45 protein-coding genes and 7 pseudogenes (1 of these 52 cut by a window edge) are annotated in these 57,671 nt (G+C 48.0%); 13 read left to right on the top strand and 39 right to left on the bottom strand.

The genetic code is table 11. The features are described 5' to 3' along the window. Nucleotides 1-791: 791 nt before the first annotated feature. The 5 genes and pseudogenes from nudK to BMZ79_RS35350 all read right to left on the bottom strand — a co-directional run bounded on the left by nudK (nucleotide 792) and on the right by BMZ79_RS35350 (nucleotide 5,261). Nucleotides 792-1,772: a GDP-mannose pyrophosphatase NudK gene (nudK, locus tag BMZ79_RS25920; protein ID WP_256253134.1), complete on the bottom strand. Its 981-nt coding sequence runs from the start codon at nucleotides 1,770-1,772 to the stop codon at nucleotides 792-794. A gap of 48 nt (nucleotides 1,773-1,820) precedes the next feature. Further along, nucleotides 1,821-3,029 carry a MerR family transcriptional regulator gene (locus tag BMZ79_RS25915; RefSeq protein WP_256253133.1) on the bottom strand — a complete coding sequence of 403 codons (1,209 nt, stop codon included), beginning with the start codon at nucleotides 3,027-3,029 and terminating at the stop codon, nucleotides 1,821-1,823. A 17-nt stretch (nucleotides 3,030-3,046) separates the two neighbouring features. Then, nucleotides 3,047-4,039: a UDP-glucose 4-epimerase GalE gene (galE, locus tag BMZ79_RS25910; protein ID WP_090645905.1), complete on the bottom strand. Its 993-nt coding sequence runs from the start codon at nucleotides 4,037-4,039 to the stop codon at nucleotides 3,047-3,049. 586 nt (nucleotides 4,040-4,625) lie between these two features. Then, nucleotides 4,626-4,912, bottom strand: a pseudogene (locus tag BMZ79_RS35355) (carbohydrate ABC transporter permease); the annotation flags it as partial. 73 nt (nucleotides 4,913-4,985) lie between these two features. Then, nucleotides 4,986-5,261 carry an Rrf2 family transcriptional regulator gene (locus BMZ79_RS35350; protein ID WP_256253148.1) on the bottom strand — a complete coding sequence of 92 codons (276 nt, stop codon included), beginning with the start codon at nucleotides 5,259-5,261 and terminating at the stop codon, nucleotides 4,986-4,988. 314 nt (nucleotides 5,262-5,575) lie between these two features. Here BMZ79_RS35350 and BMZ79_RS33830 point away from each other — a divergent pair, with 314 nt between their 5' ends. Then, on the top strand, nucleotides 5,576-5,803 hold the full coding sequence (locus tag BMZ79_RS33830; RefSeq protein WP_143089091.1) for a hypothetical protein: 228 nt from the start codon (nucleotides 5,576-5,578) through the stop codon (nucleotides 5,801-5,803). Here BMZ79_RS33830 and BMZ79_RS35345 read toward each other — a convergent pair. Beyond that, nucleotides 5,744-5,902 (bottom strand): annotated as a pseudogene (locus BMZ79_RS35345) (FMN-dependent NADH-azoreductase); the annotation flags it as partial. The gene BMZ79_RS33830 and the pseudogene BMZ79_RS35345 sit on opposite strands and share 60 nt — an antisense overlap. A gap of 20 nt (nucleotides 5,903-5,922) precedes the next feature. Here BMZ79_RS35345 and BMZ79_RS25895 point away from each other — a divergent pair. Then, on the top strand, nucleotides 5,923-6,699 hold the full coding sequence (locus BMZ79_RS25895; RefSeq protein ID WP_090645902.1) for a nuclear transport factor 2 family protein: 777 nt from the start codon (nucleotides 5,923-5,925) through the stop codon (nucleotides 6,697-6,699). Nucleotides 6,700-6,745: 46 nt separating this feature from the next. On the opposite strand, the pseudogene BMZ79_RS25890 reads toward BMZ79_RS25895, so the two are convergent. From BMZ79_RS25890 to BMZ79_RS25875, 4 genes and pseudogenes are all read right to left on the bottom strand, one after another. Beyond that, a pseudogene (locus BMZ79_RS25890) lies at nucleotides 6,746-7,183 on the bottom strand (transposase); the annotation flags it as partial. Nucleotides 7,184-7,565: 382 nt separating this feature from the next. After that, nucleotides 7,566-7,940: a hypothetical protein gene (locus tag BMZ79_RS25885; protein WP_090645901.1), complete on the bottom strand. Its 375-nt coding sequence runs from the start codon at nucleotides 7,938-7,940 to the stop codon at nucleotides 7,566-7,568. A 174-nt stretch (nucleotides 7,941-8,114) separates the two neighbouring features. Next, entirely contained in the window at nucleotides 8,115-8,657 is a 543-nt protein-coding gene (locus BMZ79_RS25880; protein WP_143089090.1) for an HAD-IIIA family hydrolase, read from the bottom strand. A 149-nt stretch (nucleotides 8,658-8,806) separates the two neighbouring features. Next, entirely contained in the window at nucleotides 8,807-9,268 is a 462-nt protein-coding gene (locus tag BMZ79_RS25875; protein WP_090645896.1) for a VOC family protein, read from the bottom strand. Nucleotides 9,269-10,145: 877 nt separating this feature from the next. Between BMZ79_RS25875 and BMZ79_RS35695 the strand changes: the two genes are divergently transcribed. The 3 genes and pseudogenes from BMZ79_RS35695 (at nucleotide 10,146) to BMZ79_RS25860 (ending at nucleotide 11,778) form a co-directional block, all read left to right on the top strand. Next, nucleotides 10,146-10,244: a LysR family transcriptional regulator gene (locus BMZ79_RS35695; RefSeq protein ID WP_143089095.1), complete on the top strand. Its 99-nt coding sequence runs from the start codon at nucleotides 10,146-10,148 to the stop codon at nucleotides 10,242-10,244. 332 nt (nucleotides 10,245-10,576) lie between these two features. Further along, nucleotides 10,577-10,840 (top strand): annotated as a pseudogene (locus BMZ79_RS25865) (nitroreductase family protein); the annotation flags it as partial. A 20-nt stretch (nucleotides 10,841-10,860) separates the two neighbouring features. Continuing rightward, nucleotides 10,861-11,778 (top strand): NADP-dependent oxidoreductase, encoded by a 918-nt coding sequence (locus BMZ79_RS25860; RefSeq protein WP_090645887.1) that lies wholly within the window; start codon nucleotides 10,861-10,863, stop codon nucleotides 11,776-11,778. A gap of 343 nt (nucleotides 11,779-12,121) precedes the next feature. Here the strand turns inward: BMZ79_RS25860 and BMZ79_RS25855 are convergent, their stop codons facing one another. From BMZ79_RS25855 to BMZ79_RS25775, 17 genes are all read right to left on the bottom strand, one after another. After that, nucleotides 12,122-13,966 carry a glycoside hydrolase family 127 protein gene (locus BMZ79_RS25855; protein WP_090645885.1) on the bottom strand — a complete coding sequence of 615 codons (1,845 nt, stop codon included), beginning with the start codon at nucleotides 13,964-13,966 and terminating at the stop codon, nucleotides 12,122-12,124. Between the two features lie 21 nt (nucleotides 13,967-13,987). Further along, a complete protein-coding gene (locus tag BMZ79_RS25850; protein ID WP_177222344.1) occupies nucleotides 13,988-15,988 on the bottom strand; it encodes a right-handed parallel beta-helix repeat-containing protein in 2,001 nt (666 codons plus the stop codon). 99 nt (nucleotides 15,989-16,087) lie between these two features. Beyond that, complete coding sequence (locus BMZ79_RS25845) at nucleotides 16,088-17,713, bottom strand: type 2 periplasmic-binding domain-containing protein (protein ID WP_218154795.1); 1,626 nt, start codon at nucleotides 17,711-17,713, stop codon at nucleotides 16,088-16,090. A 111-nt stretch (nucleotides 17,714-17,824) separates the two neighbouring features. Continuing rightward, nucleotides 17,825-18,703: a carbohydrate ABC transporter permease gene (locus BMZ79_RS25840; protein ID WP_090645877.1), complete on the bottom strand. Its 879-nt coding sequence runs from the start codon at nucleotides 18,701-18,703 to the stop codon at nucleotides 17,825-17,827. Nucleotides 18,704-18,718: 15 nt separating this feature from the next. Next, nucleotides 18,719-19,687: an ABC transporter permease gene (locus tag BMZ79_RS25835; protein WP_090645874.1), complete on the bottom strand. Its 969-nt coding sequence runs from the start codon at nucleotides 19,685-19,687 to the stop codon at nucleotides 18,719-18,721. A 14-nt stretch (nucleotides 19,688-19,701) separates the two neighbouring features. Continuing rightward, nucleotides 19,702-20,754: a LacI family DNA-binding transcriptional regulator gene (locus tag BMZ79_RS25830; protein ID WP_090645872.1), complete on the bottom strand. Its 1,053-nt coding sequence runs from the start codon at nucleotides 20,752-20,754 to the stop codon at nucleotides 19,702-19,704. A 204-nt stretch (nucleotides 20,755-20,958) separates the two neighbouring features. Beyond that, complete coding sequence (locus BMZ79_RS25825) at nucleotides 20,959-22,041, bottom strand: Gfo/Idh/MocA family protein (RefSeq protein WP_090645869.1); 1,083 nt, start codon at nucleotides 22,039-22,041, stop codon at nucleotides 20,959-20,961. A gap of 46 nt (nucleotides 22,042-22,087) precedes the next feature. Beyond that, nucleotides 22,088-23,011, bottom strand: a complete 924-nt coding sequence (locus tag BMZ79_RS25820; RefSeq protein ID WP_218154794.1) for a glycoside hydrolase family 172 protein — start codon at nucleotides 23,009-23,011, stop codon at nucleotides 22,088-22,090. 150 nt (nucleotides 23,012-23,161) lie between these two features. Beyond that, nucleotides 23,162-25,876, bottom strand: a complete 2,715-nt coding sequence (locus BMZ79_RS25815; protein WP_090645867.1) for a glycoside hydrolase family 2 protein — start codon at nucleotides 25,874-25,876, stop codon at nucleotides 23,162-23,164. A gap of 207 nt (nucleotides 25,877-26,083) precedes the next feature. Continuing rightward, the gene (locus tag BMZ79_RS25810; protein WP_090645864.1) at nucleotides 26,084-26,920 is read right to left on the bottom strand and encodes a phytanoyl-CoA dioxygenase family protein; all 837 of its coding nucleotides are present in this window, start codon (nucleotides 26,918-26,920) and stop codon (nucleotides 26,084-26,086) included. 75 nt (nucleotides 26,921-26,995) lie between these two features. After that, nucleotides 26,996-28,012, bottom strand: a complete 1,017-nt coding sequence (locus BMZ79_RS25805; RefSeq protein WP_090645862.1) for a LacI family DNA-binding transcriptional regulator — start codon at nucleotides 28,010-28,012, stop codon at nucleotides 26,996-26,998. A gap of 31 nt (nucleotides 28,013-28,043) precedes the next feature. Continuing rightward, nucleotides 28,044-28,883 (bottom strand): carbohydrate ABC transporter permease, encoded by an 840-nt coding sequence (locus BMZ79_RS25800; protein WP_090645859.1) that lies wholly within the window; start codon nucleotides 28,881-28,883, stop codon nucleotides 28,044-28,046. A gap of 18 nt (nucleotides 28,884-28,901) precedes the next feature. Next, nucleotides 28,902-29,729, bottom strand: coding sequence for a carbohydrate ABC transporter permease (locus BMZ79_RS25795; protein ID WP_218154793.1), 828 nt, complete (start codon nucleotides 29,727-29,729; stop codon nucleotides 28,902-28,904). Between the two features lie 156 nt (nucleotides 29,730-29,885). After that, nucleotides 29,886-31,274: an ABC transporter substrate-binding protein gene (locus BMZ79_RS25790; protein ID WP_090645854.1), complete on the bottom strand. Its 1,389-nt coding sequence runs from the start codon at nucleotides 31,272-31,274 to the stop codon at nucleotides 29,886-29,888. A 288-nt stretch (nucleotides 31,275-31,562) separates the two neighbouring features. Next, a complete protein-coding gene (locus BMZ79_RS25785) occupies nucleotides 31,563-31,748 on the bottom strand; it encodes a hypothetical protein (RefSeq protein ID WP_090645852.1) in 186 nt (61 codons plus the stop codon). Nucleotides 31,749-31,829: 81 nt separating this feature from the next. Beyond that, the gene (locus BMZ79_RS25780; RefSeq protein ID WP_090645849.1) at nucleotides 31,830-32,750 is read right to left on the bottom strand and encodes an EamA family transporter; all 921 of its coding nucleotides are present in this window, start codon (nucleotides 32,748-32,750) and stop codon (nucleotides 31,830-31,832) included. A 151-nt stretch (nucleotides 32,751-32,901) separates the two neighbouring features. Continuing rightward, complete coding sequence (locus tag BMZ79_RS25775; protein WP_090645846.1) at nucleotides 32,902-33,885, bottom strand: SLAC1 anion channel family protein; 984 nt, start codon at nucleotides 33,883-33,885, stop codon at nucleotides 32,902-32,904. A 135-nt stretch (nucleotides 33,886-34,020) separates the two neighbouring features. On the opposite strand from BMZ79_RS25775, the gene BMZ79_RS25770 reads away from it, so the two are divergent. The 4 genes from BMZ79_RS25770 (at nucleotide 34,021) to BMZ79_RS25755 (ending at nucleotide 38,897) form a co-directional block, all read left to right on the top strand. Then, nucleotides 34,021-34,764: a GntR family transcriptional regulator gene (locus tag BMZ79_RS25770; RefSeq protein ID WP_090645843.1), complete on the top strand. Its 744-nt coding sequence runs from the start codon at nucleotides 34,021-34,023 to the stop codon at nucleotides 34,762-34,764. A gap of 322 nt (nucleotides 34,765-35,086) precedes the next feature. After that, nucleotides 35,087-36,601, top strand: coding sequence for a spore germination protein (locus BMZ79_RS25765; protein ID WP_090645841.1), 1,515 nt, complete (start codon nucleotides 35,087-35,089; stop codon nucleotides 36,599-36,601). 37 nt (nucleotides 36,602-36,638) lie between these two features. Next, nucleotides 36,639-37,787: a Ger(x)C family spore germination protein gene (locus BMZ79_RS25760; protein WP_090645839.1), complete on the top strand. Its 1,149-nt coding sequence runs from the start codon at nucleotides 36,639-36,641 to the stop codon at nucleotides 37,785-37,787. Between the two features lie 48 nt (nucleotides 37,788-37,835). Further along, nucleotides 37,836-38,897, top strand: a complete 1,062-nt coding sequence (locus tag BMZ79_RS25755) for a GerAB/ArcD/ProY family transporter (protein ID WP_090645836.1) — start codon at nucleotides 37,836-37,838, stop codon at nucleotides 38,895-38,897. 200 nt (nucleotides 38,898-39,097) lie between these two features. On the opposite strand, the gene BMZ79_RS25750 is transcribed toward BMZ79_RS25755, so the two are convergent. Together BMZ79_RS25750 and BMZ79_RS25740 are read right to left on the bottom strand one after the other, a co-directional pair. Then, nucleotides 39,098-39,415 carry a DJ-1/PfpI family protein gene (locus BMZ79_RS25750; protein ID WP_090645834.1) on the bottom strand — a complete coding sequence of 106 codons (318 nt, stop codon included), beginning with the start codon at nucleotides 39,413-39,415 and terminating at the stop codon, nucleotides 39,098-39,100. A 341-nt stretch (nucleotides 39,416-39,756) separates the two neighbouring features. Beyond that, on the bottom strand, nucleotides 39,757-40,722 hold the full coding sequence (locus tag BMZ79_RS25740; protein WP_090645828.1) for a phosphotransferase enzyme family protein: 966 nt from the start codon (nucleotides 40,720-40,722) through the stop codon (nucleotides 39,757-39,759). 808 nt (nucleotides 40,723-41,530) lie between these two features. On the opposite strand from BMZ79_RS25740, the gene BMZ79_RS34440 reads away from it, so the two are divergent. After that, a complete protein-coding gene (locus BMZ79_RS34440; protein ID WP_177222341.1) occupies nucleotides 41,531-41,677 on the top strand; it encodes a hypothetical protein in 147 nt (48 codons plus the stop codon). Between the two features lie 38 nt (nucleotides 41,678-41,715). After that, on the top strand, nucleotides 41,716-42,144 hold the full coding sequence (locus BMZ79_RS25735) for a hypothetical protein (protein ID WP_090646010.1): 429 nt from the start codon (nucleotides 41,716-41,718) through the stop codon (nucleotides 42,142-42,144). 355 nt (nucleotides 42,145-42,499) lie between these two features. Here the strand turns inward: BMZ79_RS25735 and BMZ79_RS25730 are convergent, their stop codons facing one another. Further along, nucleotides 42,500-42,937 carry a YhjD family protein gene (locus tag BMZ79_RS25730; RefSeq protein ID WP_218154792.1) on the bottom strand — a complete coding sequence of 146 codons (438 nt, stop codon included), beginning with the start codon at nucleotides 42,935-42,937 and terminating at the stop codon, nucleotides 42,500-42,502. Nucleotides 42,938-43,226: 289 nt separating this feature from the next. Between BMZ79_RS25730 and BMZ79_RS25720 the strand changes: the two are divergent. Continuing rightward, nucleotides 43,227-44,197: pseudogene (locus tag BMZ79_RS25720) on the top strand (IS110 family transposase); the annotation flags it as partial. A gap of 819 nt (nucleotides 44,198-45,016) precedes the next feature. Here BMZ79_RS25720 and BMZ79_RS25715 read toward each other — a convergent pair. The 4 genes from BMZ79_RS25715 to BMZ79_RS25700 all read right to left on the bottom strand — a co-directional run bounded on the left by BMZ79_RS25715 (nucleotide 45,017) and on the right by BMZ79_RS25700 (nucleotide 49,047). After that, nucleotides 45,017-45,664, bottom strand: a complete 648-nt coding sequence (locus tag BMZ79_RS25715) for an NAD(P)H-binding protein (protein WP_256253130.1) — start codon at nucleotides 45,662-45,664, stop codon at nucleotides 45,017-45,019. A gap of 46 nt (nucleotides 45,665-45,710) precedes the next feature. Further along, the gene (locus BMZ79_RS25710; RefSeq protein ID WP_090646007.1) at nucleotides 45,711-46,691 is read right to left on the bottom strand and encodes an aldo/keto reductase; all 981 of its coding nucleotides are present in this window, start codon (nucleotides 46,689-46,691) and stop codon (nucleotides 45,711-45,713) included. Between the two features lie 82 nt (nucleotides 46,692-46,773). Continuing rightward, nucleotides 46,774-47,229: a MarR family winged helix-turn-helix transcriptional regulator gene (locus BMZ79_RS25705; RefSeq protein WP_090645822.1), complete on the bottom strand. Its 456-nt coding sequence runs from the start codon at nucleotides 47,227-47,229 to the stop codon at nucleotides 46,774-46,776. Nucleotides 47,230-48,288: 1,059 nt separating this feature from the next. Beyond that, nucleotides 48,289-49,047, bottom strand: coding sequence for an RCC1 domain-containing protein (locus BMZ79_RS25700; protein ID WP_090645819.1), 759 nt, complete (start codon nucleotides 49,045-49,047; stop codon nucleotides 48,289-48,291). A 155-nt stretch (nucleotides 49,048-49,202) separates the two neighbouring features. Between BMZ79_RS25700 and BMZ79_RS35335 the strand changes: the two are divergent. Then, nucleotides 49,203-49,828, top strand: a pseudogene (locus BMZ79_RS35335) (IS3 family transposase); the annotation flags it as partial. 37 nt (nucleotides 49,829-49,865) lie between these two features. Here the strand turns inward: BMZ79_RS35335 and BMZ79_RS25685 are convergent. The 5 genes and pseudogenes from BMZ79_RS25685 to BMZ79_RS25665 form a co-directional block, all read right to left on the bottom strand. After that, a complete protein-coding gene (locus tag BMZ79_RS25685) occupies nucleotides 49,866-51,725 on the bottom strand; it encodes an RCC1 domain-containing protein (protein WP_218154791.1) in 1,860 nt (619 codons plus the stop codon). A gap of 1,429 nt (nucleotides 51,726-53,154) precedes the next feature. Then, nucleotides 53,155-53,460, bottom strand: a pseudogene (locus BMZ79_RS25680) (YxeA family protein); the annotation flags it as partial. A gap of 77 nt (nucleotides 53,461-53,537) precedes the next feature. Then, the gene (locus tag BMZ79_RS25675; RefSeq protein WP_256253129.1) at nucleotides 53,538-55,460 is read right to left on the bottom strand and encodes an ABC transporter permease; all 1,923 of its coding nucleotides are present in this window, start codon (nucleotides 55,458-55,460) and stop codon (nucleotides 53,538-53,540) included. Nucleotides 55,461-55,488: 28 nt separating this feature from the next. Continuing rightward, entirely contained in the window at nucleotides 55,489-56,274 is a 786-nt protein-coding gene (locus BMZ79_RS25670; protein ID WP_090645805.1) for an ABC transporter ATP-binding protein, read from the bottom strand. Between the two features lie 333 nt (nucleotides 56,275-56,607). Further along, a protein-coding gene (locus tag BMZ79_RS25665; RefSeq protein WP_256253128.1) for a sensor histidine kinase crosses the window boundary here: on the bottom strand, nucleotides 56,608-57,671 show its 3' portion. The gene runs 13 nt beyond the window's last position; 1,064 of the gene's 1,077 nt are visible here — the last part of the coding sequence; its start codon lies off the right edge, out of view — the gene reads right to left on this strand; its stop codon occupies nucleotides 56,608-56,610.

Here is a 57,671-nt window from a genome sequence, read left to right as displayed (position 1 = left end):
TTAACCTTCCTGACTGCCTTAAGGCTGAATCAATCGTTGTTTAAAAACAACTATAATTTTCGTAATCTTACACCAAGACTCCTTTTCCAGGGTGCAAAAAAATTTTGCCACTACTTGTGAAATCGGCTCTCCGCGATTGATTTTAACTGCTGCCCGTTAACGTAATGAAGCCGCTGATCGTGCTGGCAGCTTCATCATAGGTGTTTATTGTTGCTTGCGTTCTCTGTTAGAACATACCAAGCAAAATCTACCAAAAAGGCGGAAAAGAAAAATCGAAACGACCCCTGCTGAACAAACAACAGAGGTCAATTCCAGATCCGATAAAGAGAGTGCTTAATGGAGGACTAACACCCCGATTCATTAAAGGAATCTTCTCCCCTACCAGAGGAGATTCCTATCTTCATCATATTCGGTATGATACGCTGCTATCATACCCATGTGAAACGTCCCGGAAATTATTCATCGCCGAGCAAACTTAAAATTCATCCTTGATACATCACAGCAATGTAAAATTACTCCATATATTTTTTAACATTTTGTAATCCACCACAAATCCATCTTCCGGAAACTACCCGTTTTCGGAGTCAATAAAAAAGCGGTCGCCGAAGCAACCGCCATTCAACTATCGTAACCGCTCTGTTCCACTAGAATAGTATCCATTTTTCCTACTTTCAATTGCGTGCTAAACGTGACACTAGTGTTTCAAACAGATCACTTCAATTTTAATGTCTCATCCAAAGCCGTTATCGTACTAAATAACTTGCTTGCTTGTTCATTTCCGTAAAGAAATCTTATCCTGCTTCGCTGCCTGGAAAGACTATTGGAATCTCATTGAAATTCTGGTACACGATTTTCCCTTTCTTCTCCGCCGCTCGTACCATATCATCAGCTCCATCCGATGCCCCTCCGACTCGCAAAACAGCATCGCAATAAGACAGCAGTCTCTCCGCTGACGGGTGAAAGATGCTGACATACACCTCATCTCCCGTGGTACGGGAGCCGGCAGTTTCTATCAATGGAAGTGCATACCACTCCCCGAGAACCGGCATATGCCCCATTTCATAAACCTTGAGCGCAGCTTCATTCATAAACTGCAAATTTTTTTCGATAAGCACCGGATCATCGCCCGTATTAGACCGGTAGGGTCCGGCAATTAATATATGCTTGGCTTTTCGTTCCAGTTGAAGAAGCCCGTGTATTTGCGCGTATTGCAGTAGCATAATCGTTTTGGCGTCCTTGATTTTACCTTGTCTGATCATCTCTAGTGCGTCTGCAAAAGAAATTTCAAGCACTTCGATATGTTCCTGTTCTTCCGTAACTCCTCCGCCTTCATTTACCTGCATTCGGGAATCGTATTCCGCCGCAAAAAAGTGTAGCAGCTCTGTCACCGAACCAGGCGACATGTAAGCTTGACCGATCCTTTTCAGGTTAGTTATCCTGTAACCTGTTTCCTCCTCTGTCTCTCGGCGTATACAATCCTCAGGACTATCCGCATCGAGCAAGCCCGCACACGCTTCAATAAGCATCCCCGTGTCGTTCCCGTTGACATAAGTAGGCATTCGGAACTGACGGGTGAGAATTACGGATTGTTTTTCTTGATTGTATAGAAGAATGACAGCCCCGTTGCCACGGTCATAAACCTCTCTCTCTTGGGTTTCCCAAGTGCCGTTGTTATTTTGATAGGCAAAGGTCATTTTCTTTAGCTGATACCAATTAGCGGATAATACTGTTTCAGCCTTTATTTCTACCCTTGGATTTATGGAAATGTTCATAAAAAACCTCCTCATTATGTACGCTTGTCTGGCAACCTATCATTCAGACTAGCTCCTTTTTCTTGATAGAAAGAAGCCGGCATCCTTTGTAATATAGATGCTTCCGTTACCTTCTTGTATTTTCGCATTCACATATGATCTGAAGGCTTCTAATTTATCACCTGTTAGATATAACCTAGCGTTCATTGGCGTTGAAGTCATATATTGGATAAGAGGTTCCGCTTCGTCCACCTGCAAATAATCTTCATAACGGATCAACTCAATGTCTGTGAATCGAGACGCCAGTATCTGTGCTCCGTTATCAAAATGAAACCGTTCCATGACATCGTCCAGCACTCGTATATCCGGGTCGAATGTCCTTGCGAGCTGCTCCATTTCTTGAAGATGGCTCTTGCTCATGGTAGACGTATAGAGTAGACCGTCATTTTTAAGTACCCGATGACACTCTGACACAGCTTGCCCGATATCCAGCACGTGATATAGCATGTGATTCGCAATGAGGACATCGAATTCGCTGTCATGGAACGGAATCGCTTGCGCATCTGCCGTCAGAAACGTAAACTGATTGCTTTGATCATTAACATTGGTTCGAGCGGCTTCCAGCATGCCCGGTGATATATCGATAAGCGTGATGCTCCATGATGGCGGAACCCTGTCTATATTTCGGCTCCACAAGGAGGCATCTCCACAGCCAAGTTCCAATATTTTCAGATCCGATGCTGAACCGAACTGATCAAAGAACCACCGGTGCCATCCGAGTTTATTAGCGCTGAATCGGTCGTATAGCTGGATTCTTGCCTGAAGACGGAGCGCATTACGGTATTGTTCTCCCCAATTTTTTTCGGTATGAATCGCCTGAATAATGTCCGACAAACTATCCCAATCCGCTTCTGCTTGATGTTCACGGAGCATATCCAGCGCTTCATCTATCGCTTTGGATACATATTGCATATGGACAATCTTTTGTCGGATCACTTCCTTTTGCACCACTAGAGAGTTCTTTAAGTCCTGCTCAGGAAGTGAGCCTTCATGGATCATTTGCTTGATGTCGGCAAGAGTCAGACCGATATATTTTAGAGTATGAATTTTTTGTAGCCGAACTAAGTCTTCTTTGCTGTACATACGGACAGAAGCATGGTTATAATGCGATGGCTTCAGTAACCCGATCTGGTCATAATACCTCAAAGTTCTAATTGTCATTCCTGTCCGTTTTGCGAGCTGCCCGGTTGTTAGATGCTCCTTGTCTCTCCGCTTCAAGATTCCGACTCCTTCCGTTATGTCCCTTTAGCGTATCCGTGCGGATGGGTACGATGCCACTCCCAGGCGCTTGCGACCATCTTTTCCAAGCTACCTCTCTTCGGGGACCAGTTCAGCTCTTCGTTGATGAGATCAGGCGATGCGATCAATACAGCTGGATCCCCGTCGCGTCTGGAAGCAATTTGCACTGGAAAAACCAGCCCGGTCACTTTTTTGACGGTTTCAATAACTTCTTTTACCGTAAAGCCCTCGCTGTTTCCTAGATTATAGACACCGCTTTTCCCTCCGTTCCTCAAGCTGTTCACGGCCAGAAGATGCGCCTCGGCAACATCCATGACATGAACATAGTCTCTAATACAGCTCCCGTCTTTCGTAGAGTAGTCATCTCCATATATCATCATGTTTTCTCTTTGTCCTAATGCAGCCTGAATAGCCAACGGGATAAGATGAGTTTCCGGGTTGTGATCCTCGCCGATTAACCCGTTGTCATGAGCTCCAGCTACGTTAAAATATCTTAAAATCACGTATTTGATGCCGTGCGCCTGTTCCACCCAATGCAGCATCCGTTCTACCGCTAATTTGGTTTCTCCATACGTATTCCTCGGCATCTTCCGGTCGTCCTCGCGGATCGGAATCCGTTCCGGATCGCCATAAACTGCGGCTGTAGAAGAGAACACGATTTTATCCACGCAGTGCTTATGCATAGCCTCCAGCAAGCGCAATGTTCCTTCCACATTATTGCGATAGTACTCTAACGACTGCGTCATGCTCTCGCCGACAAGAGAGCTGGCCGACAAATGAATGACGGCTTCGATTTCATTTTCCTTAAAGACCATGTCCAGCATTACCCGATCATTCAAATCGCCATCATACAGTTTGCCGCCCAGTACAGCCTTCCTTCTTCCCGCGGCCAAGCGGTCTATAACAACGAGTTCCTCTTGCTGTTCAATAAGGGCGGCAACTACATGGCTTCCAATATAGCCGGCTCCGCCACAAATTAATAGTGCCATTTACAAAATCCTCCATTTCGAATTATCGTTTTTTTGATTATACAAGGTTACGTTACGTCATGTTCAAGCTATTTTTTGTTTGAACGAAGTCCACAATTCTAAAGCCTTCAGGAATCTCCCAAGAATTTCGAGGACATTGCTTTTTCAGGTTCGGTGATTACCTGAGTATTAATAATGCTCTTTGACAATTCGGCCCTTAAATTGATTTGATGTTGCTCTCAACCTGATGTAATCCAAAATGGAGTTGTGCCATTAGCTTGCATAGTAAAAGACAGATATTTTTGTTGGCTCTATGTAACTAGCATCAAGGACGTTGGCCTATTTTCATAAATTGATCCTTTCACAAAGCAAAAAATAGCCGCCCTTCAAGCCAGTGAATCAAGAGTCATTTTTCATTTATTCCATTAATCTGCCCGTTAGCGTAACGACGGCAGCCGATCATTTGGCCGGCTGCCGTTGTGTCCTTGTCCCCATTCAACTATCAATTCCTCATTACTTCAATAAACTAATTCCCTCTAAATGTGCTAGGCTCAACTCGGAGATCTGCGCCAATTACCGGGCCTGCCAGACAACCCCATAAGAGTTGTTAGCCTTTTATGCCGGTTGTTGCGATGCCCTCTACAAAATGTTTCTGGGCAGCAAAGAAAACAAGGATGGGCGGGATAGTGGACACAAGCGAAACCGCGAGCAGCTGGCCCCATTCCACTTTATACTCGGAATCGATAAAAACCCGTAGTGCCACGCTGACCGTATAATGGTTCGCCGAACTCGCAGCTGTCCAAAGAAATCATCCCGGCTCCATCCGTCGATTTTTGCGGATTCATCCAGCTCGTGCGGTATCCCGCGTATGAACTGTAGCATAAGAAAAACAAATAATTTTGCATAGTCTCTTCGGCTTGGACCATAACTAAATTAATTGAGCAAGAGCTCCTGGAAGCTGTACAGTCTAAACAATCGCGAGTGCGAATAAGATATCCCTTATCCTTAATGTGCTGGCATTGGAAAATCGGCTTCTTGCCCTCCACTTCTCGACCACATCCCAAAGGAAATTTTGTCCGGATTCCGCGCTAGGTCTAAATCCACCTTTGACGCCAGGAACGGACGAGATGATACCCGCTTTAGCAAGCTTTGTAAATATTTTAGATAAGTAGGTCTCCGGAAAGCATTGGAATAACGCAAGTTCCATGATACCTATCTTTGATTCATTTGGAATTAAGTACACTAGACAATGCAGTGCATATTCGACTCCGATACTATAATGCGTAATAACTCCTCCCACATTATGGGTAAATACTTTTAAATCTAATGATAACCGCACCTATTGTCAGCCTTAGGCCGTAAAATGGATTTGACTTAATACAACCAATGCAGTATATTGGGGTCAAAATAAATCGGCGATACAATCGATCGCCAATTGGACGAATTTAGGAGTGGAAAAATGAACAATTACTTGTTATTAATGCGCTGTTGATTCCCCTGATTCAGTTAGTCTTGAAGTCGGCAAACATTTTATTGAGAACTACCGCAGGACGCAGGATGAATCAAAACAAATCGATCGAGCAAATTGATCTGTACGGCAAGGAAATTCCGGAAGTAAACAGCACTGTTCTGAGTGCCTGGGGTTCAAGAGCGCGAAAACCGGGATATCCCTTTTGCTTTATCCAGTACTGCTTCTTTGTGGAGCACGTTTATACCTTAATCTGGAATGATTTGGTGATCCTCAACACCGAGGAATTTAAACATAGATTTGAGAAGCTTGTGTGAGAATTCATTATCTATGTACCCCTCGTTATTCGTATAAATGCCGCCACTTCCTTGGATCACGAGTAGACTACGTCCGTCAGTTAATAAACCTACAACATAATATTCGGAGGTAACAAATCATGATAACGCCAGCTACCAATAATGCTAATAAGGCAATTGCTGTTTTAAAAAGTTTAGAAAGTGGAGATCCAGCAGCAATTACACAATGGGTTAATCAAGATAAATATATCCAGCACAATCTTAACTTCTCCAGCGGAAGAGAAGCCATGTTGGGGGCTATGGATCAACTCACGCAAGCAGGAACAAAAGTCGATATTAAACGTGTCCTTGTTGATGGTGATATAGTAGCACTTCATACAGATTACAATTTCTTCGGACCGAAAGCAGGCTTTGATATCTTCCGCTTTGAAAATGGTCAGATCGTTGAGCACTGGGACAACCTGCAAGATAAAGTTGAAAGAACGCCAAGCGGACATACCATGTTCGATGGACCTACTGAAATTGTTGATTTGGATAAAACCGAAGAAAATAAAGCATTAGTCAAAAACTTTATTCAGGATGTACTAATGGGACAAAATCCGGATAAATTGAGATCGTACATCAACGAAAATAAATACATCCAACACAATCCTGCAGTCGCTGATGGTCTATCTGGCCTTGGAGCATATCTTGAATCAATGGCAAAGCAAGGCATTGAAATGAAATACAAAAAAATCCATATCGTTCTCGGGCAAGGAAATTTTGTTTTAGCTGCAAGTGAAGGTACTTTCGGAGGTGAACATACTTCATTCTATGACCTTTTACGTATTGAAAATGGCAAAATTGTAGAACACTGGGATGTCAACGAGACAATCTTGCCTAAAGAGAAATGGGCAAACGAAAACGGTAAGTTTTAATTAGTTTGTCTTAAGTTAGAACGTTCGATCCACATCGGGGTTGAGCATCGCGAATTTTCATCGCTTCCCTTAGTTCGGCATAGATACCCTGGGGAAGATTTTGACGAGCTGTGCGATGACTTTAGCATCTTTGATGTCGTTCTTGGTTGAGGAATTGTCATCTATTTCTTTGCTTTTCATCACTTGCAACGGATTAATCACACCGCATAAAACTTGACGTTTTCTTAGGTAGTGAGCAAGGCTCAGCCAGTAATGACCGGTCGGTTCCACGCCAACGATGACGTCCTGGAGCCCTTGCTCCGTGGCAATTGCTAATGAACAATTCAAAGCCTTCTCGGTTATTCCCAAACGTAATTGGCTTCCCAAGCTCGACTCCTCGGTAGTCTTGCGCTCGGGCCACATGTATGAATTTTGCGATGTCGACTCCAACAATTAAGGTAGAAGAAGTAATTTGATTAATGCGTTCATTTTGAGTAGAATTCATTTTATAGTCTCCTTGGTTTGTATTTGGATCCGGTCGCTGACGAGCATCTGGTACCCACATACATCATACCAAGGAGTCTTTTTGTTTCTCAAACTTCATAATAGGAATGCTGCCCGTTAGCGCAACGACGGCAGCCGATTCGAGGAGCTCAAGAAGGATGTCGTCATGATCTATGGTAAGTACTATACAAAGGCCGCCTGCCGGTTGTACATCCGGTAAGCGGCTTTTTTCTAATCGTTTCCCACTACGGTAGTCGGAACGTTAAAAATCTCCGTCATACGTGTGAAATACTCCCTAAACTTAATCGAAAGCTGCGTCTTCGCCACATCTCGGGTCATCCCGAAAGTATCTTCGTACCCGCGGCAGACGATACGGCTGCTGTTCATTTAATGAGATCTCTTATGGCATCATGAATTCGAGTTGCTGTATCAATCGATCTTTGGTCTTGAATAATCACCTCTTCAAAAGTATCCTCAAGTACCTCTCTGATTTGTCTTTCAAGTTTTATTACATCTAAGTTGTCGATATGTTTTATAATATAAATCGATATTTTTCTAATTTCCCATTCATATTCATCCTCGGGACATTCCATTGCTAGCAGCAAGACGGGATCCCATAGATCGATATATCTTTTTACAATCTCAAAAAAAGGTTTCGGATCAAAGGAAAGATTGTTCAGATAATCCTTTTCCTTGCATACTTCTTGCAGGACAACCTTCTTTATTTCATCAAATGAAGAATTATTGAATTTCTCCATATGTCCTCCAACTCCGTTCATAAACCTGCTAATTTTCCAAGTATATCCTATACGTAATTGCAATGGATTTGTTGCGTTAACCTGCCCGTTACTTCAATGGACGACGGCAGCCGATCATGTGGCCCGCTGCCGTTGCGTCTCCATTCAACTATAGTGCCCGTTATCGCAAAACATTTATTCGCTAGGGTTGCTGCCAACTATCCATTTTGCAGCATCTAAGAGGTCCTTTGCAATAAAATCAGGTGATGCATGTTCATACCACTTATGGCGATATTTTTCCAAAGACTGCTTTCCCCAGCCTGTCTCTACAAGGATTTTTATGGCTCCTACTGCGGCAGCTGCAAGCATATCTGTTGAACCAACATCACCAATTACAGCACAATGCGTAAGGTCTAGTTCATAGTCAGATGCCGCCTTTTGAAGCATGCCAGGACGTGGTTTATGACAATCACAGCCATCCTCAGGCTCATGGGGACAGATAAATGCCGCATCGAACCCATATCCTTCAAATTCTTTTTGAAAATCTGATTCCGTTGCTAAGCCCTTAGAAATGATGTGTTGATTAGTGAGGGCAAATATTTTGATTCCATGATCTTTTAATAACTGCAATGCTTCTAAAGTTGAAGGAAATAACTCAAAGTCGCGAGGATGAATGAAATGACCATTCCCACCTAATGTTCCATCACGATCCACAAAAGCAGCTTGAATTTTCAGCAAAATAATCCCCCCATTTCAATATCCATAATTCCGGTAATTCTCGAAATGATTGAATTATCCTGCCCGTTAGCGCAACGACGGCAGCCAATCGTTATCAGCTCGGCTGCCGTCGTGTCATGATTGAGCTATTGTACCCGTTAGTTGAATAATTAAGGTTGCCATATCTCCCACACGTTTCCATCAGGGTCTGTAAACGTTACATTTGGACCGCAAGTTATCCGCTCGCCTATAATGTTAACTCCGTTTTCTTTAAAACGGTCGAAAAGTTCTTGGATGTGAGGAGTGACGAAACAACCCACTGCATGTCGTTCACCGATTTCCCACGTTCCTGTAAATCCGAGCCGACCACCTTCTGCCCCAGATTCTCTAAGGAACAAAGCAGGAATTGACCCTGTAGCAGCGTCTTGAGGGGAACCTTCATCATCGAGAAACCTCAAAATCGACATTTTCATTCCGGGCTCAACAGGATGGATGTTTGAAGGCAGGCAACCTAGATTATTCTGGTACCATTTAACGGACTCATAGACGTCGCTGACTGGAACGTAAATACAAGTCATTCCTGTAATGTCTCGCATTTTTTGCTCTACTTTGTTTACTTTATTCGCTTGCATGTCTCATCTCCTCCTCAAATTGTAGTAAAACAAAATCATAATAATATTCCGTTTTCAGACAACTTCTCCCTGCATCTTACAGAAAATAAATTTAACATTAATGCCCGTTCGCGCAACGACAGCAGCCGATCGTTCTAAGGCCGGCTGCCGTCGTGTCATGATCGAACTATCGTGTCCCGTTAGCTTAGTAAGTAACTTCATCAGAAGTTATTTAACGAATCGGTCACCCATGTGTTTTATCATCGTGACCCGTTGGTCTAACCTAATAAGTGTCAATAGGCACTATAAAACGAGTACTTGTTATGATTTCTTGTACCGTTTCTGAGGGCTGTTTTAGAGTAGTATCATAACTAAATTTATTGGTAAATGGTGAGCTATCCATCTTGTTCAATAAAAATAAAGAACGTTCTAAAGAATCAACATCCCCTCGAATGTCGGGGATGAGCGTGATTTTTGGATACCTCCCTTTTCTCTACTTATACGACATCCTCAGAACAAAGGTGAAGAAACCGAAGTGAAACGGATACTTTGCACGGCATTGATGATCTGTCTGTTATTGACGGCTTGCGTTAAGCAACTAATTCTGGACAGAATCAACCTGTTTATTGTCGCTTCGTTCGACGAAATATCGAAGGACCAACTTGAAATCACGTTGGCGGTTCCTCCGTTTCAAGCGGGAAGGCCCGAGGTGGTATCCGATGAATTGTATACATAATCAGGTCATACGAGTACCAAAATTCGCGAGTCCTTGGGCACGCAGATGGACAAGCCTTTGCAACCCGGGAAACTGATGGCGAATGATGAATTACAAACTTTTTTTGATGGAACATAATGATGTGCTCGTTATTCGGGGGCGAACAAGGATGGAGTTTAGACAATATGTTTTAGGGCCGTTTGTGAGCATCTGCACTTTACGCTAGCAGCGGAGCAACTAGGAATTTCCCAACTGACGTTAATCATCAGATTAAGTTGTTAGAAGACCATCACCTTGTCGTCGTATTGACACACAGGGCGCCCGTGTCCGTGCGCAATGGATATCTCGCGTCTCGTCGTCTTCTATATAGAGAAGACGACGAACCAAATAAGGGAGCCTCCTGGATTTAACTGTTCCATAAATATTTTTCATTTTTTTGTAAAGCATACAAGTTGAAGGCGTGATTGAATTGAAGATCAAAATAAATCCGATGTTCCTTCTGCCGGCATTTTTAGTGCAATGAACGTAAGTGGGATTTGTGCTGCTGCAACAAGAGATGAGATGGAAAAGAATTTGGCGTTACGGATTGGGGATTTATTCCTAAGAAGGTTTGCGAACGTTTTCTTACTGATTGGGGTATCAAACAGACGTAGATTCCGCTTGCAAACATGATGACGGCTGCGGCACTGATTGGTATTGATTCATGTCCGATCGAAGGTTTTGATATGGAGACAATGAATCGGATATTGGAGGAGGAAGAGCTGCTTGAAGACGGACACTTTATCATTTCAGTCATGCTCGCCTTCGGTTATCGCATAAAAGAGCCGGGACCGAGAATACGCAGACCGTTCGAAGATGTTGTGAAATGGGTCAAATAAATTAAAGGTGAGGTGTTCGAATGAAAGCGATAGTGGTAAGAAATGAGAACGCGGGAACGGCCGGAATGACACTGGAGGAGAGACCAGAACCGCAGGCGGCGACAAACGATGTACTCGTTCAGGTTCATGCCTCAGGATTCACCCCCGGCGAGTTAATATGGCATGCAACCTGGACCGACCGACTTGGCCGCGACCGTACTCCGTCGATCCCTGGCCACGAGGTGGCAGGAATAGTAACCGCACTCGGCCCTGGCACGAGGGGGCTATCGGTGGGACAACGGGTATTCGGGCTCGCGGACTGGACTCGCGACGGCACCCTCGCGGAATATGTGGCTGTCGAGGCACGCAACCTCGCACCGCTTCCAGGCGATATTGACTTCACGGTAGGTGCGAGCCTGCCGATCTCGGGTCTGACCGCTTGGCAGGGACTGTTCGTACACGGCTGCTTCCAGGCGGGACAGAGTGTCCTCGTGCATGGCTCGGCCGGTGGAGTCGGTTCAATGGTGACGCAGCTCGCCCGTGAGGCAGGAGCCTATGTCATTGGTACCGGACGCGCAGCAGACCGTCAGCCGGCGCTCGACTTCGGAGCGCATGAGTTTGTTAACCTCGACAACGATTCACTGGAGGACGTCGGTGGCGTCGATCTGGTTTTCGACGTGATCGGTGGTGACATCGGGAAGAGGTCTGCTAGTCTAGTTCGCGCAGGCGGAATGCTGGTGACCATCGCAGGCCCGCCCGAGGTACAGCCGGCCGAAGGCTTGGCGATTCATTTTGTCGTCGAGCCAGATCGGACACAATTGGTTGAGATCGTCCAGCGGGTCCGGGATAGTCGGCTACGAACAAACATCGGCCAAATCGCCAGCCTCGACGATGCCGTTGCCGCTTTCAACCCAACCGAGCGGATCAAGGGAAAGACGATAATCCGTGTTCGATCGTAATGACCCAGGGACAGTGAACCAGGCTTCGTATTATCTTCATCACGGAGGCCGATCATGAATGAATTTACAATCGTGATGTATGTCCTAAAGTAGAATTAAAGACCACCGGAAATCTGGTGGTCTTTGCATTATGGGCATTTCCATCTTGGATGACGCCGAATTTCGCCCAAGTTGGAAAGGAGGAGGGGACACGGGTGGGTTCAATCCGGTATGTGCAAGCCGCAAGAACGGTGCTGATCCGCACTGATGATGGTCCATTATTGATGCAGATCCGCATGGCATATTACAAGCGGGATTGTTTGCGATTTAAGCGGTCTTGCCAGCTTTTCCAACTATGAATCAATTAGAACCGATACAGCCTTGCAGCATCCGCTTGCTCCGGCAGCCATACCTCCATTTTGCCAGGCGTCCGGTTGTCCCAAGCGTAGTACGGCACTGCTTTGAACTGCGCGCCACCGCTCGGGTCCGCGGCATAGATAGCAACAACGCCTTCGAGCAATTCCGCCTCATAACGCGTCCGGAATCTCGTCGATGAATCGACCTTCAGCGCATCATACAGAAGGTTATCGATCTCCTCGACACAGTACACGAGCGGACCGCGCTGCAATGCAACCTTACCCGCATTAACCTGTACGAGCGGATGTGCGTATACGCGTTCCACCTGCATCGTCAGCTCCAGTGTAATTTCGTCGCCAGGCTGCCATGCTTGATGAAAACGAACATAGCCCCGCACCGTCTCGACGTCACTCACTTCTTGACCGCCGACAGCAAGGCGGAACGATTTGCACCAATCCGGAATACGGAGCGATATCCCGAACACTGCCTTCGGCTCGCACATCTCAACGCGCAGCGTAATGCGGCCATTCCACGGATACTCCGTCTCTTGCCGCAGCACGACTTTGCCCCCGTCAAGGTTCAAGCTTCCCGTTCCCGCGACATACTGATTCACGACCACATGGTTGCCGCGCACGGCATAAACATAGTTGCCGATTGACGGAATGAAACGCGCGATCTGCGTCGGACAGCACGAGCAGTCATACCACGGAACCCGGTGATGCGTACCGTCTGACTCTAGCGGATTGACGTAGAAGAACTTGTCGCCGGACAGCGAAACGCCCGAGATCGAGCCGTTATACATCGCACGCTCCACGATATCCGCATACTTCGAATCGCCATGCAGCAGATTCATCCGGTGATTCCACAGCACCATCCCGACGGAGGCGCAAGTCTCGCAATATGCGCTATCATTTGGTAGATCATAGTCTTCCGTGAAGCCTTCATTATGGCGCGAAGGGCCGATGCCCCCTGTGATGTACATATTCCGGTCCACCACATTGTGCCAAATCCGATCCAGCGCATCGATATAGCCTTGATCGCCGCTCAGCATGGCAACGTCCGTCATTCCTGCGTACATGTACATTGCACGGACGGCATGCCCGGTGACGCGTTCGATATCCCGGACCGGTACGTCATCCTGCGAATACGCGGCGCCCCAGTCCGAGCGATCCCAGCTATAGCCCACGCCATGACCATGACCGCGCTCCTCGAGCAGCCAGTATGCCAGCTTCCAGTAACGCTCTTCGCCTGTTTCCACATAGAGCTTCACCAGCGCGAGCTCGATCTCCTGATGTCCCGGCACCCAATGGCGCTTGCCCGGTCCGAACAAGGAATCGATATGATCCGCAAGCTTGGTCGCGACATCGAGGAACAATCTTTTGCCCGTCGCCTGCTTGTAGGCAATCGCCGCCTCAACCATATGGCCAGCGCAATATTCCTCGTGCTTGTTCATATCCTTCCATTTGTTCTCCGGCTCCGCAAGCGTGAAGAACGTCTGCAGATAGCCATCCTCCTGCTGAGCAGCGGCGATGAGATCAATGATTCGGTCCGCCTGTGCCTCCATCTCTTCATCGCGCTCGATCATGAGCGAGTACGCAATGCCTTCGAGCACCTTATACACATCGGAATCGTTATAGAAAATCCCCTCGAAGCCGCCTTCCATCAAGCCGCCCGCTTTGGCAAAGTTCGAAATCCGGCCAGTTGCTTCACATTGCGCCAAGCAAGCAGCTAGGGTCGACTTCTGCGTCGCCCGAATCCGATTGTTCCAGAAACGGTCCTCGATCGATACGCTCGTGAACGGCACCCCCGTCAAGGTGTGGTGCGAGAGAGCTGCATTGTTCGATAGTGTCATGCCGTCTACGTCTCCTTCGGTTCAGTTAGTAAATGCAATCTCATTCAGCCATGCGCTGAAAAATCCGCCATGGGAGGCGTAGGAAATCGACATTTGTTTTAAGTTCTCCAGTTTCGGGGCTCCCACCGTGCTTGCATGCCATGCATCGGAAGTCGGGTCAAGTTCACGGATAGCAAGAGGAAGCTCGCAATAGCTCCAGCCATATCTTGCTTCTGAAGCGATTTTACCCCAGTTGTAGAAAGGATAATTGATGACATATTGCAAATAGTTGCTTTCATCTTGAATCAGCTTGACGATTATGGAACCATGTCCAAAGCCGTCTCTGACCTCATGCAGGTATTTCAGCCAAATTCCGAGGCTGCTTGCCTCATTTAGCTTCTCTCCCGCTTGAATCGGAAGATCAACTTGCGTCAGCGTAGCAGCCGATGTCACAAGTAGGGACGATTCGTTCAACAGACGATGCACTTCGTCTACCTGCAGCGAAGCAAATTGCCCACCCGCGATGCCTGACAACCTAGCCGATTCCAAATGCAGCTTCTCTATAACCGAATCCGAACTTGGAACGACATAAACATCGATCCAGTCCAGTGCCGACAATACACCGTCCGTTACCGTTAGCCCTACCCTGTAGAAGCCAGGCTTAGCATAGGAGTGGGTTACCTCTTTTGTCTCCAATACAGTGCCGTCCCCCATTTCCCAGCGGAAGGAAAGCGCCTCGCCATTCATGCTTTCGCTGCCAGCAGCATCGATGAAAACCGCTTGCCCCGCTTCGGGCCGAGATGTCAACAGACGCGCATTAGCTTTTGGCGGCTGAGCATCCGTTACGGACTCGCTTTTATTGTAAATGACATTTGAAACATTCACGTCCTCATGAATGTCGCCAAGTCGATTGTTCTCAATAAGGTTACCTGATATCGAGATCCAGTTCGCGTACTTTATATAGATGCCGTACGTATCGTTATCCGTAATGACGTTCTGTTCGATAATCCAATGATAGGACTCGTAGCCGTCCTTGAATCCGATGGCTAGACCAGCGCTTTTGTTATGGTGAATATGATTGTTCCGCATCACGAAATGGCTGCTTGATCCGTTCACGACGGCAACGCCGGCATTGCCGAACGGCTCCGGGGCGTTTGCGATACGAGTGCCGTTATAAGCCGCTTCGTTCCCGATTAGCACGGCATGGCAGGAGCCGCCGAGCCAGAAACCGTAGCTGGAGTAGTTCCCTTTATTATTGACGAATGTATTGTCGGGGTCCCACACTTCCCAAGCGTTGTTATGGGCATAAGAAGCGTCGTTCCCTTCAAAATAGTTCCTGCGACTGACCCATCCGTTCAACGATCGAATAAATACGCCATCCCCGCCGTAGGTGAAATCATTGAACATAAACCGATTGTTATCGGAACCATTCTCGATAAGAACGGAAGATGAATCGCGCGCATGTACTTCTCCCGGGGCAATCCGAATGCCATAATTCATAACATTGTTGTTAATCTCATTATTCGATGCACCCCACAGCTTCAAACAAACATTGGTGCAATGCGACATCTCGTTGCCGGTAACGATGTTATTGTTGCTGTATTTGAGGTTGAGACCGTTCCAAACGTTATTGCCCTTGTTATTGCAAATTTGGCTATGCGATACGTTCTCCAGATAGAGAGCGCCGAACGGCTCGCCGTCACCCCAGCCGAAGTCCGGATCTGTGTAGTTGTCTGACAGATCATTGTCCTCAATGATCCAGTTCTTGCCGTTCATTATTTTCATTCCGATTTGAAAACCGCTAAGGGCTAGCGACTTCACCGTTACGCCGCTGTGACCGCTCGCGAACAAGCCGTTACCTGCATAGCTGTAGATGCTGCCGACCTTGCCGCGGCCGCGAATAATAGCTCCGTTTCCGTCGATTGTAATCCCGCTGCCAGCCACAAGAATGCCGCGACCGTCTTTGAATATGTATTCACCTGGCTCAAAGGTGACATCTTCCGTAATAATCATTCCTGAATAAGGCTTCACCGTCAGGCTCATCATTACAACTCCTTGATTATCAATTCATTCGATAAGAATAAGCAGTTATGAAAGGGGCGTCTCAATGTCCCAGTAGACGATGGAGACGCCCTGCTGGCCTTATTTCGTTGCTGCGAATCTGTCGTACGCGGATTGCTGCACCTTTTGAATGTTCTCAATGCCCATTCCGTTCAGCGTCTTCACGTAGCCATCCCACTCGGAATCGATGTTTTTCGCGCCGGTAATAAAGCCGTCTCTCATCGAATCCTTGAATGTTGCAATGTCCGTTGATGCGCCTGACATTACTTCGCTCTCATCAGGCGTCATGAAGAGCGTCGGCTCGAATGCCATTGAAGTGTCGACATCTGCCCATGTTTCGCGTGTTTTCAAGCCATTCGCATCCAGAAGCGCTTTGGCGGAATCGGCATCAGTTACCGTAATCCACCATGGATTCACGTATTTAGTCATCTCTACGCCAGGGACGTTGTCTGTTGCTTTCATGATTTTGTCCGTATACACTTTTTTGCCGTTCTTCACTTCGAACGTATCGCCCTCGATACCCCAGTTGAACAGCGTTTTACCTTCGTCGGAGAAACCATAATCCAAGTAAGCGACGATGCCGGCCGGATCTTTCGCTGTGCTCGTAATCGCCAAGCCATATGGCTGGGCAACACGTTTCGCAGTTGAGTTCAGGGATACAGACTTACCGTTGTACTGCATATAAGGAATGCCGACGAATTGGAACGGATTGCCTGCATCCGCCGCCATTTTTGCTGCTGTGCCTTCCGCATCCGTATTGTCGATAAGACCTGCCGCCTGACCGTCAGCAATATGCTTGTTATAAATGTCTTGTTCTCCTGTCAGGTAATCTTTGTCGAGCAAGCCTTCTTTGTACAATTTGTTAAACCATTTCAATGCTTCCTTATAACGGTCGGATGTTGGACCGTATACGACTTTGCCATTGTCGATGAACCAGTCGTCCGCAACACCGAAACCGTAGAAGAGCTTATAAATTTGCGAAGCATAACCAGTCAAGCCTACGAACGGCTTCGCTCCGCTCACTTTCTTGTCTTTCATCGCTTTTAAGGTGTTGTACAGTTCATCGTTTGTTTTCGGAACGCCAGATCCGGCTTTATTCAGCCAATCCTCGCGAAGAACCAGACCTTCACCGAAGCCAAGGAATTTATCTTGCGTAATCCATGGCATATAGTACATATGACCTTGCGGATCGACCAACTGCTTCTTAAGGGAAGCATCGGATTCCATAAGCGCCATCAAATTAGGCGCATGCTCTTTGACGAGTGGATAAATATCGATGATACGTCCCGCATCGGAATACTGCTTCATTCTTTCCGGATTCCAGCGGTACCAGATCGCATCCGTCATTTCGCCGGACGTCATCATCAGGTTGAACGACTCTACTGCGTCGCCTGTCGGATGCACGTATTTCACTTTCACGCCGGAACGTTTCTCAAGCTCTTGGTAAGCCAGAACTTCATCGTAGCTTTTTCCGCCCCAGGATTCGACCGAGCCGAGCCATGTCCAGAGGCTGAAATCCTTCAACTTGGATTCCGATGCGTCATCTCTGGACTTATTGTCCGTAGACGCCGTATCTGCGGGTTGATTAGCGCTTGTATCAGAAGATGCATTAGAGGTTGATGTATTCGCATCAGATGTATTGGAATTGGAGTTGCCATTGCCTCCGCATGCGGAGAGGACCACGATTAGAATCATGGATAATGCCATGCTAATTACTTTGAAAGCTCTCTTCATAATAGAGACTTCCCCCTAGTAAGAATTTACCCTGACGGGCTAGCACTACATCAATTCCGGTTCCATCACTGAATTCATGGAAGGCTATTCCTTTAAGGAGCCGAGCAAAACCCCCTTGACGAAGTACTTTTGTATAAACGGATACACGAGCAGAATCGGTACTGTACTTACGATGATCGTTGCGTACTTCAAATTTTTTGCCACTTGATGCGCGACGTTTGAAGTATCTCCGCCCATATCGGAGATGCGGCCCTGTATCAAAATCTCTCTTAATATAAGCTGCAGCGGGAAGAGCTCCCTGTTCTGCAAATAGATCGATGCCGAAAACCAGGAATTCCAGTGCCCAACCGCATAAAACAAGATCATAACCGCGATGATCGGCATCGAGATCGGCAGAATGATGCGGAACAAGATTTGAAAATCATGCGCGCCATCGATTCGTGCCGATTCTTCCAAGCTCTCTGGTAGGCCTTGAAAATACGTGCGCATCATGATCATGTTGAATGCGCTCATCGCTCCAGGCAACATAAGCGCCCAGATGGTGTTGTACAGATGCAGCTTTTGTACGATGATAAAGGTCGGAATGAGTCCACCGCTGAAAAACATCGTTATTACAATGATGATCATGAAAGCCTTGCGTCCCATTAACCATTTCCGGGACAAGGCGTATGCTGCAAGAATCGTCATAACCATGTTGATAGACGTTCCTAGCACAACGTAGAAGACGGTATTTCTAAAGCCTTTCAATATGTAGTTATTTGCAATGACGTCTTGATACGCTTCTAACGTAAAGCCGCGTGGAAAAAACATAAGCGAGCCGTGCTTGGCAATCTCGCCGATCGAGCTTAGCGAAACGACAAATACGTAATAGAGTGGATAAAAGGTCGAAAGCATGAGGAGCGTCAATATAACATAGTTGATATAATCAAACAGGCGATCGCCAAACGATGGTTTGTACACCATGACTTGCTGCCCCTCCTACCATAAGCTGCTCTCGGAAATTTTTCGGCTTATTCGGTTTGCTATAATGAGCAGCAAGAAGTTGACAACCGTGTTAAACAAACCGACTGCTGAAGCGAAGCTGAACGATGAATCTTGAATCCCTTTGCGGTATACATAAGTGGAGATAACATCCGACGTTTCATAAGTAAGCGGCTGATAGAGCAGCAATATCTTCTCAAAGCCAGAGCTGAGCAAGTTACCGATTGTCAGGGTCAACAAAATTACTATCGTCGGTTGAATCGCCGGCAATGTAATGTGCCATATCTTCCTGTATCTCCCTGCCCCGTCCATTTCGGAAGCCTCATAAAGATCAGGATTGACGGCGGTCAATGCTGCGAAATAAATGATGGAGCTCCATCCTATGCTTTGCCAAATATCGCTCGTCACGTAGATCGTTCGGAAAAATTCCGGAAGCTGCAGAAAAGCGATCGATTCCTTCCCAAGCAGATCGCGTACTTGATTGATTAAGCCATCGGAGGAAACAAAGTCTTTGATCATGCCGACAATAACGACCATCGAAATAAAATGCGGTATGTAGGTAACGGTCTGTACTGTACGCTTAAACAGTGAGCTTCGCACTTCATTCAGGAGCAGAGCGAGCAGGATCGGCGCCGGAAACCCGAATAGGAGAAGCCAAAAATTAAGCAGAAGTGTGTTCTTGATCAATCTCCAAAAATAATAGCCGTTGAAGAAGTCGATGAAGTGTTTAAAGCCGACCCATTTACTTTCAAAGAATCCAAGTCCCGGGGCGTAGTTCTGGAATGAAATGACGATTCCAACCATTGGGAGATATTGAAAAATCAAATAATAAAGCATCACGGGAAGCAGCATGAGATATACGTATTTCCCGCGGTTTAGCTCCCGCTTTACTCTTTGCAGCTTGCTTCGGCTTGCATTTGGAACTGCGCTCGGAACTGTATCCAGCTCGCTAACTGCCCCTTGCATGGTCACACCTCACTCTATTTGTTAAAATCCTGCGTGGGCTCTGGAGCGATAGTCGGCTTTGCCATGTATTGCGACGTTGTGTCTCGTTCGATAACCTGTCCCCGTACCAGCAGCCGCTCGGATTTCCCATCTGGCAGCTGCCCAGTCGCGATCATCTCGCACAACGCGTGTCCTGCCATCATGCCGACTTCGAACATCGGCAGCGAAATGGTCGTCAACCGCGGCCTTGCGTACTTCGCAATGGTCCGATCGTCGTAGCCCATAACCGATACGTCCTCCGGCACGCGGAGCCCGCATTCGCGAGCGGCGTCAGTAACCCCGATCGCCATCATGTCGTTGGCCGCGAAGACAGCTGTCGGCGGATCTTCCGAGCGGAACAATTCGAGTGCCAGGCGGTAGCCGCTGTCCTCGAACCAGTCGCCGTGCTTGACATAGTCCGTGCGGTACTCTATATCATGCTTGCCAAGCGCTTCTGTATATCCCGTCAGACGGCGGATGCTGGAGTACCAGTCCTCAGGTCCGTTGATGAAGGCGATCTTGCGATGATTCAGCTTAATGAGGTACTCCGTCGCATCGTACCCGCCTGCAAAGTCATCCGTGCATACGATGCTGATCGGTTCCTCCGCACTGCAGTAACGATTAATGAGCACGAATGGCAGCTTCGTCATCGGCACATCTGCCAGCGCATCAAGCGTCGAGTCTGCCAAGATAACGCCGTCCATCTGCATGTCTGCAAAGTAATCGATGGCTTCCTGCTCGTTATCCGAGTCGTGATGCACATTGCGTACGAGCATCGTGAAGCCATGCTCGCGAAGCGCTTGCTCGACCCCTTTGGCAATCATTCCGCTCAACTCGTCGGATACATCGTCCGTAATGAGACCGATCATGGACGAGGACTTCTGCCGGAAATTGCGTGCGAGCAAATTCGGGCGATAGCCCATTTCTTCAGCGATGCGATGAATGCGCTCGCGGGATGCGCGACTAATCTTCGGATTATCTGCAAGTGCCCGCGAGACGGTAGCCGCCGACATTCCGGCCGCTTTGGCGATATCATAGATGCTAACCACCGGTTCTCTCCTCCAATTATGCTAGACCTGCGATCTCTGTCTTAAATTCGTGCAATCGATTGCAAAAATTCATGAATAGTAATGTAACCGTTTTCAAATTAAGTATTACCGTCATTGTAATCGATTGCACAACTAGTTGCAACGATTATTTGCAATCGATTGCAAATAATCGTTGCAACTTGATTTTGGACAAACCTTCGCGCATTACAGCTCTTGCACACGAACCGGACGGCCCTCGCGGATCGACTGGCGGATCGCCTCAAGTGTCGCGATTGTTCGGAAGCCATCTTCCGCATCCGGCTGCGCAGGCACGCCTTGATGCAAGCATCTCGCAAAATGCTCCGTATAGTTCACGAATTCACCCGCATGATGATTGACGCCTTCGAATTGGAAGTAGTGATAGATATCTTCGAAGTAATGCTCGATCCGCTCTTTCTCGCCCTCGTATTTGATCTGCGCCTCGAGCTGCGGATATTTGCCGATGAACGTCCCTTTCGAGCCGTACAGCGCCACTTCGATCCATGGGCGTGTCTGGTGAAGATGCTCCAGACCGTACAAGCCGAGCACGCGCCCCACTTTGCCGCTCTTAAATTTCAGGTTGATGACGAACGTATCGTTGCCGTGGAATCCATTCTCTTTCGCGATTTCGGATTGGCTCGCGTATGCAGTAACTTCCTCTACATCGCCCATATACCAGCGAATAAGATCGACCGGATGCGAGCAGCAAGCGAACAGCAGATCGAAGCCGCCTTCGCGTGCCCACGAACGTTCGTTGTAGAACCAGCGCATATCATGCACATATTGCGTCTCTGCGAAGCTGAGCGCGCCAAGCTTGCCCGCCTCATACGCCTGGCGCTGATGCTGCATCGGACCGAAGAAGCGCGAGCTCTGTCCGACCATTAGCTGTCGCTCCGGAGTCGCACGCACATATTCGACGACCTCTCTCGCTTCGTCGAGCGTATTCACGAGCGGCTTCGTGCACAGCACATGCTTGCCCGCCTCGAATGCATGCCGAATATGCGTAAAATGAAGCTGATCCGGCGTATAAATCGCCACGATATCAATATCTTCATGTGCCAGCATTGCCTCTAACGAGCTATAGTGGTGCGGAACGCCGAACTGCTGCGCAACGGAGTGCGCCAGCTGCTCATTCGCGTCGCATACGGCTACGACGGTAAGATCGGGATGGCCCGCAAGCCCTTTTACAAGTCCTTTTCCTTCGCCTAGTCCGACAATACCGATGCCGAAACTGCGTCCGATCTTCGTAAAACGTCCATGCCCTTCCATCGCGTGAACCCCTCCTGTATATGTTATGGTCTAGGCAGCCGCTGCTCTATTGGCAGCATCTTCGGGAACGGCTCATGCGGCTCCGTCTGGTACCAATACGCTTCGCATGTCCATGCTCAATCGTGACGCGGACCGACTCTCTGAAGTGAATCGGGTCCTCGATGTGGAAGCGGTACATCGAATTTTTGCCGCGCCAAGGATTCGCTTCGTCACCCGAGTTCATATGGATGCCGAAGTATGGCGTGCTGAACTCCGTACGCGGACAGAATGCGGTGTTAAAATAATCCTCCGTCCCCGTGCCGTACAACGTCGGCAGCGGATCGCCATCGATGAAGATCATGTCATCACCCACGCCGTACCAATTGTTCTTCTCCTGCGCGAAGCAGTCGATGTTCAGGTTGCACCCAACATAATGGCCGCGGCCTCTTGCCTCCAGGATGACATAATTGCCCTCGCCGTCCAGATTCGGCACCTTCCACAGCTCCTGCGTCAGCTTGATATGACCCTCGTGAGTCGAACCGAGCGGTGCATCGAGCGGCAGCTCTGCGCCCCACGAATCGGTTGCATTTTCCCGTCTCCACTGCGCGTGGAATCGACCAAGACCTGGCTCCAACTGGTCATACGCTTCATAGTCGATATAGTAATAGAAATTCACTTGGCTCTTGCATTCGTTCACGATTCCCACCCTCGCCGAATCTCCGTAAGGCATCGCGAAGAAGCAGTTGAACCCGCGGCCCTCATCCGGCGCCATCACAAAAGGCAACGACCAGAAATTACGAGTCACGCCGTGACCAATGCCGAAGAAGTCGCCGATAGGCGCTTCGACGCTCGGCTCGGACTCGCCGTCCCAGTACATGAGAATGATCAGCTTGCGCAATACATGCTGCTCATCGGATGGCGTAATGCCTTCTTCAGCAGAGAACAGCGTGCACCAGATGTGACGGATGGAGCCTGCGCCTTTCACATCCATAATGACGGAGGTTTCTCCCGCGGGAATGATTGTTCAGTCGTAGTTACCGCCAGTTCGGTCATAGCTCGATACGCGGCGCCGTCTCGCATCGCGGATACGCGACAGGTCTGCCAGGGAAGAGTAGCCCATTGTCATTGCAATCGTTCCTCCTTAGAGCAGTTCGTTTAAGATGCAATCCAGCAAATAAAGAGCAGCCGGGTTACGTTCCAGCCCGTTCGGCTGGCTGCCGAGTCCGCCCTCAAGACGAAGCGTGGTCGATATGCGCTTGCCTGCGCCGACGCGTTCCTCAATCATGTAGCGGTCCAGCTCGAAGATCCGCGCATCGAGACGATCCATAATCGGCGTATGCTCGCCGAGCTGCAAACGGTCGAATACAAGATCTGACGCGAGCCCGTACAGCAGCATTGAGGTATGGTCGCGGTGCGGGAATGCGTTCATAATCGGATGGTTATGGAATAATTGCAGCGATTCGCGCCAGAACGGCATTTGCTTAACGGCTAGCGGACCGTAACCGCGCTCCACATAAAGGGCATGACCGCCAGCGGCAACGAACTTCTCCATAGCCGGTGTCCATCTCGCCGTCAGCAGTACGCGGATGCCGTCGTTGTCTCCTGTTTCCGACCATTCGCGAATACCTGGATGCACTGCAGCCCAGTCGCGGAATAGCCCGTTGCCGCCATTGTCAATTGCAATTGCTGCAAGCTGCTCAGGAAGTCGAGCAGTCTTCGGCAGTACCCAAATCGGCCACTCGTTCGTCGCGATTACGTGTCCGCCCGCTTCGATCTCCGCTTGCAGCACCAATTGAAGCGCTTCTTCTGTCTGCGGAAGCGTCCACTCGGCAACTGCAATCTCCTTGAAGCCGCCTGTCACTAGGCGTTCTACTGTACGTTCCCCGCTGCTTGCGAGCTGTCCTTCAATCGTCCATGTCCAGCGCAGCGTACCCGTTTCAATCGCGACATCGCCGTAATGGGAGACAGCCAGATGCGGACGGATCGCTTCGCCTGGGTTGTAGTTGAACGGATCCCAGGGCGTCAGCCGGTCGCCGCCGTTAATCCAGTTTCTCCGCGCGTCCCAAGTAACGGCAATCATCGTTGCACCGTTAATTTGCTTGAAGCGTGCCGGCGGCTGCTTCCATTCGCCGAAGTCGTCGAACACGGCGCTCGACGCAAGGCCAGAATCTTGAATCGACGTCAGCGTATATCCGTTAATATGAGGGTAAGCCCTTACTTGCTCAAGCACCGCTTTGCGGTACACATAAGCGCTCTCGCGTGAATTCGCCGTCAGCTCCGCTTCGGTGAACGGCAGCGGAAGCATAGCGAGCTTCTCATCCTGCCTGTGGTACTGCCATCTCGAATCGCGGGCGACCGGATTCATTTTCGTGTCGGATTGCAGCCACCAAGGACGTTCGCCTTTGCGCTCGATCATTTGCGTGATCGGTCTAAACTCGTCATAATCGCAAAACTCGCCGAAAACCCACGGCTTCTTCTCCCGCCAAGGACCGGCAAAACGGCTCAACAGATCAGGGTAGAAATGAACATCGGTATAGAAATGATAGTCATAGAAATCCGCATACTCCTTGAGCAAGCCGCCATAGCATTCGCCCGAGCCGCTGTTGTCGCGGATAATCGCGCCGCCCGTCAGACGTTTCGCCTGCTCGTAAAGATCCTTCAGAAACTCGGCATCCGCCTCGTGATTCAGCTCGCAGCCAAGCGTCCAGACTCCGATCGACGTATAGCTGCGAATCTCTTTCATAATCGATTCGTACTGCTCGAGGGCACGTGCCTTGAACTCCTCGTTTACCTCAGGCAACCACATCGGCAGCTCTTGCCAGAGGATAAATCCAAGCTCATCCGCCAGCTCATAATAGTCGCGGACTGGCACGTACAGGCAGTGCTTCACCATGTTGAAGCCGCCTTCCTTCAAACGGTTCAGCTCGGCGCGAATCGCCTCGCGGTCCGGAATCGGCGCAACAAGATCTCCATACCAGCCCCAGTGGAGGATGCCGCGCAGTTGAACCGGTTTGCCATTCAGCAGCAGCCGCTCGTCGTCGATCGACCAGGTTTTGAAGCCGAAGCGGTGCTCGTAGCGGTCAACTCGTTGTCCGTTCTGTAGGAGTGTCAGCTCTACCGAGTACAACACAGGATTCTCCGGCGACCAGAGTGCGATGCCATCAATTCCAGGCAGTTCGATCACGCCGTCGTGTCCACCTTGCGCGGGGATACCGAGCAGCTCGGTCACGACAGTGCCATCCGCTCCACGAAGCTGTGCATTAATGGTCAACACTACGTTGCTTAACGCGGCGGTGTCTAGCCGATACGAGACCGATGCACGCGGAACACCATTCAGCGTCTGAGTTTGCACGAAAACATCTGCTAGTTCGCCCTGTGGGACTAGCCCGAGATGCACCGGCTTCCAGATGCCTCCGAAGATGACGCCGACATCGGGCAGAAATCCAGCAAGGCATTGGCGCAGCGGGTATTTCTCCCCTTGCTTGTAGACGCGCAGGACAAGCTCGTTCGCCTCGCCAGCACGAAGTGCATCGCTAAGCGCAATGCGAAAGCCGCTCCAGCCGCCTTCGTGCTCGCCGATCTTTTGCCCATTAAGCCAAATCTCGGAGAAGTAGTTCACGCCTTCAAAATCAATCGCAGCCAGCTCGCCGCCGTACTCGCTCGGCGCATCAAAAACCAACTTGTACCAAACCGCTCCATCTGCGAGCTTATTGTCCGTCAGCACATCCCAGCAGCCTGGTACCTTTGCCGCCTGCCATGCTGGCGATGCAAGCGCATCGGCCGGATACTCATAGCGATGCTCAAAATCAAACAAAAGCTCCCAATTGTCCTTCAAAGTTACCGCTTGCTGTAGCACGTTGCTTCCGCCTTTCGTCTCCAGTTTATGCTAGGTCGAGCTGCGCTCAATGAGCTGAACGTCCTCCGTTCCATTTATTGAGTTATTATTAGAATTCAAGCAGGAATTAATATGTAAAGCAATGCCAACGGTAATTCAAAAACGTCTCGCCGGCAACGACAGGCCGGTTGCCATCGCTAGTAGTAATGGATAAGGACGATCCTTTGATTAATGCTTCGGCTCCGCTACCGGATAACCGATCAGCTCTTTTCGCAGCAGCCGCTGTGCTTTGATGGGGAGCTGGTCGTATGTCTCCTGCGGAATTTGAATCGTGCCTGTGTTTGGTCCGTTTGCCGAATAGATTAACGCGATATTCGGACGATGTTTGTCCGAATGGTTCGGCGTGCCGCGGTGCCATACTCTGTCATCCCGAATGAGAATGGAGCCTGCCGGCATTAGCATTTTGATATAATGCATATGTTCCGCAAGCTTCGGCTTGCTGAACGCATTCGGTGCGTACCAGCTGTCCGGATGCAGATGCGTACCGCCTGGCCATACTTCCATCGGTCCGTTGTCCTCCGTTACATCGACGAGGGGATAGTTGACAACCAGGTTGACGATTGGCAAGTTCCCATCATGGCGATCGCCGTATCGCGAGGAAGTGTCCGCATGGACAGGCTGTTTATTCTTGCCGCCGGGCATGGAAGTGTTCGTCGCAAAATACGTCATGAAGCAGTCTTCACCGAGAATCTGATCTACAATCTTCGTAACGAACGGATTGGCTATAACCGCTTCATCGCAGAACGGTTTAACGAAAGGCAGATAGAGCCGTACATGGTTCGTGCCGTCATTGAACCCATTATTCGGGTTCAGTATCTCCTCGCGGTGCTGCTCGACGTACGGGTCCAAGATGGCTACATAGTTGTCATACAGCTCTTCCACCTGCGCTCTTGGCAGCACTTCCTCAAATAACACATACCCATTCACCTTAATCAGCTGTACAGCCAGCTCCAGCGTATCCGGCGATAACCGCCCGCTTGCTAATTCTTCAGCGCTAAGTCTCATCCTCGTTCATCCTCCCGAAATTGGTTTGATGGAGCTCACTTAAAATTTAGGCAATGAGCGGGATCTGGTTGCTTTTTACCGTAGTTTCTTGGTGCTCTCCCGAATGATCAGCTCATTGTTCAGCACCACGTTATGATTGACTTCCTTATCTTCGAGCATCTCGATGAGCAGCTTTGCCGCCGTCCAGCCCATATCGTATTTATTCTGGTGAATCGTCGTGAGTTTCGGTATGCAGTACGATGACAGAATAATATCATCATAGCCGACAACGGATACGGAATCGGGCACCTTACGGCCCCGCTTCTCGAGTGCGCGCATCGCCCCAAGCGCCATTAAATCGCTGGAACAGAACACCGCCGTAACGCCGGGATGTTCCTCCAGTATCCGCAGCATCGCCCGCTCACCGCCATCTTCGGAGAACTCGCCGTCCTCTATTTTGGACGCATTGTACACAATTCCGTTGTCCGCGAGCGCTTTCTTATACCCGTTTAAACGCTGCTCGCTCACATGCGCCGCCGGGTACCCGTTAATCATGGCAATGTCGGTATGTCCCCCGTCGATTAAATGCTGAACGGCTTTACGAACTCCCTCGATATTGTCGGTCGTGACATTGCCCAAATGCTCGTTCGAGAATGGAATATCAATGAGCACGCAAGGGAATTTCGACTTCTGGATGACTTCCTCAAGATACGGGTCATCCACTCTAAGCCCGAAGATGATGGCCCCGTCGACGTTCCGCTCCTTGCACAAATTATAATACGACTTGATTCGCTGCTTGGACGGATTCGTGCTGAAGAGCAGAATATCGTAATTCAACTCGTTCGCCCGTTCGTTGATGCCCATCAAAATGTCAAATGCAAGCGTATCTTTCCCGCCCGTATACTTCAGTCCCGAGAAAATAACGCCAATCGTGTTCGTCTTGCTCGACACGAGGCTTCGTGCAACCGCGTTCGGCCAATAGTCCAGCTCTTCGGCAATCGTCTTGATCCTCCGCTTCGTCTCTTTGCTTACATCGTTGTAGTCGTTCAGCGCCCTCGACACCGTTGTTGTCGATACTCCGGCAATCTTCGCAATATCTTTTATCGTCGCCATACGGTTCACCTGCCAAAGTATGAATGGATGATTAGCCTTTTACACCGCCGCTGACTACACTTTGTTGTACTTGCTCCTGTGCCGCCATGTACAGAATAATGCTTGGCAGCGTGACAAGCGTCAGTGCCGCAAACAGCTGCGTGTAGTTATAGGAGAACTGCTCCGTAAAGAACTGCAGCGCTACCGGGAGCGTACGGTTCTCCGCGGAGGACGTCAGCATAAAGCCGTAGAAAAATTCGTTCCAGTTGCCGAGAAACATCAAGATGCCTGCCGTCGACAGCCCCGCCTTCGCGAGCGGCAAATTGATATGAAGGAACACTTGCCAGAAGCTCGCCGATTCCATATACGCGGCTTCATCAAGCTCTCTCGGAATCGACAGGAACGAAGCTCGCAAAATGAATAGCGATACCGCAAGGCCAGACGAGATGTAGACGACAATGAGCGCAAGTCTCGTATCGTACAGCCCTGTCAAATTAATGAACGAGAAGATCGGCTGGGCGGTCGCATGGCCCGGAATAAGAAGCGTCACCGAGAACAGGATGAACAGAAGGCGTTTCCCGAAAAAATCAAATTTCGCGAACGAATACGCCGCAAGCGCGTAGAACAGCAGCGCCACCAGCGTCGACGTTACGGAGATCAGCACAGAGTTGAACGTGTTGCTCAAGAAATTGTTCATCTTGAACACGGAATAATAGGCGTGGAAGTTAATCTCTGTCGGGAGCGCGAACGGCTTATTTAAGATCGCTTTGTTCGATTTGAAAGAAGAAACGACGATCCAGAGAAGAGGCACAAGCGAGATGCACACGGTAAAGAACAGCACCAAGTAACTGGATATCCCTACAAAGCCGCGTTTTACATAATCAGCCTTCATCGGCAGAATCACCTCCCCTCAGTTGTATACGCTTTTGTTCATCCGGAACGCTTTCGTCGTAATGGCGAGAACGCCGATGCCGAGAATAATCATGATCGTCGCGACCGCATTGGCATAACCGAATTGATAGTTAATAATGCCATCGTAGAGCATGACCGAAATATTGTAAGTCGAGTTGCCCGGTCCTCCCTTCGTTGTCAGGAAGATCGCCTCAAACATCGTAATCCGAGCGATGACGGATAATATGACGGAAGTGCCGAGCGAGCCGCGGATAAGCGGAAAGTTGATGCGCCAGTGGATCTGGCCTTCTGTCGCGCCGTCGATCTTCGCCGCTTCATGCAATTCCTTCGGAATCGCCATGAGATCGGACAGGACAAGCAGCGTCACGATAACGGCGTAGAACACCCATGTCAGGCTGATCGCCGAGAACGCATACTGCGTATCGAAGAACCAATTTGTATGGAAGTTCGAGAAGCCAAGCTTACGGATGAAGTTATTCAATAAGCCCATCTGATCGTTGAAAATAAACCGATAAATAATCGCCCACGCCGATACGGCGATGACGTTCGGAATCATAAACACGCCGCGTACAAACCGCCAGCCGACCGGACGCTTATAAATAATGAACGCTACCAGCGCGCCGAAGGGCACATGAATGAATGTGGCGATAATGGACCATTTGAGCAGGTTGATCAAGGAAACCGTCAGCGTGTTATCATCCGTGAAGATCATCTTATAGTTATCAAACCCGATAAACTTCGGCGCATTAAATCCGTTCCACTCGGTAAAGCCAGTCGTAAATACCGTGATAATCGGCACGAAGTAGAAGGTCAGAAATACGAGCAATGTCGGAACAATAAAAAGGTATACCCATAGTCTATTGTATTTGTACATGACTGGACTCCTTTCCTCACGCGGGCGATAGGTTCGCGAACGATGTGCAAGAAGCGCATTAGCGGCTCGCTATGCGCTTCTTGCGGATCATTTTTTGCAATCCGGCATTTATTTCTTAAACTTCTCTGCTGTGTCAGTCATCGCTTTACAGAACTGTTCCGGCGTCATATCGTTCGTTGCCAGAAGCGGCAAGTTTTTAGCAAATAGGTCGGATACCGACTGCGGCACGATGTCATAAATCAAACGGTTAAGCGTCTTCATTTTCGAACCCACCTCATCGTTGAGCTGTCTCATGATTGGATTCAGCTTCGCCTTTGACTCGTCCGGCATCGGCAACTTAGGCGCGAAACCGCCTTCCGCGACGAGGAACGCATTCAATTCTTCAGGCGAATAAATGAATTTAAAGTATTCAATCAAGCCGTCGATTTGCTCTTGCGGAGTACCTACCGGGATCGAGTACCAGTAGCCGTCAGCGGATCCAAGCGCAACGCCGTTCGGATAGATTGTCGCGCCGACTTTGTCTGCGAAGCCTTCCGCCGCTTTATCCGTGTTGCTGAAATCGCCGACCATCCAGGGGCCGTTCGCAATTGCAGCTGTATTCTCGCTGAAAAATTCATTTGCCGCGATCGAGTACGTCGCGCCAAGAGCAGACTTGGTCGTGTAATCTTGAAGCAGCTTTTGAATTTTCGTAAACGTATTGATCCAGAGCGGCGAATTGAAATTCGTTACGATATCGCCCTTCGTCAGGATCTGCTGGCCTTCCGGATCGGATGCGATCATGGCGGAAGCGAGCAGCATTGTAGTCCAGCCGTTCTCGCCTGTCATCAAGGATAGAGGGGTAATGCCGGTAGCTTTCAACTTATCCAAGTCGCTGAAGAAGCCGTCCCATGTATCCGAGAAGCCCGTGAGGCCTGCTTTTTGCATCAGCTCTTTATTGTAGTACATGCCAATCGGACGTTCGAACGCGAGTGGAAGCGATACGATCTTGCCGTTCTTATCCGTGTTGTATTTTACGGAATCATCGATGAGTACCTTTTTGATTTCCGGGCTGTTGTCGATGTAAGGTTTGAGGTCCACGAGGTCACCGTTGTTGATCATGATGTCGGCAAGCTCCTTGTCGACTTCAATGAGTGGGGGAAGCTTCTTCTGCTGGTAGAGCAGCTTGATTTTCTTCGAGTATTCGTCTTGGACGATTTCCTCGATTTCAATCTTGTACTTGCCAGCGAATTTCTGATTGAAGCGTTCGATCTGAGGAAGAAAGAAGATGGCGCCTACGTTATTGCCGGTTTTGTAGCTTGGGAACTTGATGACAATTTCTTTGCCACTGCCCGCTTTGCCGGAATCGCCGTTCGAAGAATCGGAGCTGCTATCATTCGGTGCCGCGCCGTTGTTACCGCTTGAATGATCGCTGCCGCTTTTATTTCCATTGTTACTGCCGCATGCCGCGAGCGAGAGAACAAGAAGAAGCGCGATAAGTAAGAAACTGATTTTTTTCACCGTTTAAACCTCCCCATTTTGTTAGCCTGTCTCCTCAAGCGCAACCTGAAGTGTGACTGAATTAATGGTAGCGGTTAATACTGATGAATAAAAAAATATATTGTCCATCTCCCCCTTACATGTGCAAATGGAATGCTACCCCATTTTTCCGAAACGTTTAAGTTCGACTTCGACTACAGTATAGTTTCATTCGAAAGCGATTACAATACTTACTCTGTAAACTCTGCAAACTGATTCTTGAGCCCTATTCGATCGACAAAAAGACGTTCCCACGGCGAGAAACGTCTTTTATTGCAATTTTTTAACGCTTATTTCCCGGTCATCATCGAGTCGCAACGTTCCGGCCTCCCAATCGCTCCGCATGAAGATCGTGCCGTTCACATTGGGCAATGGCGCCCCGTTGACGCTGTTCTCGATGATGACCTGTAGCGCCTTCTTGTAAATTTCGTGCTCTCCACCAGAAGCTTCAGCCACTCACACAACCAGGCGACGCTGACTGACTTCTCGTTCGGTCGTATAGTGAAGGTAATCGGTTATCTGAAGTACCTGCTTGTGCTAAATTCTATTTCTCACTAATCTTTTGGATGTAGGCTTCATTACTTCACTAAAGCAAATGCCTATTAGGATCAATAAAACACCTAACCATCTGAACCAGGAGATGGTCTCCCCAAGTAAAAAGTTAGCGCTAACAACCGTGACGGGTAACTCGACAGCACTTAGAATCCCGGCCATTCGACCACCAATTTTCGGAATTGAGATCAGCATGAATAGTAAAGGCAGCAATTGTCCAATTAATCCTGTGACGATCCCCCAGCCCAACAAACCGTGGAACAAAACACCGTTTGTCAGGTACGTTGGAGGATACATGGGAAACAGCGAGAAGGCACCTACTGTCAGAGTCAACGCGGCCCGAGCAAACGGTGAAGATTGTTTCGTCATATATTCAGGCAAATAAAGACTGATACCGAAACAAACGGCAGCCAGCAAACCATATCCGATCGCTATCCACGAAAGATGCGGGAGCTCTGATTGAAACAACCCCACTGCTAATATTGTTCCTCCAAGAATAAAAGCAATGCCAATCCATTTCTGCGTCGAGGGTAAAACCCTCTTCACGATTATATCCAATAAGGTCACAATCCAAGTAACTTGAAAAAGCAAGACGATACTTAATGAAACAGGCAGTAAAGTAATGGATTTAAAATAAAAATAAATAGCCCAAGCAGACGTTGCCCCAGTTCCAATAATGAAAAGCAAATCCTTACCTGTTGGGAAACGGATTCGATTCAAAATAGGTAAAATTATAAGCCAAAGCATAACGACAGCAAATCCGTATTGCGCATTAGTCAGATCCATAATCGTGAAGCCCTTAGCATACAGAAAGTCAACTAACGGTGCAGTAAATCCTAAGAATGATGCTGCTAGTAGCATAAGCAGAATATTTATTGATTTTGAATGCAACATCTTAACCTCCATATTTTTCTCTAACAGTTATTGGGCTAATAGGTCTTTGTTATTACTATCGTTACCGACATGAAGACCATTCATGCAAAAAACCTCACCTTCATGATGAGGTTTTAACTTTTTAGTTGCCATGTACAAGATGCCTTGTCTTATGCCTCAAAAGTTATCCTTTAAGCAGATTCCCATTAAATAGCATGTTCACTGTTCTAATAAAAAGAACAATTAAGATAATACTTAGCAAAGCGAGAATAACCGCGGATATGACGATTAACAGCCAGGAAGGCTCGAACATCGCATATTTCAAAGCAGCATTGCTGAGAGCAGCCATCGGAAAGCTTACAGCCCACCAGGAAGCGCCGAACGGGATGGACTTTTTAAATACTTTAAAAAACAAGACAACGAATAAGAATAGACCAAAGTAAAACAAGATGGATGCGAACTGATCGATTCGCTGTACGTAGTTTGTATATCCAAGAAAACCAACCTCAAAGGGCGCAATCATAATAATCATGGAAGGTCTTAATCCTGCTGGCAGTGGAGCTTGATGAATCAATCTGGATAAAATCATGGTAAAGAATACCAACGCAACAATTCCCCCGATCGCCAAGGACAACAGATTAATTTCGTGCGCCCATGGAAACGGCATCGTCCCGCCGGCAACGACGATGTCGATGGTTGCTACTCCGGGAATAAGCCAAGCAGGAACTGCATTACCCTGTTCTTGATCCCCGTTTAATAGCCGGGATACGATGATAAAACTAAGCGTTAATGTCGTTACCATTCCGATTATCCAAATAACTTGCCCTAATACTTGACTGTAGCTACCGAGCACTGAGGATAGCAAGAGAATGGAAATCGTAATGGTTCCGAAAAAATTTCCCGAGATGGGATGCATAAATTCATTTACGACCTTCTTTGGGTATAGAAACCATTTCGAAATATAACCTATGCTTAACGCGATAAAAATCAAAACCGCTACAATTCCGATGATTTCAGCGATGATTGGCGGAGTACCAAATAGTTTACTCGCTTGTCGCCAAGCCAAAGACAGGCCTGAAATACCCATAACCGATCCAAATAAATTAACAGGTAAGAACTGCACGGAACCAATGCTATTTTGTTTCTGTACGGCTGCCATGGTTTGCATGGAGGTCACCACTTTCTTTTTAATAAAAGCTTATTTGACTGGTTAATTGGTTAACCTGTTATTCATACTAATTTTGTCTTGGCTTTTTGTCAACAAGAACATTAAAGGCTGCGATTCTATACGTAGTTGCAACGGATGCTGAGATTGATTAAACTAAGAAATAACCAAAAGACTAGTCAATTAATAAGGTTGGTGAGCACGGTGGGCGTTAACATCGAATCCCTCATAAAAATAGATACAAAATTACCTTTACCGATTAACATTCAAATCAAAGAGCAACTTAAGCTGCTGATCAGTAATCAGGTCCTCTCCCCTGGCGATGGTCTTCCTTCTACGAACCATTTAGCCGATCATCTCGCCATAAACCGAAACACAATACAATGGGTATACTCACAATTAAAGGACGAAGGTTTATTGATTATACAAAAGGGCCGTGGGACCCGAATCGCTAATGAAGCGAACATTGAAGAATTTAAAAGAAATAACCCTTATTATCCCTTTGTCCAAGAAATGATGATTCGCTCTAGCGAAGCAAGTTATCCTCCCGAAAATCTGCTTCTAGCCGGGTTCGCTTATTTGCAGTTGTATGGGGAATCCGTCAAAGTGCACCCGACCTATTTATTTATTGAATGCAAAGTACAATCGTGCTACTTCTATTTAGATGAAATCGTCAAGCATACAACCGCGGAGATCCTTACGATAGATATCGATGCCCCTGAGGAGGAATTGTATTCCTCAATAAAGCGCGCGGATGTCATCGTCACCACTGCCGAGCGCAGTGACCGCGTAAGAAATCTCAATGGTGCAGCAGGGAAAACGATCATCACTGTAGGTGACCCTAACGATGTGTCCTTGCTGCTTAGGCTGATACAACCATAATTCATGCGAATAATAAATCAGCCTTAGTTCGGACATTTTCCGAACTAAGGCTGTTTCCACTTTCACCTCCATTGGCTCCTGATTTTTCCGTTTAGCAAGCAAATATTCATTTTGGCAGTCTTTTTTGGAATGTGATCATGATCGTTTGCTTACCTTTGCTGACAGTTAGAAATGGATGGCATCTGCTCAAATTACTACTATTTTGAATTTCTCAGACGTTTTCCTATCATGCAACCGGATCGATGCCGGAATTCCGTATAAGCGTTCCTTAATTGGGAAACACTCTAACTGTTTCAGCATGCAATGAAAGGAAAACAAACGCATGTTAAAAAAACGGAATCGAGGCAAAACGTCTCCTCCTTTTCAGGATCGTGCTTTTGCCGATCACCAATCCGAATTAGAGAAGCCACTTTCGTACAATCTGGATGAAAATTACCGTTATTTAAAACTCATTTTCGATAAATGCTCAGATATCGTGTTTCGCGAGTTTAAGACTGAAGGGCATGCGGACGTGCTGATGATCTACGTCAACGGAATGGTAGATGCGCGGGCATTTGAGCAAACCGTATTGAAGCCGCTGCTATATGAAGGACTTCCCCAAGGGTTAGAAAAAATCAAAAGTTTATCACAAGCCTGCGAGTTGGAATACTTTTCAACTCTTCATTCCAAAACGGCGGGTACTTATAAAGACGTTGTTCATCATGTGTTAAAAGCACAAATCGCGGTTTTGGTTGATCATGAGGAATTGGCATTCTTGGCCGATATGGGCAAGATAGAAAAACGCGCTGTGGAAGAGCCAAGCTTGGAATCCACTCTTCGAGGTCCGAGAGAAGGCTTCAATGAAAGCTTGCAGGTCAACATGACGCTGCTTCGCAAAAGAATACCCAGCCATTTATTGAAAATGGAGTCGATTGAATTAGGGAAGTTAACACGAACGAATGTCGTGATCGCTTATTTAGATGGCATCGTGGATAGCACAGTTTTGCAAGAAGTAAAAAACAGAATCGGCCAAATTGAAGCAAACGTCATTCTGGAGGCCGAATATATCGAAGAATATATCGAGGATGCTCCGTTTTCGCCGTTTCCTCAAATTCAGAACACCGAACGTCCGGATGTCATCGCCTCCTGTTTGTTTGAAGGCAAAGTAGCTATCATGTCGGATGGCGCCCCCTGCGCTCTCGTTGTGCCAATGACGTTCTGGGTCGGTTTACAAGCGGCGGATGATTATTACGAACGTTTTGTCTATGTAAATGCCATGAGGGTTATTCGCTTTACGTTTTCTTTGGTATCCCTGTTAGCGCCTGCCTTATATGTCACCTTGACTACCTATCATCAAGGAATGATTCCCTTTCCTTTGATGAGCAGCATCGCCGCAGCGCGTGAATCGTCACCCTTTCCGACAGCCATCGAAACCATAATGATGGAGCTCGTGTTTGAAGGCTTGCAGGAGGCAGGAATCCGATTGCCCAGTCAAATCGGCCCGTTAGTCAGCATTGTAGGCGCTCTTGTAATCGGCCAAGCAGCCGTTCAAGCCGGTATCATATCCGCTCCAATCGTTATCGTGGTATCTGCTACAGGGATCGCCTCTTATGCCATTCCCAGGTACAGCTTCGGAATTGCTTTCCGGCTTCTTCGCTTCGTGATGTTAATTCTGGCGGCAACCTTGGGATTATTCGGTATGGCCGTAGGGATTATGGGAATCTTGATCCATCTTGTAAGCATGAAATCATTCGGTGTCCCCTATTTCTCTCCTGTTGCACCGCGCATCGGAAAACAGATGCTCGATATGATCATCCGTGCGCCCAAATGGATGAAGATCGGCCGCTCGAACAGCTGATATGCAGGCGAATTAATGCGAAAAAGGTGACTGTTTCATGTCGGTTAAAACAACAGCGCTAAGCGTTGCGTTCCTATTAATCGTCTTCGTGTTAACCGGCTGTTGGGATTTAAAGGAACCCAACGAGCTCTCGTTCGTTTTAGGTTCGGGGTGGGACTTAACGAGTGACAAACAATTCAAATTAAGCGTGCAAATACCTGTAGTCCGCTCGAGCAGTCCCGAACAAGGCGGGGCCGACTCCAGCAAGCCGCCTTTTACCGTAGTTAGCAGCACGGGGACCAATATAACTAACGCTGCAATGCATATTCAGGAACAGTTGTCTCGCAAGCTGTTTGCGGGTCATCGGGTTGCCCTGTTCATTAGTGAAGCCGTAGCCAGACAAGGATTTATGAAATGGCTCGACGAGCTTATACGGAATCCGGATAGCAACACGAGGGTATATATATTCATTGTCAAGGGAAGCACTGCCGAACAGTTCTTGAAGAGTGAATATGCAATGGAACGATTTTCTACCACGTTTGCGAACAGAACATCCCGCATTGTCGGATTTACAGAAAAATTATTTGATTTAGAAAAGGAAAAGAACAATCCCTCGAAATGCTTCGTCCTTCCCGTCGTTTCGGTTCATGCAAGCGGCAAGAACAGCCAAATGGCCATTGAAGAAGCAGCCATATTTGATAAGGATTATAAGATGGTCGATTTCCTAAAGGGAGAAGATGCTTTGCTCACCCTATGGATGAGGGGGAAGATCTCTCACCTTTTGCTGACGCAGCGAGTTTCTTCCGAGAATCGAACGGTTAGCCTTGACTTACAACAACTGAAACACAACCTGAGGTTCAGCAAGAACGGCGATCGTATCCGAATGAACATTAAGTTGGACGGCACCGGATTCATCCGAGAGAATAATACGAATTTGTACTTGCTATCCCCTGCTGTTAAGGAAAATGTAGCAAAAGAAATGAGTAAAAATACAGAAAAAGAAGTAATACGCGTGATCCGTTCTATTCAGAAGCAATACAAAACAGACCTATTTGGCTTTGGAAACGAAATCGCATGGAAGCATCCAGACCAATGGAAACATTTACGTGAACATTGGAGCGATACCTTCTCAAAAATGGACGTATTTGTTGAAGTCAAATTGACCATAAAAGGTGTCGGGCAAGTTGGTTCCGGTCCTAAGGGTTGAAATAACGATTACACAATTGCAAATTGCGCAGGGAGGATTGCTCGCTTTATGACTATTTCGAAGTCGCAATTGTTTTGGATGATATTTATTTCTGAGATTGTCCTATTGACCTATTTCGCCTTGGGGCCATCACTCAAACAAGCCAAGCAGGATATATGGATTACTTATTTTCTGGCAGGAGGGGGCGCCGCGATTGGTTCATTTCTAATGGTCAAGGTCAGTTTATTACAACCTAATAAAACGATCATGGAGTACAGTCAGCTTATTCTTGGCAAATGGTTGGGCAAACCGATTGCACTCGCTTACATTTGTTTTTGGTTCTTTATCATGATGATTATGCTGCATGGAACGGTGGACTTTATTAAAACGAATCTTCTCTATCAAACACCGGCAATTGTTATCATGCTTTTAGAAATTGTTCTGATGCTTTACTTTAATCTGGCTGGGGGAATAACGACGATCGGACGCTCTAGTCAAGTAATCGGACCTCTTCTCTTTATTGCTGCATTTTTACCATTATTACTTAACAGTCACCATATGGATCTCCATCAGTTATTGCCCGTTTACGAAGAAGGCGAACCAATCGTTAAGGGAGCATTAATTGTATTTTGTTTTGCCGGTGAAACCTCCGTAATTATGATGATTGCCGCTTTTATGAAGGATACCAATAAAGCAGTATCGAGTGTGATGAACGCGATCGGCTTTGGAACTATGTGGGGTGTCTTAATGTCCGTTGCAGTTATTCTGGTATTCGGACCGATTAGCGCTGCAGACATGTATCATCCGCAATTTATGTACATGAAATCGATTTCGATCTTGAATTTCATCCAAAATTTCGATTTGGTGATCACGTTCTTCTTACAATTCGGCATTATGATAAAGCTCGCCTATCATTTGTTTATTTCGAGCTACGGCATGGCTCAGCTTCTCCGAATCCGAAATTGGCATAATGTTACTTGGTCGATGGCTGTATTATTATTCATCTGTATGCTGCTCACTTCAGATTTGAGCTATGAATTTTATATAAAACCGTGGATTTTTCTCATTTTCAACCTGGCCATTCCTTGTTTGTTGTGGGCAGTCCAACAAGTCAAAAGAACTTTCACTTAACGTTACGCACGCCTTCTGCTTCGGTGACTAATCCGGGAGTCGGTTTAGACTATGAACGACCTTCTCAGCCAGATCGTATCTCGGAGGAAACCATGGCGGATATTAGCTGGTTTTAGTTGAAGGAGCACTGATTTATACTGCAAGAAATGCAAATGTAGACAGATCACTGAAGATACTCAGAAGGTTATTGCATATGACTTTCAAAGCCCATCGTACTCTACGGTATCTGCTGCTATGCGGGCCGCTTTTTCACCCATAAGTCTCTTGATAAGATGAAATGATAAATGCAGCCCCGCATCTGGGCCTTGTGCAGTAATAATGTTTCCCTCATCTACTAACTTTTGATCCTGAATTACCGTAATTTCAGGAAAATACTTCTGAAGGATATCCAGCGCTTTTCGGTTGGTTGTTGCTTTTTTTCCGTTTAACAGCCCCGCTTGAGCTAAAGCGAATGCACCAGTACAGACAGATGTCATCAATTCTATAGTTCTCATTTGATCGGTAATCCACTGGATCAACCTTCATTTCCTTTCAGTTTGCGGATTACCGGTTGAAAACCCCCTGGAATCAAAGCAATATCAAATTGGGGGGGCATTCTCAATGCTGTAGTCGGCCATAATGCGAAGGCCGTTGCTGGCCGTTACCATTCCCCCGGTTTCGGATACCGTTTGGACTAAAAATGGCTTATGTTGCTCATCCGCTGAGCAAAGGATCATATTCTGAACATCTTGAGCACTGTATCGAGCAACTGATAGGATCTCAGACGGACCTACGAAGTCAAAGGCGTCGACCTGATCAAATACGAGCACTCCTACTGACCATTGTTTCATAAGTTTCATTCACTCTAACAAGAGGAACGTTACGGTTCACCGGCTGCTTCCTCCGCCAAGATATTTTGAAACAACTTCATGGCGTCTGCCTTGGTTGCTTCCCCTAAGTCGTCCCTGAAACACACGTTTCGAGCACACTCGATCAGATCCTGAAGGACTCTTTCCAAGCGGTAATAGGTGAGCACCGTCTCATCGACCTCTACGGCCCCGTACCCCTGAAAAAAATCATGCGGATGACTGACAAAGATAAAGTCTCGTTCTTTGGGAGCGAGCATCACCTCGTCCCAATCGATGACAAACACTTGTCCACCGGGATTTCGGATTAAATTGGCAGGATGCAGATCCGCATGGCATATTACAAGCGGGCGTGTTTGCGATTTAAGCGATCTTGCCAGCTTTTCCAATGAGGTTAACTTATCATGTATCGTTAACCTATGCGCTACCCAAGAAGCATGAAGCGTATTCTCTAACGTACTTCCGCCTTCAAAGCGCGTAAGTTGATCCTCAATGGCTCGTATCCCTTGAACATATACCGTCGAATCAAAGGTCTCCCGTCGGATCGACTTAAATTCTTGAGGCGGCAAAGCAATCTGGTGAATCCGTCTTAAGATCGTCCCCATCTTCTTCCACTGCTCGGCTGACATTCCATTGAAGCTTGAATCCCCTATAATAAAGGGATAGACAACGATGGTCCAATTATCTATCCGGGTCCAAAGTGCGCCGCTCTTGGTAGAAATGGGAGCAACGACACCTGTAATCCCCTGATTATGGAGGAATCGAGGAATCAGATATTGTGGTTTGTATAAAGGTCTTGAAGTGACTTTGAGCAGGTAGGCAGTTCCCTGCACGCTAACCACGCGATATACTGCAGAACGATAATCAAGTCCCAGCGGAAGAAGCTCAAGTGTGGCGGGAGTCACATCATAATGCTTCTTAAGATTGAATCGAAGGCGTACCTCTGAAATCCGAGGTAAATGACGCATATGCCCATTCATTCCTTCCTGTCTAAGCGTGATTTTTGCTGATTTTCATAATTTTTCTTATGTATTTTATTAAGAAGTGTTCCCTTTAGCTGAACCAGTCACTCACATTACATTGGCCATACCGATTGTTCCTCACACTCGTCACTTTGGTCCGATCGAAGACCATCGTGTGCCAGTCACCCGCCGCTCACCATGTCACGCCAACTACCCACATTACATTGAGCTTCATATTTTCGGCCTGCAGCTACCGCCGTCCCATCCAATTGAAGTCCGACGGTACGAAGCCACCCGGCAACTACCGCTATAATATCGCGCCAAGCATTTGCATCGCATTGGTCATGCTTATTTCAACCTAATGGCGCTACCGTGCCGCCGTCGGATGCAAGAACGATCGTATATGCATTCCCCGTATTCTTCGGGATAACCGCAACCGCCACAATATCGCACCGACCGCTTACATCGTATTGGCCATATTTATTATCCTGCCGTCACTGTGCCGTCCGTAAAGAGACCAACGGAATGGCGACGACCGCCGCTATGGTATTTTTAGACCACTTTCTCGTCGTTAACGCCATTCTAGCCGGTAAAGTACGATCCATATTTCGCCTCATATCCATTAATACAATTAGGTCATACTCCTTGCGAACTTTGCAAGCGGCTAACATTTATATATTTCACCCATTCATTGAATTAACCTGCCCGTTAGCATTCCTATAGATGGATTACTTTCGTCTATGCAAAGGAAAAGCGCCTCTGTACGATGGGAGTACGCAAGGGGTCATAGCCCTTAAATTCCCATCATCCAGGAGGACGCTCTACTATGAAGTTAAAAATCAACTCATTGAAAATGATTACCGCCCAGCACCTCGTTGTCGGGATCAACATCGCAGGAAATAAATCAGCAGGAGCAAGCCGAAGATGGCCGGCATCCAAGCCTGTGGCCCAAAAGACTCACTTAAACTATTAAACTCTCATAACTTGGTTACAAAGGAGGTGATAGAAACGATGGCTCAATTACTCGATATTGGCACCTCACAAAATGCAAGTTACGGTTTTTCTATTTCAATCCCATTAACCGGAGGAATCCCAACAAGTATAGGTAGTGTCAACCTCAATGTAACCGGCGGAGAGTTTATACGTGTACAACTATCTGGCATCGCTGGCGTGGAAATTTCTACTCCGTTGCCTCCGGATACAGTAATCTCTATTGCCATTGTTCGTGGAACAACGGTGAATGATTTAATCGTTGCATACGCCGTGTATCCAGTAGGAGCTGACAATAGTAACGTACAAGTTGTAACAATCGAGGCATCCGATTACAATGTGCCTTTACCACCATCAAATGAGTTGCAATACACATTATTTCTATTTTGCTCTGTAGACTGTACCCGTATAGGAATGGAAAGTTTCAATGCAGTTGCATATTCCAATTGAATAATTAACAGAGACGATAGTTTGGGAGCAGAATTACCAAGTTCTGCTCCCTGCTTTCATCGATGTATGCGGATTTATCAATTGGAATCCAGTGCTGTTGAATTCTAAGCGCATCCGATCGTTTTTTATATAAGGACAGCATTAGGTGCAGAAGGCGCAACAAATCTGGCTTTCTTTCTAATCACTGTTGCACCGATCTGCGGTCAACCGCTTTCTCGCGCGTCGAACGTTTGGTTTCAAGCATGGAATCAAGACATCAAAGATCTAACCGCTAATTCGTTGCTAAACATGCCCGTGCTGGGCTTGGCTTCCCTTGATGAACGGATGCGGTTTCACATGGGTCACAGCAGCACACCTACGGTATTTCGACAGTATTCGAAGCAACGTTTGCTACATCTGTGAAGGAACGGGACTTGAATGGCTCTGATACAAGTGCGAAATACTCCCCAAACTTAATCGAGAGCTGTGTCTTTGCGACGTCCCTGGTCATCCCGAAGGTATCCTCGAAAGCCCGACAAACGATGTGATAGCTAAGAACCAAATTCTTTTGTTCGCCTTCCCACCATTTGATATTTGCCTTGCGCAGCTGCAGCCGAATATTCTTTAGATCGGCAAGTACTAAATCAAGCAACCGGTCTGCTGCCTTGAGGAATATTGGCCGCAAAAGATTCGTCGAATTTTCAATTTGCTTGCGGTTAAAATCAATCATCTCGAGCATCTTGAGCAATATGATATTGTCTCTGACGAGACCGCGCTCTTCAGTCGTGATCATTCTTGCAAATTTATCCTGCATAGCGATTCACCAATTCAAACGCCAGTATATTTTCAATTACGAACACGCGTGGCCCTTTTGACGTTAAACAATACGCCCTGATCTGCCCGTCAACCATTGATTTTACTTCAATATTCCGCTGTGTAATCCGACCGCGCCGATCAACGTAGACAATCTGTAATGTGTGTCCTTTATAATTTTCGAGTTTCAACGCAATCCCCTCCGATACGAACGTATGATCTTATTATAACCAGAACATATGTTTGTCATGCAAGGGGTATTTTTATGGAAAAGGTCTGCCCGGAGACCCGAAGTCGTTCTCGTTAATCCTCATCTCGTTAAAAAGAATAAGGAAAACCGAGATAATCCCCCTTCAAAGAGTGACAAAAAAGATGCGCTCGTCATTGCAGACATGGTCAAAAACGGCTACTACTCTTTCGTCCGTAACACACCTGAGGCTTTTGAAGAGCTGCGTGTTTATCTCTCTAACCGCGACTCTATCGTGACGAGGCTCGTTAGTGCTAAAAACCAAATTCATCGTTGGGTAGACGTTGTTTTCCCCGAGCCGCGTCAGGTCTTTAAGTGCCTCATGTGCACCGGTTCGTTGGCCACTCTTCGTCTGTTTCTACACCTGAAGAACTCTGTAAACTACAGCCTCACGACATCATCGAGGGTTGGAAAACACTCATGAAACGCCATTCTGGTGAGCGAAAAGCTCGGGCTCTCATCGCCCTGGCTAGCCGTTCTGTTGGCTCTAAACAAGCCACGCAAGCATACAAACTTCACTTAGAACAGTTACTCGATGAGTACGACCTTGCTTGCCAGCAGCTTAAAACGGTTGAGGCTGAGATTAATGCTGTGTTGGATCGTATTCCGTTTGCTAAATCCATGCTCGCGGTTAAAGGGATTAGTGCCATTTCATTAGCTGGTATTCTTGGTGAGGCCGGAGATTTAAGCCGCTTTGTTCACGGCAATGCGCTGTTGCGTCATGCCGGTCTCAACCTGGCAGAAGCAAGCTCGGGCAAATGGACCGGACAGATGAAGATTAGTAAGCGTGGACGATCTCGACTTCGACGTTTCATCTTCATGATGACCATGAGTTTAATTGCAAACAACCCTGAGTTCAAGGCTATTCATGCGCACAATGTACAAGTGAAAAAGATGAAGAAAATGAGGTCACTTATGAAACTATGCGGTAAATTAGCTCGAGTTCTCGTTGGTATGGCCAGAAGCCGGGAAGATTACAATCCTCACAAAACGATGTCCATTCAGCTAGCTGCTTATTCATTATCTAACCGTTTCGTTGTACGAATTTCGGCTTATTCGCGGGATTTCAAAAGAAAGCACGGAGTACCGGATACATTAAACCAAAGGGCACTGACCCGTACCGATAGCAAGACCGGCCTCCACCCCTTGGACAGGCGTAACGAAGGAATGAGAGGGCAAAGACCCGTTGAGACATGGGAGTGAAAACCTACAGGGGGGGCGTGGAGCATGCGTGCAGTATATGGAAGGATATGGGAGGGCGACCTCCCCCTCTATATCGTCATGCCTTCATGTTGTTCTGGTCTTCAACAGTAGTCCTGAAACTATCTTTCCGCATTTCTGTCAAAGGCGAAATCCTGCGAATAAGCGAGCATTCGTGAGAAAACTGAATCGTACTGAGGGAGCTTAATAATCCGAGTGGGCTCAAAAGTGAAAATGGTGTTAACTAATGCCACCTCTATTCTCAATTGACCCACATAGCTCTATTCTTTATCTTCATTCATGTATAAGTATTTGTCAGGTCTAATGAATAAATAATAGGGCATCAAAAAATGGAATAATGGCTTTTATGCCTTTAATTGGCCTTCCCTATTAGCATCTTTTAACGCAATCAACCTTGTTGATGAGACATCGATTCTTTCAATACCTCTCTAATACTCACCGGAGGTCGACCGATCAAATGAGCTAGAGTGGGATCGACTTGCGTGAAATCGCCCTGACGGCTCGCTAGAAACATCCCCATCCGCATATTTACGCTAGCTTCCGGTACACCTTGAGACAGCATGCGGTCCCGAAACTCTTCGTCCGACACAACGATTCGACGGATAGTCCTCCCTAAGAAGCGATTGTCGCAATCCCTTCCATGTCAATGGCTTCGGATGCCGTTAAATTGGGAGTCATGCCATCTAATTTCTGCTCGCTTATGATCGCTGCCGTAGCTTCGGCTAAGTCGGAGTGGACTGTCCAAGCAACCGGGCCGTCTTCAGGAGCGATCAATTCCCCTGTTTTTATGGCTCCGCCGATCAACATGGGTGCCGCTGCGGCGTAATAGCCATTACGGAGCGACGTGAAAGGCATACCTGAAGCTTTCAGCAGTTCTTCGGTAGCCGCGTGGTCAATCATGGGAGCGAAGTGCGATGTTGGGGAAGAGCCCATGTGACTTGTGTATAGCAACCTACTAGCCCCTGCCTTCTTGGCAGCATCAATCGCTGCTTGATGCTGCCATATACCATGCGGGATACCGGCCTCGCCCATGATGCCGGTCGAAACGATGAGAACCTGCGATGCCCCCTCAAAGGCCTGATATAGACTCTCGGCATCGTCGAAATCGCCCCGACGAACACGAACTCCGCGTTCCTGAAGCTCTCGTGCCTGATTCGGATCGCGGACGCTGACACCGATCTGATTCGCAGGTACACGCTTAAGCAACTGCTCAACCACGGCCCGCCCTAATTTCCCGTTGGCTCCGGTAACGATAATCATGACAACAACATCCTTTCACTTTGTATGATTGTGCTGCCTGTACTCTTTATCCACGAACAGTCTTACCGTTTCTAAATTGCATATTGGGAAAAGAAGCGCCTGCAATCTCATGTTCCGGTATCGCCTCTTCTATCTCCATGACATCATCTTTAGTCAGATGAATATCAAGAGACTGCAATGCCTCTTGAAGATGCACCGGCGATACGGTACCAATGAGCGGTTTGATGTCATCGCCTTTGGATAATATCCAGGCAAGCGCAAGTTGGGATAACGTCATTTGTTTTTTTGCGGCAATCTCACCTAACTTTTTAGCCAGAACAACATTCTTCTCTATATTCCCTTCGAAAAATAACGGAATGTAGCCGCCTTTGTTTTTTTGAACCCGCTCCTCTGTCCAGTTGCCGGCAAGGAGTCCATGAGCTACCGCCCCAAAAGCAACTATGCCGATCCCCAATTCCCTTGCAGTCGGTATAATCTCTTTTTCAAGGCTTCGGTTAAAAAGCGAGTACTCGGACTCCACCAAGCTGATCGGATACGTCGCATGCGCTCTTCTCAACGTCTCTGCATCGACCTGGCTGACTCCAATTTCCTTGACATAGCCGGCCTTAACCAGTTCTGATATGGCGCCTATCGTTTCTTCGACAGGGATACCCAAATCGATTCTTGCGGGCAGATAAAGGTCTATATAGTCGAGATCGAGTCGTTTGAGCGAATAAGCAAGATAGTTCTTCACATGATTGGGGGAGACGTCCAGTCCGTAAAGGGAGCCGTCAAGCGTGTTTAATGCTCCAAACTTTAGCGATATAAAATAGTCATCCCTTTTGTATCCCTTCAGCGCATCCGCGATGACCATCTCGCTTTGGCCTGCACCGTAAAAATCCGCCGTGTTGAGATGATTTATTCCACTCTTGAAAGCGGCATGAATGGCGGCAATGCCAGCACTTTTGACAGCCTCATTGACATTTGACATATGACCGCAGCCGAGTCCAATTCTGGATAGCTCCAGTCCATTTCGTTGATTCTTCATCATCACAACCTCCTGACTATTATTTCGCTAAATGTGTAGCCGTCTACACATTTGTTTAAAAGAAAAACCTATGGCATATACATTACTTCAACAGCTGTTTTTCGACGTTTTCAAAAGCACGGGTCAGCAGAGAGGCAAACATGGCTTTTTCGGCATCAGACATCCCTTGCGTGATCAATTCTTCCGATTTCGAGAAGGCATCGCTTCTCCCGTTAATATATTGTTTGGCTTTGGCCGTGACATCAATACGGAGGTTGCGTCCGTCGGTATGATTGCTACTGCGCGTGATAAATCCGGATTTCTCTAGACCGTTCAACAAATTTGTCACGGACGGACCGCTTAGAGCCATTGTTTGCTCAAGAAACTTGCGGTTAATCTCGATTTGCTCCTCTAAGGATTGATGAATATGCGATAGAAGAATCGCTTGCGAGCTATTCAAGCCGTGTTCCTTCAGAAGCTGGTCGATGATCTCCCGAACCCTTTGCGCGATGACTTTAATGTATAGACTGTAGGGGTACTTGTCGAAAATGCTTGGCATAGGTTTCTCCTCAAAATCATGTAGATGTCTACACTATATGTTCGATTATCCGTTCTGTCAATGATAAGTTTCCAATTTCCGCCATTACTTGTGGTATGGTTCACCGTATCACTCTAACGGCGAATTAGGGAGCATCCACCGAATGGATGCTCCTTTTCTTTGTCTAGTGAATATTTCGGTGTGGCAGAGCCGCGGGGTTAATGAGCGAGAGCCATGATATTATAGTTCAATGGATTAATCTTGTTGTTAACATTTAAATGAAGGGAATGAGCACCTAGCTAGTTGAGCATGAAATGTATTTTCCCAGAATCCCCATTTTTCAAGTGGTAATTCTCCAACGATTTGTAATCCCGAGGGTTCAACGATCAACTGAAACAATACCTTTTTCGTTAGCTGAAATTTCTGTATTATCATAAAAACAGATATCCATTAATCGTTCTCCGTTCAATATTTTCTTGGTTAATTGACTACCACCGATAATAACGCTATCAATGACGTTTATCGGGAATGGGAAAGTTCATGTAATAGAGATTTGACAAGAACTTTATCCCAAAACAAAAAAATGCCGCGATTTACGCGACATTTAAAGAGACAATGTTCTTGGCACCCGACATCAGAACTTATGTCATAAATGACATCAGTGATTATCAGTTTGGATACTCACATATACGAAAACCTTCTTAGTCGGACTGTAATCTTGGGCTGTATGTCCTTTCACACTCCACGATGCGGTGTACCCTTCCGGTATATCGGCAGCGCTATGCTCGGTACCATTCGGGAGCTTGTCCGTCGTGATCGGTAATGGGTGACCGTCCCTCGAGGCCTCCATGATCAAGTCATAATTTTTGCCTGGCGGCGAAAGCATGGAGACATTCACTTTCCCATGCTCGCCTTTAGGGAAGGTCCACGATCCGCTGAACACTTGGTTTGGCGACGAAAGGTACCCGTAATATAACGAAACCCGATACGTGTGCTGGTCATCCGAATACGTTTTAGAATCGGATAACTGTAAAGAACCTTGAGTCGAAACGGCAGTCGTGGTGACGATCACGCCTTGGTTCAGACTTTCATGGCTATCGGCATCGACGGCGACCACTGTATAGCAGTAGTAGGTTTGGGGAGACAGCCCCTCCGCTTCGATTTGTCGATTGCCCGGTTACCAATGCCCAGCTGGCCGTACAAATTTCTCCCCCAGGCCCAAACGGTTCCGTCGCTTTTGAGTGCCAAACTATGATCAATTCCCGCTGCAATCGCGACTGCCGAACGAAGATCTTTCACCTGAACGGGACCTGCGTTATCCGAGGGGCTCCATCCATCGCTCGATGAATATCTTCCATCGCCGAGTTGGCCCCATAGATTGTCGCCCCACGCCCAGACGGTCCCGTCGCTTTTGAGTGCCAAATTATGAATATCCCCTGAAGCAATGGCGACCATGGAGCTAAGGTTGCATACTTGAACGGGAGCCGAGCGATCGGGACCGTCCGTTGGATCGCATAATCCGAGTTGGCGTTCGTAATTACTGCCCCACGCCCAGACGGTTCCGTCGCTTTGGAGCACCAAATTATGCCGAGTACCTACAGATATAGCGGCTGCAGAACCGAGACCTTGCAGCTTAACGGGAGTTCGAAATCCTGGCGACCACTGCCAAACGGATCCGTCCTCCGTAAACGCTTGACCACCTGCTTCAATCATTGTTACACCCGTTTTTGAATGCTCTGCCACGTCTGCGGAAGCGGCTTCAGCGGCGGCTGCCCGAAAGGGTAAAAGCAGCGTCAGCAACAGCAACCCGCAAATGAATAGCATCCATTGTCGTTTCATCCATCTTCCCTCCTATCCTTGATTATCCACCTCAATCTACCATATTACGGAAATATAATAATCCGGGCATCCGATCCTCCTGACCCACCCTACAAGTTCGAAATAAAAAGACCAGGTTGTTTGATAATGCTTGGTATCATCCCCTTACGGTAGACAAGAAAGTACGACGACTCATGCGAGAGTTGGGAATTCAATCTGTCATTCGTAAAAAACGTCCCTTTGCAGGTCGTAAGCCTTCTGTGCAATTCCCGAATGTGTTGAACCGGGAGTTCGCGGCAACAGATAAACGCAAACTCGTTACCGACATTACCTACATTCGTGTTGGGCATGAATTTCTCTTTCTTTCCGTTATTCTAGACCTCTTCAACAATGAAGTAATGGGCGTGGAAGCTTAGTGCGCGAAATGACCTTGAGCTTGTGCTGGAGACCGTCAAAGAGCCGAATGCACCAAATGCGTTACTTCACGCTGACCATCACAAAGACTTACGCAAAGTTGTTGGCGGATTATGGTCTGCAAGGAAGCCATTCAAGACGTGGAAACTGTTTTGATAATGCTTGCATCGAATCCTTTTTCTCTCACTTGAAGACCGAGAAGCTTCACCTGGGAAAACTAAGAAGTGAAGCTGAGGCCAGACAGTTAATTACGGAGTATATAACCTATTACATTCAAGAACGATTCCAAAAAAAATCAGGCGATCGCTCTCCTGTTGAATTCAGGAAGGCGACCGCCGTTAATTGCCTCTTTTTAACTGTCTACTTGATAGGAGTAAGACCAGTTTAGGCGGACTTGATTTGGATAATGTTCTTGTCACATGATATCAGTGATTATCATACGTGATACTCACATAGACGATAACCTTCTTATCTAGACTATAATCTTGGTCGGTATGCCCTTTAACTTTCCACACGGCTGTGTCGCCTATGGGCACTCCGGCAACACTGTACTCGGAGCCGTCTGAGAGTTCGGTCGTTAGGCTCGGATAATGGTACCCTCCTTCGTTCACGGTCTCTACACTAAGATCGTAATTTTCCCCATCCGCAGAAAGCATAGAGACATTCACGACCCCATGATAACCTTCAGGGGGAGTCCAAGATCCAATCAACACTTGGCTTGGAGATGTGAGGTACCCGTCGTATAACAAATACTCATGCTTGGACCAACCGTCGGATACCGTTTTGGAATCGGAAAGCCGAAAAGTACCGGGAGTCGTAATGGCTGCCGTAGTGACTTGCACGTCTTTCTTCTCGCTCTGGTTGCCGTCGGCATCGACGGCAACCAGTGAATAGATGTAGTTTGAATCCGGAGACAGCTCCTTTACTTCATAGGTGGTAATGTCCGCATTCAAAGTAGCTAGCAGCGTGTATCCTTGGTCGTAAACCAAGTACTTGTCTACACCCGTTTTATCCATAGCCGGCTGCCAGTTCAGGCGTACGCTGTTGTAGGTTACATCGGTCACCGTCAGAACGTCACCCCGAGGCCACTGCGGCGCTTCGGGTGTGTCTTGCCAAATTCCTTGAACTTGTACGGGCGTATGACTGCCTGTTATCGGAGGCCAAAAATGAAGTCCCCACTCCCAGACGGTATTATCGCTTTTGAGTGCCAAATTTTGATCAGAACCCGCAGAGATGGAGGCCACTGAACCGAGACCCTGCACTTGAACGGGGGAAGAACTGCTGCGGGCTGAGCTTCCATCTCCCAGTTGACCAAAATCATTATATCCCCATGCCCAAACGGTTCCGTCGCTTTTCAGCGCCAAGCTATGTCCACTACCCGCATCGATCGCGGTCACTGAATCGAGATGGATGACCTCAACGGGCGAAGTACGGCTCGTCGTCGTTCCGTCGCCGAGTTTGCCGTCGTAATTATTGCCCCACGCCCAGACGGTTCCGTCGCTTTTGAGTGCCAAACTATGCGAATTCCCCGACGAAGAGCCCGCAACAACGTCGATTACCTCATCGAGACCCTGTACTTGAACCGGCGTATAACGGTTTTTCATGCTTCCATCGCCCAGTTCGCCGCTTACATTGCTCCCCCATCCCCAGACGGTACCATCGCTTTTGAGTGCCAAACTATGACGATCACCCGCAGCAATGTCGATTACCGAACCGAGACCCTGTACTTGAACCGGCGCATAACGCGCTGTCGTGCTTCCATCGCCTAGTGTACCGTACTGATTCGTCCCCCAGGACCATACCGTTCCATCGCTTTTAACGGCCAAATTATGATTATTTCCTGCAGCAATGGCAACCACGGAGCTAAGACCGGTTACCTGGACGGGGGAAGAACTGACCCCTCCCGCTCTTCCATTACCCAGTTGACCCAAAAAGTTGCATCCCCATGCCCAGACAGTACCGTCGCTTTTTAGTGCCAAGCTATGATCCGAACCTGCAGCGATAACGACAACCGAATCAAGGCCCTGCACTTGAACCGGAGGATCAGCTTCCTTTGTTGTACCTCCATAGCCCAGTTGGCCATATGCATTGTTTCCCCACGACCATACCGTTCCGTCTTGTTTTAAAGCGAGAGCATGCCCCCCTCCTTCTGTAACCATCGTTACATCAGAATCCGAACCTCCTGCTTCCACCATGGAGCTGAAGTCGGCGGCAGCAGCCTGAAAGGGCACAAACAGCATCAGCATTAGAGTCCCGAAAACTGAAAGCAAAAGCCATCGTTTCATTCCATTTTCCTCCAATGACCGTATTTGATTTAGATTATACTATTATTTGGAAAATCCAAAAGCACTCCATCGAGCCATAACCAAAGACCTATTATGCTTGCACTCCCTTCGGAAGTAGGATAAAGTACGTGTCATTCGAATTTGGCAAGAACTTTATTCCACAACGAAAAAGCCGCGTTTACGCGGCCTAATGAGGTAATGTTCGTGTCACCCGACAGGACGAGTCGGTTAGCTCAAGCGAGACTTCTCGCTGTGCAAAATGATGGGTACAGAATTTCTCGTACTTAGGAGATCATGGTTTCCCTTCGATTGTGAATGAAATTCAACCCAACCGCTAAATACAGGGTCCTAGTTTTTTGCTTTAGGCAACTCAACAACGTATCCGCAGCTGCTTCTACTAGTACCTCATCATTGCCAACCTACTCCCATGTATATCTAAAGGCTGGACCGTATTATATTCTTTACGCGCATCCCACTGCTCCATTGTAGATTAGAATAATCGGAAATCCTTGAAGTTAGAAGTATACTTTCATCGTATAGAACAAGTACTTGATGCACATTATCCCAATGATATTTTAGACTCTTTGTAAAGCCCTGAATCGCCCTTACTGGGTGGGACAAACATTTTCTTCATGGAATTCGCGTCCTCATGGCGATTCGGGAAACCATCGTCCATCGTCTTGTCAGTATCAAGAACTAGATTCACCGCTGGTTCGACACTGTCTTGCCGCTTCATGACAGCTTTCCAACCGTACCTGGCGAACCGTGAGTTTTTGAAAATCAGTAGCCGTAGGAAAGAGACACAGGGTAACTAGCGATCCGAAGCCCATGAGGTGCTTGTACACCTGCCGAAGCTTGGGAAGCTCTGTCAACGCGCTCGGTCGGCACCCGGCATGCCGAGAAAGCCTACAAGCTTCATCTGCCACAGCTGCTGGCAATATGAACAGGGTCTGGAACAACTGCAGAGGATGATGTGCAACTGACTGGCCAAGATTCCGTTGGATAAAGCCCTAAACGCTTCGCGAAAAGGCGTGCTATACTCCCCCTGTGAGGCTGCTGAATCTTCAGGAGCCTTTTTTTGCGAACAACCAATTTGTTAAATTAATCTGACCATAAGCAAAAAGGCCAATGAGCAATAGGTTAGCTCGCAGTGGTTTGCTGGCAGTACGGCTCGGACACATAGAATGACGGACCGACACTTCCTGTATGCCGCGTGCTGCGTGACTTGCTGATTGACAACTCGCTGACATCGCATTTATTTATTGTGCGAATCTCTTCAATCAAGTCAATCATTATTCTCTTCTGCCCGGAGGCAAAACGGCAGCCATGAAGGTGGCGAGCGTTTCTGCCAGAAAACTGCCATGGCCAACTCATATCTCAAAAAAAGCCCATTTCATGGGCATTTTTTGAGAGCTAAAGAAAACTCTGTTCATCGTGCGAATGCTTCAGGCAGCTCCTCTTCAGTGATTTTTTCATATTCTTGCGTATAAGCGCCCTTGGCCAATACTTTTAAATAGCTCCCTATCGGCAGTTCAGTGCTAGCCGTAAATTTAACTTTTTTCTTCATCCCCCCCGCGTTGATGCCTGTAAGCTTATAAGCAACTCTGCCGTGTGGTTCAGTCTCCCCGGGGTGGTTAATTTGGACAAAGACGAACTCCTTGGTAAGGAAAGGGTTGAAGCGATCTACTTCTTCCCTGTTCTTCAAGACGAACAGAGCGGTCAGAATAACAAGAACGGCTGCGGTTAACGATACTTTTTTTTCTTCATTGGCTTTCCCCTTCTCGAAGACAAGCTATCTGGCCAATATTCAATTTACATGGCATGATTGACGATTCTCTTATAGTACCTCATCGTTAATAAAACGAAGATAAAATAAATCAAGACGTACCCGCCCATGGCCGTCGCCGACGGTACCAAGATGTTCGAAGGCACCAGCACGGAGACGGTTTTGACGGCAAAAGCAGAATGCGCCATCCCGATCGCGAGCGGGATCGTGAAAACGAACAACTGCTTGCGCAGAATGCCATTGAGAATGTCCTTCGTCTCGAATCCGAGCTGCCTTAGGATAACGAAACTGGGCTTCTCTTGCTCCGCTTCCGTCATCTGTTTGAAATACAGCATGCTGCCCGTCGATATCAGGAAGACGAGTCCCAGAAAGCCCGTGATGAAAATTAACAAACCGAAGCTTTGCAGCTTGTCGCGGTATTCGCGCTCGAAGTCGAACGGATGGCTTCCTTCGGGCACAAATGCCGCATAGGCTTCCGACGCTGCCTCGCGCTGCGACTTGTCCGGTACCCGAAACGTGTCGAACGCGACAGCTGCATAACGGGGATTCTCTACCGTCTGCTCCTGTTCATACTGGGGCAAGGCCATCATTCGAATCTTGAGCGCTTGGAACGTAGACTCGGATACGACAAGCTGATCTCCGTAGACATTGTAATTCATGACGAACCGGTTGACGACATCCGTCAACTGAAGCCTGTCCCCGCTCTTGAGCGGATCCAGCTCGATCGATTTGGGAAAGCTCGTATATTGCGGTTGGGTTAATTCGTCAATCTTAGCATTCCCGTTATACATGGCCGCTTCATTAGGCCCGGGCACCACAATGTCCGCGCCCGTCTGCCGAAGCTGCTCGGCGGGCATCACCAGCAGCGTCGTTTCTTCAACCAACGCCTGGCTGGGAAGATCGCGGATCGTGCCCGTAAGGCGAATGGCTTCCACTCGCCGGTGAGCGTATCGTATCCCTTTGGCGTCCAACGCCTCGCCGAATAGTCTGGCGGCGTTCGCCCCACCGTCCTCGATCGCGAAGTCGTACGGCAGCGCGTTGCGAGTGTCCTTCCCCACGGAGTAATAAAACGAGTAGGCCGCGGCGACCATCGTAAGCGTCATGGCCGACAGCACGGTGATTACGGTAAGTGAATTGGCTTGTCCCTTCATCCTATGCATGAGGGGAGCGAGCGACAAGGCCCGGCTCAATCCGAGATGCCCGTTAGCGGCCCTGCGAATCCGGTCGAACAGCCACCCGATCGTAACGCGGAACAAGAGGTAGGTCCCGGTGATAATCGATCCAAAAATTGCGAGGCTATCGAGGAACAACGTGTTCTCCGAGATCTTCCCCGATTGCCAATAACCGTACAGAATCAAGGCTATGCCAAGCAAGGCCAACACTGCAGCCACAGCGGATGCAGGCGTAGTAGGATGCTCTTGCCGTTTCTCCGCCTGGAACAAGTCGATCAACGTCGTCCGGTACGTTATCCGCAGAATCTGAATCGAAGTTACTACGATCAGAGCGGCAAATACGGCCACCGATTGATAGATGGCCGAGAGGGAGAATTTGACGGTTACGACCCCCTCTAATCCCAGCAAGCTGCTGATCAGCACTAGGAAAATCCGGTATACCAGCGCGCCGCAGACGATGCCCACGACAAGCGCCCCTATGCCGAGAAGCATGTTTTCGAGCAGCAGAAATCGCGCGACGCCTCTTTTCGTCAAGCCGATCAGCTGGTATAGCCCAATCTCTTTGCTGCGGCGATTGAGGAACAGACGGTTCGCATAAGTCGTGAACACCGTTACGATAAGAAGCAGCAATACGCCCGCCGCCAGGAAGGACTGCGAAAAAACGAAGCTGCCATCCATCCGATCGGGGATGGAGGCGTCGTGCTGCAGGGTAGCGAACACGAAATAGAGACTCGTGCAAAAAATAAACACGAAAAAATAAAGATAGTAGTGCTTCATGTTTCTTCGCATGCTGCGAAGGACAAGCTCAAATAACGTCAACCGCGTCACCTCCCAGGACCGCTTGCACGTCCATGATGTCCTTGAAAAAGGCCTGCCTCGATTTGCCGCCGCGGTAGACTTCCGAATAAATCCTGCCGTCTTTCAAGAAAATAACGCGACTGCAATAGCTGGACGCGACGGGGTCATGCGACACCATCACGATCGTGCCCCGTCTTTCCCGGTTGAGCGTGGCGATGGTATCTAACAGGGCAGAGGCGGACTTGGAATCCAGTGCCCCGGTCGGTTCGTCGGCGAAGACCAAGGCGGGCCGATGGATCAGGGCGCGGCCTGCGGATGTCCGCTGCTTCTGCCCGCCGGACAGCTCATGCGGGTATTTGTCCGCCAGCATTTCGATGCCGAGGGACTGCGCAACGGCTTGGAATGCCTGCTCGGTCTCGGACCGTTTGCGCCGTCCAAGGGACACGGGAAGCAGGATGTTCTCCTTGACGGTCAACGTATCCAGCAGGTTATAGTCTTGGAAAACAAACCCTAATTTATTGCGTCGAAAGGCGGACAACTCGGCGTCCTTCATTTTGGAAACATCGGCGTCCTCGATCAGAACCTCGCCTTCTGTCGGACGATCGATCGTCGCAAGCACGTTCAGCAGAGTCGTCTTCCCCGAACCTGACGGCCCCATGATTCCTACGAACTCCCCTTCCTCGACGCGAAGATCGATCCCCTTCAGCACTTGCTGTGCGCTGCCTTTCTTCCCGTAGGTCTTGCGTATGTTCTGCGCTTGCAGCATCGTTCTCTGCGAATGATTCGGATTCATGTTCGGCCCTCCATTTCTCCATATGCTTTATTGTAAACCGTTCGCCATGCCCTGTCGTTTGATCTAGATGACAATACAGCAGGGTAAGTTACATTATTGTCATATTGGTTGCGATTCAAAAAAACCAGGCTGAGGATCTTTGAACTGCACCCCAAATGACAAACACCATCTAAAATTGGAGGTGAAGTTTTTTTACATTTTTAGGAAAATTGTCGTATTCGTGGTGAGCTCATGAATCGCACCAAGGCAAAACTAAAAGGCATGAACCCGGTACAATACCGAATTCATGCCAAGCAAATTACCACAAATGGATATATAATCTTATTAGGGGGGTCACTTCACATTTTCCCTGCTGCTGTCGTTACCAAGCGCGTCTAACCGCATCTTCCCCTTCCGAACCGCATCAAAACCGTTCCTGCACGTGAACGTCATCCGCATTTCGGTGCCTTCGGTGCGGCCGGACTGCGCTTCAATCGATACCCCGATTTTGTCGGCAACGCTCCGTGCCAGGTACAAGCCTAACCCGGTCGCCGCGTTGTAGATTCTCCCGTTTCCGCCCGTAAAGCCCTTATCGAATATCCTGGGCAAATCGTGCGCTGGAATGCCCGGTCCCTCGTCCGTCATGCGCACCATGACATGGCCGGCCGGAAGGAACTCCGTGGCGATATAAATGGTTCCGCCTTCGGGGCTGTATTTGACTGCATTCATCAAGAGCTGGCGGATGATAAAACGGCACCATTTCATATCGGTGACGACATCGGTTTCTTCCCCTTCGAATTCGACTGCAATGTTCTTCTCGATGCACCAGGAAGCCAAATCGCGCACTTCGTTCATCGCCATCCGACGCACGCCGCACGACTCCAGCACATAATCCAATTCCAGGGTAGGCAGCCTTGACATGTACAGCTGCCGATCGATCAGCAGATACACACGCAGCCACTCCGCTTCGATTCTTCGCATGACAGGATCGCGGGGACAGCCTGCAATCGTCAGCTTCATGGCAGTAAGCGGCGCCTTGATCTCATGTACCCAAGACGCGATATAATCGTTCTCCATGCTTAATGCCAAATTGGACGCTGCCAGCTTCCGCTTATAGAAGCGATCCGCTGCGCGCAATGCCTGGTTCACCAACTCGTCCCGCGCGTAATCGGGCGCTGGCAAGGCTTCGATCCAATCGTCGTTGATGTCAGAGGCGAGCGCGCGGAGCTCCCGAAAATAACGCGTTTCTCGCCGGAATCTCCAGAGGAAAAAAAGTATGAAAGTGACGAGGTACAACACGTTTAAATATACAATCGACCAGAGCTCGACGGCGACCCCTCGGTCCAGCAACACGAGCGTATCGATGAGTCCGAGCAGGAGCAGCATCATTAACATCCAACTCTTCATGCTGCCCGCAT

Origin of the sequence: Paenibacillus sp. UNC496MF (genome assembly GCF_900113915.1) — a bacterium.
GTDB lineage: Bacteria > Bacillota > Bacilli > Paenibacillales > Paenibacillaceae > Paenibacillus_Z > Paenibacillus_Z artemisiicola.
The sequence above is the reverse complement of the archived record's forward strand: the minus strand, read 5'-3'. Positions and strand labels throughout refer to the sequence as shown.

Bases quoted from the DNA above. Each gene is read 5' to 3' on its own strand.
- nudK (WP_256253134.1), bottom strand. From the start codon at position 1,772: ATGAACATTTCCATAAATCCAAGGGTAGAAATAAAGGCTGAAACAGTA.
- galE (WP_090645905.1), bottom strand. From the start codon at position 4,039: ATGGCACTATTAATTTGTGGCGGAGCCGGCTATATTGGAAGCCATGTA.
- BMZ79_RS33830 (WP_143089091.1), top strand. From the start codon at position 5,576: ATGAATCAAAACAAATCGATCGAGCAAATTGATCTGTACGGCAAGGAA.
- BMZ79_RS25895 (WP_090645902.1), top strand. From the start codon at position 5,923: ATGATAACGCCAGCTACCAATAATGCTAATAAGGCAATTGCTGTTTTA.
- BMZ79_RS25885 (WP_090645901.1), bottom strand. From the start codon at position 7,940: ATGGAGAAATTCAATAATTCTTCATTTGATGAAATAAAGAAGGTTGTC.
- BMZ79_RS25875 (WP_090645896.1), bottom strand. From the start codon at position 9,268: ATGCAAGCGAATAAAGTAAACAAAGTAGAGCAAAAAATGCGAGACATT.
- BMZ79_RS25860 (WP_090645887.1), top strand. From the start codon at position 10,861: ATGAAAGCGATAGTGGTAAGAAATGAGAACGCGGGAACGGCCGGAATG.
- BMZ79_RS25855 (WP_090645885.1), bottom strand. From the start codon at position 13,966: ATGACACTATCGAACAATGCAGCTCTCTCGCACCACACCTTGACGGGG.
- BMZ79_RS25850 (WP_177222344.1), bottom strand. From the start codon at position 15,988: ATGAGCCTGACGGTGAAGCCTTATTCAGGAATGATTATTACGGAAGAT.
- BMZ79_RS25845 (WP_218154795.1), bottom strand. From the start codon at position 17,713: ATGGCATTATCCATGATTCTAATCGTGGTCCTCTCCGCATGCGGAGGC.
- BMZ79_RS25840 (WP_090645877.1), bottom strand. From the start codon at position 18,703: ATGGTGTACAAACCATCGTTTGGCGATCGCCTGTTTGATTATATCAAC.
- BMZ79_RS25835 (WP_090645874.1), bottom strand. From the start codon at position 19,687: ATGCAAGGGGCAGTTAGCGAGCTGGATACAGTTCCGAGCGCAGTTCCA.
- BMZ79_RS25825 (WP_090645869.1), bottom strand. From the start codon at position 22,041: ATGGAAGGGCATGGACGTTTTACGAAGATCGGACGCAGTTTCGGCATC.
- BMZ79_RS25820 (WP_218154794.1), bottom strand. From the start codon at position 23,011: ATGGATGTGAAAGGCGCAGGCTCCATCCGTCACATCTGGTGCACGCTG.
- BMZ79_RS25810 (WP_090645864.1), bottom strand. From the start codon at position 26,920: ATGAGACTTAGCGCTGAAGAATTAGCAAGCGGGCGGTTATCGCCGGAT.
- BMZ79_RS25805 (WP_090645862.1), bottom strand. From the start codon at position 28,012: ATGGCGACGATAAAAGATATTGCGAAGATTGCCGGAGTATCGACAACA.
- BMZ79_RS25800 (WP_090645859.1), bottom strand. From the start codon at position 28,883: ATGAAGGCTGATTATGTAAAACGCGGCTTTGTAGGGATATCCAGTTAC.
- BMZ79_RS25780 (WP_090645849.1), bottom strand. From the start codon at position 32,750: ATGGAGGTTAAGATGTTGCATTCAAAATCAATAAATATTCTGCTTATG.
- BMZ79_RS25775 (WP_090645846.1), bottom strand. From the start codon at position 33,885: ATGCAAACCATGGCAGCCGTACAGAAACAAAATAGCATTGGTTCCGTG.
- BMZ79_RS25770 (WP_090645843.1), top strand. From the start codon at position 34,021: ATGCTGAGATTGATTAAACTAAGAAATAACCAAAAGACTAGTCAATTA.
- BMZ79_RS25765 (WP_090645841.1), top strand. From the start codon at position 35,087: ATGTTAAAAAAACGGAATCGAGGCAAAACGTCTCCTCCTTTTCAGGAT.
- BMZ79_RS25760 (WP_090645839.1), top strand. From the start codon at position 36,639: ATGTCGGTTAAAACAACAGCGCTAAGCGTTGCGTTCCTATTAATCGTC.
- BMZ79_RS25755 (WP_090645836.1), top strand. From the start codon at position 37,836: ATGACTATTTCGAAGTCGCAATTGTTTTGGATGATATTTATTTCTGAG.
- BMZ79_RS25740 (WP_090645828.1), bottom strand. From the start codon at position 40,722: ATGAATGGGCATATGCGTCATTTACCTCGGATTTCAGAGGTACGCCTT.
- BMZ79_RS34440 (WP_177222341.1), top strand. From the start codon at position 41,531: ATGAAGTTAAAAATCAACTCATTGAAAATGATTACCGCCCAGCACCTC.
- BMZ79_RS25735 (WP_090646010.1), top strand. From the start codon at position 41,716: ATGGCTCAATTACTCGATATTGGCACCTCACAAAATGCAAGTTACGGT.
- BMZ79_RS25730 (WP_218154792.1), bottom strand. From the start codon at position 42,937: ATGCAGGATAAATTTGCAAGAATGATCACGACTGAAGAGCGCGGTCTC.
- BMZ79_RS25715 (WP_256253130.1), bottom strand. From the start codon at position 45,664: ATGATTATCGTTACCGGAGCCAACGGGAAATTAGGGCGGGCCGTGGTT.
- BMZ79_RS25710 (WP_090646007.1), bottom strand. From the start codon at position 46,691: ATGAAGAATCAACGAAATGGACTGGAGCTATCCAGAATTGGACTCGGC.
- BMZ79_RS25705 (WP_090645822.1), bottom strand. From the start codon at position 47,229: ATGCCAAGCATTTTCGACAAGTACCCCTACAGTCTATACATTAAAGTC.
- BMZ79_RS25700 (WP_090645819.1), bottom strand. From the start codon at position 49,047: ATGAAACGACAATGGATGCTATTCATTTGCGGGTTGCTGTTGCTGACG.
- BMZ79_RS25685 (WP_218154791.1), bottom strand. From the start codon at position 51,725: ATGAAACGATGGCTTTTGCTTTCAGTTTTCGGGACTCTAATGCTGATG.
- BMZ79_RS25675 (WP_256253129.1), bottom strand. From the start codon at position 55,460: ATGAAGCACTACTATCTTTATTTTTTCGTGTTTATTTTTTGCACGAGT.
- BMZ79_RS25670 (WP_090645805.1), bottom strand. From the start codon at position 56,274: ATGAATCCGAATCATTCGCAGAGAACGATGCTGCAAGCGCAGAACATA.